General features: G+C 35.3%; 46 protein-coding genes and 1 tRNA gene (1 of these 47 cut by a window edge). 19 read left to right on the forward strand and 28 right to left on the reverse strand.

Annotation, left to right across the window (positions count from 1 at the left end; all coding sequences use genetic code 11):
* On the reverse strand, positions 1–649 hold the 5' end (the start) of the coding sequence (locus BAZ10_RS09185; RefSeq protein ID WP_078771791.1) for an amidohydrolase family protein. 686 nt of this gene lie to the left of the window's left edge; the window shows 649 of its 1335 coding nt (coding positions 1–649); its start codon is at positions 647–649; the stop codon falls past the left edge of the window.
* Positions 650–762: 113 nt separating this feature from the next.
* Positions 763–1227 carry a GNAT family N-acetyltransferase gene (locus BAZ10_RS09190; RefSeq protein ID WP_078771792.1) on the reverse strand — a complete coding sequence of 155 codons (465 nt, stop codon included), beginning with the start codon at positions 1225–1227 and terminating at the stop codon, positions 763–765.
* Positions 1228–1560: 333 nt separating this feature from the next.
* On the opposite strand from BAZ10_RS09190, the gene BAZ10_RS09195 reads away from it, so the two are divergent.
* From BAZ10_RS09195 to BAZ10_RS09205, 3 genes are all read left to right on the forward strand, one after another.
* A complete protein-coding gene (locus BAZ10_RS09195; protein ID WP_245803786.1) occupies positions 1561–2901 on the forward strand; it encodes a helix-turn-helix domain-containing protein in 1341 nt (446 codons plus the stop codon).
* Between the two features lie 245 nt (positions 2902–3146).
* Positions 3147–3626, forward strand: coding sequence for a copper resistance protein NlpE (locus BAZ10_RS09200; protein ID WP_078771794.1), 480 nt, complete (start codon positions 3147–3149; stop codon positions 3624–3626).
* A complete protein-coding gene (locus BAZ10_RS09205) occupies positions 3626–4096 on the forward strand; it encodes a hypothetical protein (RefSeq protein ID WP_078771795.1) in 471 nt (156 codons plus the stop codon). Before BAZ10_RS09200 ends, BAZ10_RS09205 begins: the two co-directional genes overlap by 1 nt.
* Before the next feature lie 89 nt (positions 4097–4185).
* Here the strand turns inward: BAZ10_RS09205 and asnB are convergent, their stop codons facing one another.
* From asnB to BAZ10_RS09220, 3 genes are all read right to left on the reverse strand, one after another.
* On the reverse strand, positions 4186–5847 hold the full coding sequence (asnB, locus tag BAZ10_RS09210; RefSeq protein WP_078771796.1) for an asparagine synthase B: 1662 nt from the start codon (positions 5845–5847) through the stop codon (positions 4186–4188).
* Positions 5848–6150: 303 nt separating this feature from the next.
* The gene (locus BAZ10_RS09215) at positions 6151–7818 is read right to left on the reverse strand and encodes a PNGase F N-terminal domain-containing protein (protein ID WP_078771797.1); all 1668 of its coding nucleotides are present in this window, start codon (positions 7816–7818) and stop codon (positions 6151–6153) included.
* An 80-nt stretch (positions 7819–7898) separates the two neighbouring features.
* On the reverse strand, positions 7899–9104 hold the full coding sequence (locus tag BAZ10_RS09220; RefSeq protein WP_078771798.1) for an RsmB/NOP family class I SAM-dependent RNA methyltransferase: 1206 nt from the start codon (positions 9102–9104) through the stop codon (positions 7899–7901).
* 136 nt (positions 9105–9240) lie between these two features.
* On the opposite strand from BAZ10_RS09220, the gene BAZ10_RS09225 reads away from it, so the two are divergent.
* Both BAZ10_RS09225 and BAZ10_RS09230 read left to right on the forward strand, forming a co-directional pair.
* Positions 9241–9579: a zinc ribbon domain-containing protein YjdM gene (locus BAZ10_RS09225; RefSeq protein WP_078771799.1), complete on the forward strand. Its 339-nt coding sequence runs from the start codon at positions 9241–9243 to the stop codon at positions 9577–9579.
* 88 nt (positions 9580–9667) lie between these two features.
* Complete coding sequence (locus BAZ10_RS09230; protein ID WP_078771800.1) at positions 9668–9967, forward strand: hypothetical protein; 300 nt, start codon at positions 9668–9670, stop codon at positions 9965–9967.
* A gap of 236 nt (positions 9968–10203) precedes the next feature.
* On the opposite strand, the gene BAZ10_RS09235 is transcribed toward BAZ10_RS09230, so the two are convergent.
* On the reverse strand, positions 10204–11142 hold the full coding sequence (locus tag BAZ10_RS09235) for a sulfate/molybdate ABC transporter ATP-binding protein (RefSeq protein WP_078771801.1): 939 nt from the start codon (positions 11140–11142) through the stop codon (positions 10204–10206).
* Positions 11143–11225: 83 nt separating this feature from the next.
* Here BAZ10_RS09235 and BAZ10_RS09240 point away from each other — a divergent pair, with 83 nt between their 5' ends.
* Both BAZ10_RS09240 and pheS read left to right on the forward strand, forming a co-directional pair.
* On the forward strand, positions 11226–11885 hold the full coding sequence (locus tag BAZ10_RS09240; RefSeq protein WP_078771802.1) for a YceI family protein: 660 nt from the start codon (positions 11226–11228) through the stop codon (positions 11883–11885).
* Between the two features lie 108 nt (positions 11886–11993).
* Positions 11994–13004: a phenylalanine--tRNA ligase subunit alpha gene (gene pheS / locus BAZ10_RS09245; protein WP_078771803.1), complete on the forward strand. Its 1011-nt coding sequence runs from the start codon at positions 11994–11996 to the stop codon at positions 13002–13004.
* An 84-nt stretch (positions 13005–13088) separates the two neighbouring features.
* Here pheS and BAZ10_RS09250 read toward each other — a convergent pair whose 3' ends face one another.
* Entirely contained in the window at positions 13089–13853 is a 765-nt protein-coding gene (locus BAZ10_RS09250; protein WP_009092029.1) for a DUF3108 domain-containing protein, read from the reverse strand.
* A gap of 184 nt (positions 13854–14037) precedes the next feature.
* Between BAZ10_RS09250 and BAZ10_RS09255 the strand changes: the two genes are divergently transcribed.
* Positions 14038–15090, forward strand: coding sequence for an NAD(P)/FAD-dependent oxidoreductase (locus BAZ10_RS09255; RefSeq protein ID WP_078771804.1), 1053 nt, complete (start codon positions 14038–14040; stop codon positions 15088–15090).
* 53 nt (positions 15091–15143) lie between these two features.
* Here BAZ10_RS09255 and BAZ10_RS09260 read toward each other — a convergent pair whose 3' ends face one another.
* The 3 genes from BAZ10_RS09260 to BAZ10_RS09270 form a co-directional block, all read right to left on the reverse strand.
* Positions 15144–15530 (reverse strand): hypothetical protein, encoded by a 387-nt coding sequence (locus BAZ10_RS09260; RefSeq protein WP_009092025.1) that lies wholly within the window; start codon positions 15528–15530, stop codon positions 15144–15146.
* A gap of 216 nt (positions 15531–15746) precedes the next feature.
* Complete coding sequence (locus BAZ10_RS09265; protein WP_078771805.1) at positions 15747–18419, reverse strand: TonB-dependent receptor domain-containing protein; 2673 nt, start codon at positions 18417–18419, stop codon at positions 15747–15749.
* A gap of 63 nt (positions 18420–18482) precedes the next feature.
* On the reverse strand, positions 18483–18857 hold the full coding sequence (locus tag BAZ10_RS09270) for a hypothetical protein (protein WP_078771806.1): 375 nt from the start codon (positions 18855–18857) through the stop codon (positions 18483–18485).
* A 136-nt stretch (positions 18858–18993) separates the two neighbouring features.
* On the opposite strand from BAZ10_RS09270, the gene BAZ10_RS09275 reads away from it, so the two are divergent.
* A complete protein-coding gene (locus tag BAZ10_RS09275; protein WP_059324397.1) occupies positions 18994–19326 on the forward strand; it encodes a 2Fe-2S iron-sulfur cluster-binding family protein in 333 nt (110 codons plus the stop codon).
* A 61-nt stretch (positions 19327–19387) separates the two neighbouring features.
* Here BAZ10_RS09275 and BAZ10_RS09280 read toward each other — a convergent pair whose 3' ends face one another.
* The 3 genes from BAZ10_RS09280 to BAZ10_RS09290 form a co-directional block, all read right to left on the reverse strand.
* Positions 19388–20827: an aminoacyl-histidine dipeptidase gene (locus BAZ10_RS09280; RefSeq protein ID WP_078771807.1), complete on the reverse strand. Its 1440-nt coding sequence runs from the start codon at positions 20825–20827 to the stop codon at positions 19388–19390.
* A 1-nt stretch (position 20828) separates the two neighbouring features.
* Positions 20829–21881: an NAD(P)H-dependent flavin oxidoreductase gene (locus BAZ10_RS09285; RefSeq protein WP_078771808.1), complete on the reverse strand. Its 1053-nt coding sequence runs from the start codon at positions 21879–21881 to the stop codon at positions 20829–20831.
* A gap of 72 nt (positions 21882–21953) precedes the next feature.
* Complete coding sequence (locus BAZ10_RS09290; protein ID WP_078771809.1) at positions 21954–22553, reverse strand: LURP-one-related/scramblase family protein; 600 nt, start codon at positions 22551–22553, stop codon at positions 21954–21956.
* Between the two features lie 98 nt (positions 22554–22651).
* On the opposite strand from BAZ10_RS09290, the gene recR reads away from it, so the two are divergent.
* Positions 22652–23257, forward strand: coding sequence for a recombination mediator RecR (gene recR, locus BAZ10_RS09295; protein WP_078771810.1), 606 nt, complete (start codon positions 22652–22654; stop codon positions 23255–23257).
* Between the two features lie 354 nt (positions 23258–23611).
* On the opposite strand, the gene secG is transcribed toward recR, so the two are convergent.
* The 5 genes from secG to BAZ10_RS09320 all read right to left on the reverse strand — a co-directional run bounded on the left by secG (position 23612) and on the right by BAZ10_RS09320 (position 29895).
* On the reverse strand, positions 23612–23983 hold the full coding sequence (gene secG / locus BAZ10_RS09300) for a preprotein translocase subunit SecG (protein ID WP_078771811.1): 372 nt from the start codon (positions 23981–23983) through the stop codon (positions 23612–23614).
* 151 nt (positions 23984–24134) lie between these two features.
* The gene (gene glsA, locus BAZ10_RS09305; protein WP_078771812.1) at positions 24135–25163 is read right to left on the reverse strand and encodes a glutaminase A; all 1029 of its coding nucleotides are present in this window, start codon (positions 25161–25163) and stop codon (positions 24135–24137) included.
* Positions 25164–25241: 78 nt separating this feature from the next.
* Complete coding sequence (locus tag BAZ10_RS09310; protein WP_165689638.1) at positions 25242–26699, reverse strand: LptF/LptG family permease; 1458 nt, start codon at positions 26697–26699, stop codon at positions 25242–25244.
* Positions 26700–26762: 63 nt separating this feature from the next.
* Positions 26763–27404: a LolA family protein gene (locus tag BAZ10_RS09315; RefSeq protein ID WP_078771814.1), complete on the reverse strand. Its 642-nt coding sequence runs from the start codon at positions 27402–27404 to the stop codon at positions 26763–26765.
* 16 nt (positions 27405–27420) lie between these two features.
* Entirely contained in the window at positions 27421–29895 is a 2475-nt protein-coding gene (locus BAZ10_RS09320; protein WP_078771815.1) for an FtsK/SpoIIIE family DNA translocase, read from the reverse strand.
* A 197-nt stretch (positions 29896–30092) separates the two neighbouring features.
* Between BAZ10_RS09320 and ccsB the strand changes: the two genes are divergently transcribed.
* Positions 30093–33368, forward strand: a complete 3276-nt coding sequence (gene ccsB / locus BAZ10_RS09325) for a c-type cytochrome biogenesis protein CcsB (protein ID WP_078771816.1) — start codon at positions 30093–30095, stop codon at positions 33366–33368.
* 60 nt (positions 33369–33428) lie between these two features.
* Here the strand turns inward: ccsB and BAZ10_RS09330 are convergent, their stop codons facing one another.
* On the reverse strand, positions 33429–34043 hold the full coding sequence (locus BAZ10_RS09330) for a hypothetical protein (RefSeq protein ID WP_078771817.1): 615 nt from the start codon (positions 34041–34043) through the stop codon (positions 33429–33431).
* Positions 34044–34232: 189 nt separating this feature from the next.
* On the opposite strand from BAZ10_RS09330, the gene BAZ10_RS09335 reads away from it, so the two are divergent.
* Complete coding sequence (locus BAZ10_RS09335) at positions 34233–35099, forward strand: SPFH domain-containing protein (protein ID WP_078771818.1); 867 nt, start codon at positions 34233–34235, stop codon at positions 35097–35099.
* 41 nt (positions 35100–35140) lie between these two features.
* Positions 35141–35323, forward strand: coding sequence for an Arc family DNA-binding protein (locus BAZ10_RS09340; RefSeq protein WP_078771819.1), 183 nt, complete (start codon positions 35141–35143; stop codon positions 35321–35323).
* Between the two features lie 67 nt (positions 35324–35390).
* Here the strand turns inward: BAZ10_RS09340 and BAZ10_RS09345 are convergent, their stop codons facing one another.
* Positions 35391–35681: a helix-turn-helix transcriptional regulator gene (locus BAZ10_RS09345; protein ID WP_078771820.1), complete on the reverse strand. Its 291-nt coding sequence runs from the start codon at positions 35679–35681 to the stop codon at positions 35391–35393.
* 186 nt (positions 35682–35867) lie between these two features.
* Here BAZ10_RS09345 and ccoN point away from each other — a divergent pair, with 186 nt between their 5' ends.
* Positions 35868–38141, forward strand: coding sequence for a cytochrome-c oxidase, cbb3-type subunit I (ccoN, locus tag BAZ10_RS09350; protein ID WP_078771821.1), 2274 nt, complete (start codon positions 35868–35870; stop codon positions 38139–38141).
* Between the two features lie 17 nt (positions 38142–38158).
* Complete coding sequence (locus tag BAZ10_RS09355) at positions 38159–39037, forward strand: cytochrome c (RefSeq protein WP_078679326.1); 879 nt, start codon at positions 38159–38161, stop codon at positions 39035–39037.
* A gap of 749 nt (positions 39038–39786) precedes the next feature.
* Here BAZ10_RS09355 and BAZ10_RS09360 read toward each other — a convergent pair.
* Genes BAZ10_RS09360 through BAZ10_RS09370 form a run of 3 tightly spaced genes read right to left on the reverse strand, consistent with a single transcriptional unit; the run spans position 39787 to position 41473 of the window.
* The gene (locus BAZ10_RS09360) at positions 39787–40386 is read right to left on the reverse strand and encodes an HAD family hydrolase (RefSeq protein WP_078771822.1); all 600 of its coding nucleotides are present in this window, start codon (positions 40384–40386) and stop codon (positions 39787–39789) included.
* On the reverse strand, positions 40376–40984 hold the full coding sequence (locus BAZ10_RS09365; RefSeq protein ID WP_078771823.1) for a hypothetical protein: 609 nt from the start codon (positions 40982–40984) through the stop codon (positions 40376–40378). Before BAZ10_RS09365 ends, BAZ10_RS09360 begins: the two co-directional genes overlap by 11 nt.
* A 54-nt stretch (positions 40985–41038) precedes the next feature.
* Positions 41039–41473 carry a type I restriction enzyme HsdR N-terminal domain-containing protein gene (locus tag BAZ10_RS09370; protein ID WP_078771824.1) on the reverse strand — a complete coding sequence of 145 codons (435 nt, stop codon included), beginning with the start codon at positions 41471–41473 and terminating at the stop codon, positions 41039–41041.
* A 5-nt stretch (positions 41474–41478) separates the two neighbouring features.
* Here BAZ10_RS09370 and holA point away from each other — a divergent pair, with 5 nt between their 5' ends.
* The 4 genes from holA to BAZ10_RS09390 all read left to right on the forward strand — a co-directional run bounded on the left by holA (position 41479) and on the right by BAZ10_RS09390 (position 45455).
* The gene (holA, locus tag BAZ10_RS09375; RefSeq protein ID WP_078720681.1) at positions 41479–42516 is read left to right on the forward strand and encodes a DNA polymerase III subunit delta; all 1038 of its coding nucleotides are present in this window, start codon (positions 41479–41481) and stop codon (positions 42514–42516) included.
* Between the two features lie 181 nt (positions 42517–42697).
* Positions 42698–43648, forward strand: coding sequence for a thioredoxin-disulfide reductase (gene trxB, locus BAZ10_RS09380; protein WP_078720679.1), 951 nt, complete (start codon positions 42698–42700; stop codon positions 43646–43648).
* A gap of 258 nt (positions 43649–43906) precedes the next feature.
* Positions 43907–43991 (forward strand) — tRNA-Ser (locus BAZ10_RS09385).
* Positions 43992–44231: 240 nt separating this feature from the next.
* Entirely contained in the window at positions 44232–45455 is a 1224-nt protein-coding gene (locus tag BAZ10_RS09390; protein WP_078771825.1) for a site-specific integrase, read from the forward strand.
* A 268-nt stretch (positions 45456–45723) separates the two neighbouring features.
* Here BAZ10_RS09390 and BAZ10_RS09395 read toward each other — a convergent pair whose 3' ends face one another.
* Genes BAZ10_RS09395 through BAZ10_RS09415 form a run of 5 tightly spaced genes read right to left on the reverse strand, consistent with a single transcriptional unit; the run spans position 45724 to position 50687 of the window.
* Positions 45724–46347: a hypothetical protein gene (locus BAZ10_RS09395; RefSeq protein ID WP_078771826.1), complete on the reverse strand. Its 624-nt coding sequence runs from the start codon at positions 46345–46347 to the stop codon at positions 45724–45726.
* On the reverse strand, positions 46344–47312 hold the full coding sequence (locus tag BAZ10_RS09400; RefSeq protein WP_078771827.1) for a hypothetical protein: 969 nt from the start codon (positions 47310–47312) through the stop codon (positions 46344–46346). Before BAZ10_RS09400 ends, BAZ10_RS09395 begins: the two co-directional genes overlap by 4 nt.
* Positions 47305–48378: a hypothetical protein gene (locus tag BAZ10_RS09405; protein ID WP_078771828.1), complete on the reverse strand. Its 1074-nt coding sequence runs from the start codon at positions 48376–48378 to the stop codon at positions 47305–47307. The genes BAZ10_RS09400 and BAZ10_RS09405 overlap by 8 nt, the downstream gene beginning before the upstream one ends.
* 2 nt (positions 48379–48380) lie before the next feature.
* Complete coding sequence (locus BAZ10_RS09410) at positions 48381–50330, reverse strand: type VI secretion system Vgr family protein (RefSeq protein ID WP_078771829.1); 1950 nt, start codon at positions 50328–50330, stop codon at positions 48381–48383.
* Between the two features lie 51 nt (positions 50331–50381).
* Positions 50382–50687, reverse strand: coding sequence for a hypothetical protein (locus BAZ10_RS09415; protein ID WP_078771830.1), 306 nt, complete (start codon positions 50685–50687; stop codon positions 50382–50384).
* Positions 50688–50927 lie beyond the last annotated feature (240 nt).

Raw genomic sequence — 50927 nt, forward strand, 5'->3', positions numbered from 1 at the left:
CAGAATCGGTATAATAAACACCGTGTTGTGGGAAAGCAACGAGCTCCGCTCCAAAAGTTGTTTTTTTATTATCCAAAGCCTTTTGCAAATTCTTTAGTGAATCCAGTTTGGAAGTAGTTTCTATATTTACGTGGCTTCTTGTATAAGATGTACCACATGATTGTAGTAATTCAATTAACTTTTCAGCATGATGTGTAGATGTTTTCAGCATATCAGGTAAGATTTGCTGCTCCAGGGCTATCATGCCTTTTACACCCCCTTGTCTTCTTCTTACTGCCTGCCACGGGCCACCATAAAATGTTTTATCAAGATGGATATGCATATCTTTAAATGCCGGAAGCATAAGAAGACCTTTAGCATCGATTGCTTTTGCAGAAGGATTGTTAGGTGTTACAGCTTTGATTTTCCCGTTTGATATTTCAACACAAAATAATCCGGTTTTTGTTGCAACAACTTCATTTCCGTCGTATTCAAATCCAGTTTCCAGCCTTACATTTTTCAGTAATATATTTTTCGCTCCTTTCAGCGTCTTATCGCTAGTATGGTTAAAAGGACTTGCTGCTAACAAGCCCGGGCTTATTGCTAATCCTGCTACAGCTAAAGCTGAACTTTTAATAAAATCTTTGCGGGTAATACCGGAAGCATTCATGATACTAAAATTTTAATAGCAAAAATACCAATTGATCCGCCGGTACAGATGTAGGTATTATATTATTGTCTGTAGAAATTATAACTTCGGTACGATTCCGTCAGAATAAGTTTTTATAATTCCATTGTTAGCAAAATCATATCTGTACATTCAATACCATTTTCCCATATAGGTTCAGGGTAATTGTTTTTGAAGAAATTTTTTCGGATCTCTGAAATTCTGAATCCGGATTTCTGGTACAGATAAAGCTGCCCCGTACTGGAATTTCCGGTTCCTATAACTAGTTTTTTATAAAAACCATTTTTAGCTCTTAGTATCGCGTCTTTCAGCAACAGGCTTCCAATTCCCTGATTTTGAAACTTTTCGTGTATGGCTATGTTTTTAATTTCTGTAGTATTAGAATCCCATGGATAAAGTACATAACATCCTACAATCTCAGTGTTGTATTTTGCCAGATAAAGTTGCCCGGTAGTGATGTATTGGTCAATTAATTCTTTTGACGGATCAGCCAGTAATAAAAGATCATAAGGAACAGGTGTTTCATGAGTGTGGGGATGTATTGTTATACTGTCTTTCAATGCTGTTGGTTAAAAATAAGAAAACTAATATAAGAAATATAAATTCAGAATTAAAACAACATATCAGGAGTTTTTCAATTGTATATTAATTATTTATAATATCATTTTCATGGTGTTTATATCGAAATATATCTATAAATATATGTATATTGAAGGGTAAATAAATTCTTTTTGGGAATAATGTTTGCAATAATGTAAATATTAAAATTAAACATGAGATCTGCTAAGAAGAAGTTTTTTAAATATGGGTACTTAAGCTTTTTTTTGTTGTGTTTTGTATTGGGATGTAATAAACAGTCAAAACAATTTTCAGGAGAAAGTTTTAATAAAACTTTGCTTAAAAAAAACGAACAGCTTCGTCTTTCAGGAGATTATAAAAGTTTGGTAAAACTTAATCAGCATTATCTTGCCAAAGCTCAAAGAGAAAAATATAAAGAAGGGGAAGCCCTGTGCTATATCAATATTGCCAATATGTATTCTACAATTGGTAACTATAAAAGAGGTCTTGAGTATATTAAAACGGCTGAAGACCTTCTGAAAGATAAGTCTTATCCGCCACTTTCAGCTAAACTTTATCAGGAATACGGGCAGCTAAATAAAGTACTTGGACTGCATGATAATGCTTTGAATTATAATACCAAAGCGCTATACTTTATGCGTAAGGTATCTGCTGAAGACCGAAAAAGCTATTTTCTGGGAAGGGTATATGCCAACAGAGCAGATTTTATGTATGCTAAGAACCGCCCGGATTCTTCTCTGATCTATTTTCATAAGGCGCTGAATATAGAAAGAAACCCTTTGTATATGGCTCTTCTAGCTAAACATCATTTGTTATATACAGGTCGTAAAGATTCTGCTAATATTTATTTAAAAGAAGCCGTGGGCAAACTGGGAAAAACGCCTGTAGTAACTTCAGAGGCAGGAATGGTGTATCAAATTTCGGGACAATATTATAATGTTGTAAATAAACCCGAAGAAGCACTGGATTATTATGGAAAAGCTTTGAAAGTTTATACCACTACCAACAGAATTTATCAGGTTCCGTTTGTGTATCAGGATATTGCAGGTATTTATAAAAGTTTGGGAAATACTGAGCAGGAGCACAATTTTATGATAAAATATGCGGAGGCTAAAGATAATCTCAATTCAAGGCAGAATGAAACGCTTAATCTTTCAATAGAAAAATTATTAGCAGCTAAAGATGAAGAATTTAAAACAGATAAAAATAAAATTTTCCTTTATATCTTTTTAGGTGTTACTTTAAGTTTTATTATTTCCTTTTATCTGTATAAAAGAAACCGGAAATTACTGCTTAAGAAATATGCTGTAAAGCATGATGTGAAAGAAGCGAAGGGGGAAGCTGATAAGTCAGCTTACAGAAATATCTTTGATGAGCTTGTTGTTTTAGCAAAGCAGAATGATTCCACCTTTCTCACAAGATTTCAGGAATTATATCCCGGATTTATAGATCGGCTGCTCGAAATAAATCCTAATCTTGTAAGTTCTGAACTGGCTTTTTGTGCTATGATCAAGCTGAATTTTACTTCGAAAGAAATTGCGAACTATACATTTATCCAACATAAATCGGTACAGCAAAAGAAACACAGGCTCCGTAAAAAGCTCAATGTTCCGACAAATCAGGACTTATATGTTTTTTTTCAAAATCTATACTGATGCATTTATGTTTCTGTAAATCAATTTATTACACTTGGTGAAGTATGTGTGTAGTATTGTTTTTTTTGTTAGTTTTTACCAATTATGATAATATTTGCAGTCTTGAAAACACATTTGACGAAAGGATAGCTGTCGTATAAAACCCCAAAGAAGCATTCATAAGTTTGTAATTTTAGTCAATGGGAATTTTAGTCAAAGGCGGCTATTTTTATGAATTGAAAGAACACAAATAATTTTTAATATAAATGAAAAACACAAATTTGTTATTAATAGCAACGGTAGCTACATTATTGGCTATAAACTCATGTGGCGAAAAAAAGAAAGATTCGGAAAAAGTAGTTTCTGCTAAAACAGATTCCCTGAATTCAACAGTTGAACCGGTAACATCTAAAATGGGAGATACTACCGAAAATTCTGTAGATTGGAATGGAACCTATAAAGGTGAATTACCATGTGCAGATTGTGAAGGAATTGCTACAACTATTGAGCTTAAAAGTGATAATACCTTTGTTCAGAAAAATGAATATAAGGGAAAAGGAAAGGATAATGCTTTTGAGGAAAAAGGAAGTTTCGAATGGGATAAATATGGTAGTATTATAACTCTGAAACTAAAAGATGGCGTACAGAAGTACAAAGTTGCAGAGGGATATATTACTCATCTTGATCAGAATGGTAAGGAAATAACAGGAGACTTGGCCAAAAAATATATTTTAAACAAACAATAATGAAAAAAACAGCATCTATTCTACTGGTAGCAGCTCTTACGGTAATGTCTTGTCAGAGTACTAAAAAAGTTTCTGATAAGGAAATGACAAAAGAAACAGGAATGAATATGAAAGTTCCGTTCACCTTAGCTAAAAATTATTTTATCAAAAATACTGTAGAAGATAAACCAACTTTTGTAGAAAAAATTACGTCAGAAGAGGTTTTCGAAAAACTTTTTGGAGCGGCGGCAACCATGAATAATATGCCTACAAAAATTGATTTCTCCAAGCAATACGTTATTGCAGTAATCAATCCTTCTACAGAAATGCTAACAAATCTGAATATGCCGACACTTTCTAAAAGTGGAGATATTATAACACTGGCTTATGAAGAAAAAGTAGAAGGTAAACAAAGTTATTCAATGAGACCAAATCTTATCCTTGTAGTAGATAACCAATATCAGGGAGAGATTAAGACGGTTAAGAAATAAGCTCTTAAACAGAAAACAACATCATAGATCAAAGTAAAGCGCAACCCCGAAAGGTTGCGCTTTGATGTTGATTGAAATATCTGTGATTGTTAGTAGCTTACTTCATGAACTTTTACGGCACGTCCGCTAGGGTCGTTCATTTTTTTGAAAGCCTCATCCCATTCCAAAGCTACAGGTGTAGAGCAAGCAACAGATGGTACAGAAGGTACCGTTTGTGCAGCACTATCACTAGGGAATAATTCGGTGAATATGCTTCTGTAGCGATATTCTTCCTTACTCATAGGTGTGTTAATAGGGAAGCGGTATTTAGCATTTGCCATCATTTCATCGCTTACTTCATCCTCTGCAATTTGTTTCAGTGTATCAATCCAACTGTAACCTACACCATCGCTAAATTGCTCTTTCTGTCTCCATGCGATGCTTTCTGGTAAGATATCTTCGAAAGCCTTTCTCAGAACCCACTTTTCCATTCTTTCAGGTGTTATCATTTTGTCCTGAGGGTTGATTGTCATTGCAACATCCATGAATTCTTTATCCAGGAATGGTACACGGCCTTCTATACCCCATGCCATCAAAGATTTGTTAGCACGAAGACAGTCATAAAGGTGAAGTTTGCCAAGTTTTCTTACGTTTTCCTCATGGAATGCCTGAGCACTTGGTGCCTTGTGGAAATAAAGATAGCCTCCGAATAGTTCATCGGAACCTTCTCCAGATAGTACCATTTTAATTCCCATAGATTTTATAACTCTTGCCAGAAGGTACATAGGAGTGGAAGCTCTGATAGTAGTTACATCATAAGTTTCCAGATGATAAATAACATCACGGATTGCATCCAAACCTTCCTGAATAGTATATTTTACTTCGTGGTGAACAGAGCCTATATGATCTGCAGCCTTTCTGGCAGCAGCAAGATCCGGGGATCCTTCCAGCCCAACTGCAAAACTATGTAAACGCGGATACCAGGCTTCCTGTGTATCACCGCTTTCAATTCTTTTAGATGCAAACTTTGCTGTAACGGCAGCAATAATAGTAGAATCCAGTCCGCCGGATAAAAGTACGCCGTATGGCACATCGCTCATAAGCTGGCGGTGTACAGCATCTTCTAATCCCTTTCTAAGGGCTGCTATATCAGTAGAATTGTCTTTTACAGTATCGAAGCTTTCCCAGTCTCTTGAGTACCATTGCTGATATTCTTCACCATCTTCGCTGTATAATAGATGTCCGGGTTTGAACTCTTCAATTTTGTTGCAAACACCTTCCAGAGCTTTAAGTTCCGAAGCTACATAGAGGTTTCCGTGCGCGTCCCATCCCCGGTACAAAGGAATAATTCCCATGTGGTCGCGGCTGATAAGATAAGTGCCTTTTTCTATATCATATAATGCAAAAGCAAATATACCATTTAGCTTTTCTAGGAAATCTTTTCCGTGTTTCTGATAAAGTGCTAAAATTACTTCACAATCAGACTGTGTCTGGAATTCGTATTCAGGAAACTCTTTTCTTAGTTCCAAGTGGTTGTAGATTTCGCCATTTACTGCTAAAACAAGATTTCCGTCTTTAGAGAAAAGAGGCTGCTTCCCTGAAGTAGGATCTACAATTGCCAATCTCTCATGAGAGAAAATTACTTTTTCGTCCTGAAAAATACCCGACCAGTCCGGTCCACGGTGTCTGATTTTTTTAGACATTTCCAGTACCTGAGGTCTTAATGTTTCCGTTTTTTGTTTTGCATCAAATAAGCATACTATCCCGCACATTTTCTTATGTTTTTAATTTTTAATTTATTTTATTAATGCAAATATGGGGTTTGATTATTTTTCAAACAAGTAAAAATATTTGATTTAGGAAAAAATACATGAATTAATTTTATAACAGGATTTTTTTAAGAATCCCAAAAAAGAATCCCACCCTAACTGAAAAAAATTAAGATGGGAAATTTGTATTGTCAATAAGTGGATGGTCAATTAAGTCAATATGTGAATGAGTCAATGAGTGAATATATAATCTTTTGTAAATTTCACCTATTCACCTATTCACCTATTCACCTATTCACCTATTCGCTATTCCTGTCCTAAGAGAACACCTGAAACATTCCAAAAGCTTTGGCTGCTGCCTTCCGGAGCTCCCTGAGGAATTTTTACCTGCATAGTATGTTTACCTGCTTTAAGGTTCCCCAGATTAATATAAACGGGATTGGTAGTAGTTCCCGGACACCAGTTGGAACGGCTAAGATCTGAAGAAGAAAGACCGTCTTCGAAGTTTCCTGATGCAGGATTGAATAATCTATAAGATCCACAATCTGTTCTCCATGGTGTAAAAGCATGGGCTAATTTGCCATCCAGATAAATAGAATTTTCTTTTGGTACAAATTCATCACCTTCTCCCCAACCACCATGTCCGGTTGTAATATAGCGCAGTTGTGCATTTTTAAGATCCTTAGCCAATGTGAACTCAACTTCAACTCCTTTATCAGAGCTAAACATAGTAGGGTAGTCCTGACCTGCCATTTCCATTACGTTGGTCGTATTGAAAACAGGTAATACAAAATTGTTGTTTACAATTTTCTGTTGATCCGGGTGAATGGTTAATTCTAAACTTATCTGATGTCCACCTTTATCATAGTTCCCGATAAATGCTCCAACCAGTACCTCTTTCCCACTTAGTTGCGGACGAAGTTCAGTGATATCCTGGCGATATGGTGTATTGTTGTGCCAGTTTTTACCTTTCAACTGAATCTTTTCATTAAAATGACCAATTCCGAAAGGTGTGAAAAATCTCATCAATTCAATAAACGGAAGATAATCCGGAGTTAAAGCAATACCTTGATAAGATTTACCATTTCCGTTCTGGTATACCGGAAGTGATTTTACACCTTGCGTAAGACCTGTATAATAAGATTTAGCCCTTTCCTGCGGAATGATAAACACATCTCCTGTTCTGTCGTATGCATCACCATTAGATTTTTGCTTTAGCTCCACAAAGATTGTATTGCCTTGTTTAATTTCAGGAATTTTTACTTTCTTCAGGATAATAGTTCCGTTACCGAAACGTTGAATATAGTGATCAGATTTAGAAGCATCACTAAAGTTGATGGTTTCGTTTTCGAAAACAGGAATAGTGATAAATCTGCTCTTCCAGATCATATCTTTGTAAGTAAGCGCATCTTTTTCAGTAATATTCTTTCCATTAAATAAAGATTGATCATCCAGTGACTTTATTTTTTTTACTGAAGTTGCTTCAACAACAGAACTTCCGTTTCTCACCGTCTTTAATACCAGACCTAAATCTTGTCCCAATATACTTGGACCGCCTTTTACTTTAAGATCGTTCGTATACCATACTTCTATAGTATTGGAATTTACACTTGTTACTGCTTTCTTTACATTATAACCCAGTATTTTTCCGGTTTCGGATGTCGGTTTGAACTCCTGTTTAGCCAGGATGGTATTATCGCTTGTCTTTACAATTTCGTTGTTATTAAGAAAGGCGAACTGGCTAACTTCATTGTTTTTTCTGTTAATTTCATTAACCTCAAAAGGGAAATCAGCTTTCTTGTTTTTTATTTTCTCATTGAATAATAGTGTTTTATCACTATTGGTAATGCTGATGATGTGGTTTTGACCAGGGTTTACTTTTCCTTCGAACGAATTCTGATAAGTAACTTCATAAGTCTGGGCGAAAATCATCTGGGCACCTGTAATAAGGCTGCACAGTAAAATTTTTTGCATAAGATTAGTTTTTCGGCAAAGGTAAAAAAAAGAGCATTAACCTTTCTGGAAAATGCTCTTCACTATGATTTTGGCTGATATTAGCCTTTTCTTTGAATTAATGCCATATAGAATCCATCATAGCCATGACTAGGCATAATTTTTTCTTCACCGATTAGTTCATATTCCGGATTCTTTTCAATAAAGTTCTTAGTCTGTAATGTGTTTTCAGAAGGAAGGATAGAACATGTAGCGTATACCATTTGTCCACCTTTCTTTATAATTTTAGAATAATCCTGAAGGATATTTTCCTGTTCCTTTTTTATTCTGTCTATAAAGTCCTGATCGATTTTCCACTTACTATCCGGATTTCTTTTTAGTACTCCTAGTCCAGAACATGGAGCATCTATCAATAATCTGTCCGCAGAGTTATGAAGTCTTTTGATAACTTTATTGTCATCGATAACTCTGGTTTCAATATTATGAGCGCCAGCTCTTTTAGCTCTACGCTTAAGTTCAGCCAGTTTCCATTCGAATATATCAAGAGCGATAATCTGCCCTTTGTTCTTCATTAAAGCAGCAATGTGTAATGTTTTACCTCCTGCACCTGCGCAGGCATCAACTACACGCATACCCTCTTTTACATCAAGGAATCTTCCGATTAACTGTGAAGAAGCATCCTGTACTTCAAACATTCCTTTTTTAAAGGCCTCAGTAAGGAAAACATTTTTCTTTTCCTCCAGTTCCACAGCATCTTCATAACCACGAACAGCGTGAGATTCTATTTCACTTTTCTGTAGTTCTTCGATTAATTTTTCTTTTGTTGTCTTCAGAGTATTTACACGAAGTACTGTTGGAGCAGGATCGTTTAATGCATCCATTTCTTTTTCCCAGTTAGCACCTAATTCTTTCTCAAGAGTTTCGGCAAGCCATTCCGGAATTGAATATTGTACAGCTTTTGTAGGTACAGTTCCTTTCTTTAGTTTGTTAAGGATGTCGGCAATTTTAATACCTTCAAATTCTTCAAACTTTTTGTAATGAGTTTTTGTCCACAAAAGATATGCAAGGATCATTCTGTATATGTTACCCGGTTTTGCACCTTCGCCCATATAATATTCAAGGCGTTTTTTCCAACGGATAATATTATAGAAAATCTCAGAAACAACAGCTCTGTCCTGGCTTCCCCATTTTCTGTGTGCTTTGAGAAGTCTCTCGATAACCTTGTCGGCATATTTATTTTTTTCGAAAAAGGTTTCCTGTAGTGCATCGTGGATGCCAATAAGTAGGTTTCTGTGAATAAGTTCCATAATTAGATCTGCAGTTTTGCACTGCAAAAATACGTTTAAATTAGAGGAAACGCAAAAATGCCTAAATTAAGCTCTGAGAAAGGAAAGATTTGACTTAGGTCTCAGAAACCTTATCTTTGCAAAAAATATAATTATTATGAGCGATACGATACTTTGTCCGAAGTGTAATTCGGAATTTACATATCCGCAGGATAATCTTATGGTATGTTCCCAGTGTTTTTACGAGTGGGATCCGTCAGATGTTTCAGCAGACAGTGATGATAAAGTTTTTGATTCCAATGGAAATGAATTGCAGGATGGGGATTCTGTTGTCGTAGTAAAAGATTTGCCTGTAAAAGGTGCTCCAAAACCAGTAAAAGCCGGAACAAAAGTTAAAAATATAAGATTAAGACCAGGAAGTGATCATAACATCGATTGTAAAATTGATGGATTCGGATCAATGGCCTTGAAATCCGAATTTGTGAAAAAAGGTTAATCAATAACTTTCATTTAAGTTTACTTATACAGACTTTATCCTGATGGATAAAGTTTTTTTTTATATTTAGTTACAGAAAACTGAACCCATGATCCTTGTATATACTATTGTACTGATAACCATACTGCAAATTACAGCCTATATTTTGTTGGATAAATACAAATTAAAGAACTGGAAATATTTGATTCTTGTGCTTATTCTGCTAATAGATATTAGTATGCCTCCCGATTTTTTTATAGAGAAAGACCCGAATGAGATTGTAAAATGTGGAAATCAGGAACTTGGGATTAAATTATTCTTTATGATTCTGGGAGGTACGATAGCGATAATAACCCATTTTATTTATGTTATGGTAATGAAATATAGGGTTAAAAATAAGAAAGTATAGACTGGCAGAGTTACAAAGTCTTGAAGCTGAAGTTTTCACAGAATCATAAAAAAAGGAAAAATTTGGCAGGGTAACTTTCAAAAAACTTTCATTGCGAACGCTAATTTCAGTCTTACAAGGCAGAAAGAGAATAACCAAAAATTTCCTTGAATATCTTCTTGGGCAAAGATAAAAAAAATGTTTGCAAACCAAAAATATTGGATGTAAATATTTAATATTTAAGTTTTTAAAGCATATTAAAGAAAAATTATTTTCAATTTTCCTGCTTTCTTTTGGGCAGTATATACAATAAATGTATGACCTTTAACATTGACAAGATTTCTGTAAAAACCTCCCGAAAAACCGGATTCTATAATTTTCGCATCTGTTCCTTCATTTTCAGTAAATTTTAACTGATGTGGAAAATAAAACCAATTTGATAAACCAAGTTCCTGTTGCTGCTCAGGTGTTAGAAGATTTACTTCCCCCAACAATCTTGCTACGTAAGGATTGTATGGAGATTGGAACAAAGCTTCAGGCGAATCTTTCTGAATAAGACGTCCTTCCTGTAAAACGACCACTTCATCTATCCATGGCAGGATTTCTGTAATATCGTGCGTACTGATAATTAGGCTGATATTTTGTTCACGGACATAGGCAAATAGCTTATCCCGTAATTGTGTTTTTCTTGAAAAATCGAGATTACTGAAAGGTTCATCCAGAAGCAATAATTTAGGCAACTGAGACAAGGCTTGTGCAATAGCAACACGCTGTTTCTGTCCACCACTTAGATTCTTAGGATATTCATCCATATAATCTTCCAGTCCGACAATTTCCAGAAGCTGATAAACTTTATCTCTCTTTGCCTTAAGATCTATATTCGAAAGAAATTTGCCCACATTGTCATACACTGTAGAGTAGGGCATCAGATCATAATGCTGAGTCACAAGTTTCATATCCTTTTCACCCGGGATTATATTTGCTTTCGGACCATATATTTCCTTATTGTTGAAGAATATTTTTCCCTTATACCAATCGTTTAAACCATATATAATGTTTAGCAATGTTGTCTTTCCACATCCGCTTTCACCTATCAACGCCATAATCTTTCCCTGCTCTAAGCCGAGATGAAGATTGTTGAAGATAAGTTTGTCCTGACTATAACCAAAGTCTATTCCCTGTATACTGAGTAACATTTTGCAAAAATAATGTTTTGTAGGTTTATTAGTATTTTTTTATTAAATTTACGAAACTAATTGTTAAAATAAATTACAAAATAATGAAAAAAAGATTTTTATGGGTGTCTGCGTTGGCTCTTATGGGAACTGTTCTGGTTATTTCCTGCGGGAAAGATAAACCAGTAACAAGTGAGTCCGGTGCAGTGACTACAACTAAAGACGGAGCCGTTTTCGCAGTTGATACACTAAATAGTAAAATCGAATGGACAGGTTATAAGATTTTTAAATCAGATAATACTTCTCATTTCGGGACTATTAAGTTTGAAAGTGGCGAAGTTACGGTGAAAGACGGTAAACTGGAATCCGGTAATTTTGTAGCATCCATGAATACCTTAACTTCTGAAGATTTAAAAGATGATAAAGAAAATCAGGCAAAGCTTGATGGCCACCTTAAGAGTGGAGATTTTTTTGAAGTAGAGAAATTCCCTACAGCGTCTTTCGAGATTACTAAAGTTACTCCGAATGAAACCGGAGATTATAATACACTCATCGATGGAAACCTTACATTAAAAGGAGTAACGAAGCCAATAAGCTTTAATACCAATGTAGTGGTAAAAGATGGTGTAGCAACGATTAAATCTGAGAAAAAAGACATCAACAGACGTGACTTTGGTGTTAACTTTACTTCTCCTGCCAGCAATGGTGTTATTAAGGATGAAGTAAGCTTGCAGATTAACGTGAAAGCATTAGAAAAGAGATAGTTTTAAGTAATATGTGATGGAGAAAATCTGCTTTTGGAAACAAGAGTGGATTTTCTTTTTTATAAAAGTCCGATAAAAACCTTAAATTTGTGCTGCAATTTTTATAAGATGCTAGAGAAAATAGAAGAATTACTGGGTCAGGTACAACAATTTCATACCAAAAATAAAGAAGAAATCGAGAAGTTCCGTATTGCCTTTCTTGGTAAGAAAGGAAGTGTAACAGAGCTTTTTGAGAAGTTTAAAGATGTTCCGAATGAACAGAAAAAAGAATTCGGGCAGAAAATTAATACCCTGAAGCAGGCTGTAAATGCTAAGATTGAAGATCTGAAAGCAGGTATTTCTGAAGAAACGACTACCGAGAAAATAGACCTTACAAAACCTGGTTTTCCTGAAGAGTTAGGAAGCAGGCATCCTATTAATCTGGTTAAGAACAGAATTATTGAAATCTTTAAATCTATTGGTTTTGCTGTAGCAGACGGACCAGAGATTGAGGACGACTGGCATAATTTTACCGCATTGAACTTACCGGAATATCATCCGGCAAGAGATATGCAAGATACTTTCTTTATCGAGAAAGATCCGGATATTCTTTTAAGAACGCATACTTCTTCTGTACAGATCAGATATATGGAAAACAACGAACCCCCAATGAGAATTTTGTCGCCGGGAAGAGTTTTCCGTAACGAAGCTATTTCATCACGTTCACACTGTATATTCCATCAGATAGAAGGTTTGTATATAGACAAGAATGTATCATTTGCAGATCTTAAACAAACAATTCAGTACTTTACTACAGAATTATTTGGTAAATCTCAGATCAGAATGCGTCCTTCTTATTTTCCATTTACTGAGCCAAGTGCTGAGGTAGATGTATATTGGGGACTTAATTCTGAAACCGATTACAGAATTACAAAAGGTACAGGTTGGTTAGAGATTATGGGTTGTGGAATGGTAGATCCTGCTGTTCTGAAAAATGTAAACATTAATCCTGACGAGTACAGTGGTTTCGCTTTTGGTATGGGAATCGAGCGTATTGTAATGTTGCTTTACCAAATGTCTGATATCCGTATGTTCTTTGAAAATGATGTACGTATGTTGGAGCAATTCAAACATTTGTAAGATTCAGATTATTCTGATAAAAATAATAAATGGCCGGAGATTTCCGGCCATTTTATTTTGTTAGTAATTAATAAAGTCAATTATTTATTTAGCAAAACGTAGTGGATACTTTACATTAGAATATTCTATAAGGTCAGCCTTTAGAGATCCTACAGCCAGCTCGGCTTTCATTTGGATAGGAATATGATTAGCATCATTTGTTACCCACATGGTAACCCCTTCTTTAGCCTTGAAAACTCGTCCACTCATTACCGAAGGGATAATTTTCAGACAGTTGATTCTACCAAACTTTGTACTCATCATTTCAGTACCTACAACTTTTAGCATAAAAGGATAGATTTCATCATCGATCCATACGTTCAGCTTAACAGAACTTCCCACTTTTAACTGGTCAGTACTTAACGTACGCAGATAGTAGAATGATGATAACATATCCTGTATATCACTATTAACATTAAAGTTACGCGTCTCATTTTTTATTCTGTCATGTAAACTTACAGTATGATTACTATGGTTGAATGTAGATGCCAGATTTTTACGGTAGCTTCCTTCACTTACATTTCTTACGTAGAAACTTGGCTGATCAGTTCTTAGATTAATATAACTTTCATAGATATCATCCACTTTAAAAAAAGCCCGTACAGCTCCGGAGCTTTTTCCTTCACCTCTTACGTAAAGATGTGGCGCACCGTTATATGTAGTTTTTTTGGTGGAGAGTGTTGCAAATCCGGCATTCAAAAATCCGTAATGAATCCGGTATTTTAATATTTCTCCTGAATTGACGCTGTCGAACTGAGCATTTATAAATACGACACTAAATACAAATATTGCTGTAAAAAAATTCCTCATACACAATTTTATAACTATATGTTTTCAAAAACTTTGCCAAAGCCTAAAGTACAAATTTCATCGGTATTTACGATGAAAAAATTATTAATGTTTTATGAATTCAATGACGAACATCATGAAAACCAATCAGGCTATTTGCAATGGTATTCCTATCTTTGTTTTTTCTAAATAATAACTGAGCGATATGATTGAAACTGATATCATTATTATAGGAGCAGGTCCTACAGGACTATTTGCCGTTTTCGAGGCAGGATTACTTAAGCTAAGATGCCATATTATAGATGCTTTGCCACAACCTGGAGGTCAGCTGGCTGAATTATATCCTAAGAAACCAATTTTCGACATCCCGGGATTCCCTTCGGTAGATGCAGGTGTATTGGTTAATAATCTTATGGAACAGATTAAGCAGTTTGAACCAGGCTTCTCATTAAGTGAAACTGCTGTATCTTACGAAAAAACTGAAGACGGACTTTTTATCGTTGAAACCAGCAGAGGGACTAAAATAAAAGGAAAAGCTATTGCTATCGCCGGAGGTTTAGGAAGCTTTGAACCAAGAAAACCACAACTTGATAATATTGAAGCTTTTGAAGAAAAAGGAGTGGAGTACTTCGTAAGAAATCCTGAAATGTACAGAGATAAGAAAATTGTTATCGCTGGTGGAGGGGATTCTGCCTTAGACTGGTCTATTTTCCTGGCAGAAGTGGCTTCAGATGTAACATTAATTCACAGAAGAAATGAATTCCGTGGTGCATTGGACTCTGTTGAAAAAGTACAAAAACTAAAACAGGAGGGTAAGATTAATCTGATTACTCCTGCTGAAGTAGTAGGTCTGCAAGGGAACGGAACACTTTCAGGAATCGAGATTGAAAAAGACGGAGAGCGTCTTTCTATTGAAACTGATTATCTGATTCCTTTATTCGGATTAACTCCTAAATTAGGACCTATTGCAAACTGGGGGCTAGAAATAGAGAAAAACTCAATTAAAGTAAACAATGCACTGGATTACCAAACGAATATTGAGGGTATCTATGCGATTGGGGATATCAACACTTATCCTGGTAAAATGAAGTTAATCCTTTGTGGTTTCCACGAAGCGACTTTAATGTGTCAGGGAATCTATAACCGTTTAAATCCCGGTAAAAAATTCGTACTGAAGTATACAACCGTGAGTGGGGTAGATGGATTTGACGGTACCAGAAAAGAAGCTGAGAAAGCAGTAGTGAAGTCAATTGACTAATTGATTTTTACATATATAATTGAAGAAGCGCTCGGGAAACTGAGCGCTTTTTGTTATTGCTTCGTTAGTATGTATTTGTCCCCATTTTCCCTCAATAAAGTTAATGTATTAGCTTTTAGATTGTAATTCCAGGTTCCGTCTAAAATTAATGACCAATCGAATTGTGCAGTCCAAAAACATGAATTTTTAAATATAATTGTATTCCCATTTTTGTTATAAGAATAGTTCCCATTACAAATAGCAGGTGGCTTTTGGGCATTACTGTTACCTTTAAATAATCCGTTTTCAAGGCTTAATTGTACTTCAGCACTTTGTCCGTTTCTTTCAAAGAATCCCAAATACTGCCCCTCAATATTTTGATTCTTCATAATGTTTTCATCATTATTGCAGCCAAAAGAGACTAACACTATTATAATAAGAAGTAAAAATCTTGTTTTCATAATTATTTTTTTTGATGTTATATTATATAGATGTATTTTTTTTATAATGGTTGCGTAACATCGTTTTTACTTGATTATTACGAAAAATATTCTGAAAGAGTATGTCTACTTCAAAATGCACAACAGGTTAATCTTATTTAAAAATAAAAAGAGAGTTGTCTAAATGACAAACTCTCTTGGGTATTTGTATAAATGTGCCTTGACGTTTAAAGCATATTAAAACTTGAGGTCTAAACCTATATAAAAATTGGCTCCCATAATTGGTGCATAAACCATTCCGCCATCGAAGTAGTTACCAAAAGGATTTTTGGCATCCAGAATAGCATTTTTCTGCTTGTAATTCGTCAGGTTTTCACCACCGGCATATATTCTTACCTTTTCATTCAGATTTTTCGAAATCTGGGCATTTAAAGTCGTATATGCATTGGAATAATCCGGAAGTCTGAGTTCTTGTGGGTTACTCTGTGTGAAAGGGATTCTTTGTTTTCCAATCCAATTTAATGTAGTGTCGAAACTCCAGAAACCACCTTTGTCATTTTTATTAGTTGCATATGCAGCATTAAAGAAACCTCTGTGTTTTGCCATAAAAGGAGCCTTTCTTCTGCCTGAAAGATAATCGGTTTCTACATTGTAATACTTGTAAGCCAATCTCAGATCCAGATTTTTTGCAGGAGTAAGATCCCATTGTACTTGTACACTATTCGCAAAAGATTTTCCTTCCAGATTATAAAACAAAATCTTGTTGGTATACTGATCCAAATCTGTAATGACCTGATTCTGGAAATCTGTTCTGAAAACATCAGCTATTATTGTGGATTTTTTATTGAAAATTTTAAATTCCTGCTGTAGGCTCAATCCATAGTTCCATGCAATTTCAGGTTTTAGTCCGTAGATATTTCCGTTGTTGGATAAAATCTCGATACTTCTGTTGGATGCAAAATACTGCTGACTTTCTGCAAAAATATTGGCAGTTCTGAATCCTCTCCCAGCAGATAGTCTTAGAATAGTTTTGGGAGCGATATCATATTTGAAATTAAGCCTCGGTGTAAACTGAGTACCTGCAAGATTATGAAAATCCACACGCGCCCCAGCTACTAAAACATATTTGGTACCAGTTAAGGTATATTCTGCAAAAAAGCCCGGAACAGTCTCCTGCCTTTTGTAATTTGTTGTCAGGTAATCTTCATTGTAATCATCTAATAAAAAGCTTGCTCCAACTTTGTACTTATGGTTGGTATTTCCAATAATACTTTCAAAAATTAAATTGGAATAAAAGGTAGACTGTTTTCCAAAGTAATTACGTAGTCCAAAGAAACTGTCCTGCTGATGATAAGTAAACTGATTCATCCAGCCTAAGCTTTGGTATGGTTTTCCTTTGAAAACATAACCGGTCTTATTCCATGCCTGAAAGCGGGAAATGTCGATTCCTACACCATATAAATTTTGCTGGCTCTGGTTAAGTCTTTTGTTGTAACCAATTTGGCCGGCAGTTCTTTCATCCTTTACAAAGTTAATTCCGAAATGAGAGCCGAATCCGCTATTATTAAGATCATTATAATTAAGAAGATAAGCTGCATTTAGCTGTGTTCCCTTTGGGCGATCCAGAAAGCCGTCATTGTTCATATCGGTGTCGCCTAAAGTTCCGTTACCGTGTAATAATATACTTTGATTCCATTTTTCGGCAACCTGAGAGGTATGGGTAATATTGGCTTCAGTACGTCCGTTAAAATCAGAGAACAGATTAAGCTCTGTTGTCGGTTTTTCATTTTCAGATTTCAGAAGTTCCGTGTTAATCTGTCCTGTAATACTTTCATATCCATTAACTACAGTGCTTCCGCCTTTTGTTAGCTGAATCCCGCCAATCCAGCGTCCTGGTATAAAGTTCAGACCGTATGCAGATGCTAATCCTCGTATTTCCGGAAGTTGTTCCTTGGTAAGGCTGGTATATTTCTGATCCAATCCCAGCATTTTAAGCTGTTTTGTTCCGGTTACAGCATTGCTGAACGAAACATCTACCGTTGCATTGGTTTCAAAACTTTCAGAAAGATTACAACATGCTGCTTTTAATAATTCTTTTGGATTAATGTTGAAAGTCAACCCAACCTCCTTCTTGTTTAGGGCAGTTGCCTCAGCAGCTTTAGTTATCGTAACTCCACCAATTTGTTTTTCTTTTCCTTTATCACTTTGCTGGTGGTCCTCTTTTTCATTTTTTATTTCGGTATTTGCTTTATCTGAATGCACCTTTGTATTTGCTTCTCCAAATGCAGTAGTACGGTCGAAATGGCAGCATGCAGGCAGACCTGAGTATGTTTTATCGTCTGCTTTAAACTTTTCATTATCATGCCCGGCATCTGCAACTTTCTGCAGAACTTTTTCAGCAGTGGTTTTAGCCGGATCTAATTCAAGATAAAGTTTTTGCTCATCCGCCTTCCATTCAGCACTTAATGCACCAGCATCTTTAGAAGCTTTTTCTATGCGGGCTTTGCACATGTCGCAGTTTCCTTTCACATAGTATGAAGCTTTGCTTACAGTATGTTCTGAATTCGGTTTGGCATCTCTGTTATAATGACAGCATGCAGGTAATTTGTTATAAATGGCATCTTTAGCTGTGTATTTTTCATTATCATGACCTGCATCGGCTACATGCTGAAGGATTACATCGGTATTCGTATTGTCCGGATTATACTCCACAGTTAATATCTGTGTTTCCGGGCTCCATTGTGCAGTTTTTACACCTTTAGTTTTTGCTGCTTTTTCTATTCTGGCTTTACACATTTCGCAGGCTCCTTTTACATGATAAGTTTCTTTTTTTAGAGAGCTCTGGGCGTTAATGTTCATAAACAGAAATAGATTCAGGAGCAACAGTCCTGATCTTAAAATTGATTTCATTCTGTAAATTAATTTAGTTCTAATCGATTATGTGCAGCTTTTTTACTGCTTTTAATAATAAAACTAAACGAGTTTAGGCGGTTGCCAGATGTTGAATGTTCTGTTCGGAATAACAGGAAATGAATAGGAGAAAACAGAGGTATCTTTGATAACAGAATTATGCAAAGGAGCCTCTATTGGTTCTAAAATAATATTATTGACATATCCTGAGCATGTCTGACAGCTTTTACAGCTATCTTTACAGGACTTATTTGCATGTCCGGAATTCTGATCACAACAGTTTTCGTTATGCTCATTTTCATGTTGGCAACAACTTTCTGAAGACTTTTCAGTAGTATGGCAATCCATTTTCTGAGATGCTGTCACAGAGAACTGTTCCGGATACATAAATGCCCCCAGAAACATCAGAAATAATAGTAAATAGCTTTTTATTGCCATAGTCAGGGACAAAGATAAAACAAAATCTAATAAGAAATACTTTGCGGAAGCTTCTTTGTAGCTGATTTAAATTACCTTTTTGATAAACAAGTATGCTTTTTTCTTTCGTAAATTTGTGGATAAGATTTAAATTATTATGTCAGACGTTAAAGTAACCATTATAGATAGAGAAGGTGTTGAACATGAAATTATGGCACCTACAGACATGTCGATGAATCTTATGGAAACCATAAGAGCCTATGAACTTGTAGAAGAAGGAACTTTCGGAATATGTGGCGGAATGCTAATGTGTGCTTCTTGTCAGTGTTATAAACTAAGCGACACAGAGGTTCCTGACATGGGGGATGAAGAAGAGTCGTTGTTATATAGTGATGGCGTAAATGTAAAAGAAAATAGCCGCCTAAGCTGCCAGATCCCAATTACTATGGATATAGAGGGACTGAAAGTAGAAATAGCGCCGGAGCCATAATTAATACACAGATTATGTTCTAAAAATATAAAACCCGCTTTTGGCGGGTTTTTATTTTATATTATTTCGTTGGAATTTCTTTCAGAATATCCTGAAGGTAACCCCAGAACTTCTGTACAGATGTTATATTTACCTTTTCCTCCGGAGAGTGTGCACCAGTAATGTGAGGACCGAAAGATACCATTTCCATTTCAGGATAATTAGCACCAATAATACCACATTCTAATCCTGCGTGACATGCAACAACACGTGGCTGTTCCCCAAATTTCTGAGTATAAATTCTTTCAAGAACCGATACGATTTCAGAATTAGGATCAGGCTGCCATCCTGGATAAGATCCTGTGAATACTACATCCAGACCTGCCAATTCAAATGATGCACGCAGCTGATCTGCCACAGCCATTTTAGTTGAATCTACAGAAGAACGGGAAAGGTTAAGTACTCTTAGTTTTCCTTCCTTCAGTTCTACTTTTGCTATATTGTTAGAAGATTCCACAAGACCTTCTACCTCAGGGCTCATTCTGTAAACTCCATTATGAGCAGCTTTTAGTCCTTTGATGAAAGATTCTGAATCTGCTGTACTGATTCCTGATCCGTTTGTCTGTGCTTTGCTGATTGTAATCGTAAGATCTTTTTCTACTGATTTGAATTCATTAAGAATATCAGCTTTCAAAGCTTCCGCAACTTTTAAATATGCATCTGCATTTGCTACACTAAAGTTAGCTCTGGCTTCACGTGGAATAGCATTCCTTAATCCACCTGCATTGATATCAGATAATTGGATGCTTTGACCGATACCTGCAAATAAGAATCTTCCTAACAGAACATTTGCATTTCCTCTGCCTTTATCGATATCCATTCCGGAATGTCCTCCTGTAAGACCTTTAATCTCAATAGCGATTCCTTCTCCCTGTATAGCTACAGTATTGTATTCTTTTGATGCAGTTACATCAATACCTCCAGCACAACCTATATCGATTTCATCATCTTCCTCTGTATCCAGATTAAGAAGAATATCTCCATGTAAAACTCCTGGCTTCAGACCAAAAGCTCCGGTCATTCCTGTTTCTTCATCGATAGTAAACAAAGCTTCTATTGCAGGGTGTGCAATATCTGAAGATTCCAGAATACTCATAATAGTAGCAACTCCAATACCGTTGTCCGCTCCTAATGTTGTTCCATCAGCTTTTACCCAGTCACCATCAACCAGCATGTTGATTCCCTGAGTATCAAAGTCGAAATCTGTATCATTGTTCTTCTGACACACCATATCCAGGTGAGACTGTAATATCGTCGTTTTTCTGTTCTCCATTCCCGGAGTAGCAGGTTTACGGATGATAACATTTCCTGTTTCGTCTTCCGAAGTTTCCAGACCTAAAGATTCTCCAAAATTTTTGATGAAAGCAATAACTTTCTCTTCCTTTTTAGATGGTCTTGGAATAGCATTAAGTGCTGCGAAGTTTTTCCAAATGGCTTTTGGTTCCAGATGTAATAAATCCATTTTATTGTTTGATTATTTTATAAATTGAAATTAACTCGTTCATGATTTCAGCGGTTGGTATATGCCTGGCATATTTTGCGTTTTGTCCCGCCCAGTAATTTGTGAATTGAGTGTCGTTATGTTTTTTAGCTAGATTTCTCATAGCTTGTGTAAGAACATTCTGAATAGGATATTCCGGTATTGTAAGCTGATTGAGTTCTGTTAGCTTCATAAAATCGTTGCAGATTCCACGTGCCCATCTTCCGGTATAGCTTCTGGTTAAGACGGTAGATGTATCTGTAGATTCTTTAATTAAGTCCCGGTAAACATCGGTAGCAGCGCTTTCTTCTGCTGAAATAAAGTGACTGCCGATTTGAACTGCATCTGCACCCATATCGAACGCTGCAGCTATAGTTCTTTTATCATACAGACCGCCAGAAGCAATCACAGGAATGTTCACGGCATCTTTTATCTGTGCAACAAGTGCAATAAGGCCTATATATGGAAGACATTTTTCGTTAAGAAAACTACCACGATGGCCTCCGGCCTCAATTCCCTGTGCAACGATAGCATCAACACCCGATTTTTCAAGTTCCACAGCTTCTTCTACACAAGTGGCAGTACCAATAGTATAGATATGATGAGTCTTCAACTTTTTTATGCTTTCTTCATCCAGCATTCCAAAGGTAAAACTTACATATTTTATCTTTTCATCAATAATCAGATCGATTAAATCCTGGTATGGGTAAAACTGATAATTGAATTCAAAATCCTGGGCCCAATTTTTTTCTTTTAAGATGCTCTGGATAAAATGAGCCATCTTTTCCGTTGCAATTTTATTACTATTGATATCCGGAGCTGTATTAGCAAAAAGATTTACTGCAAATTCATTTTTAGTGAGCTGCTTTGTTTCCTGAATCAGTCTGCGGGATACTTCCGGGGAAATTCCGCCTAACGGAAGAGAACCCAGTCCACCCATATCCGAAACATCAGCTACCATCTTAGGTGTTACTACACCCAGCATAGGAGCCAAGATTATGGGATATGGAAGGTTAGAAAGAAAAGTAGGGTTCATTATACAGACAAATTTACAAAATAAAAAACCGTCAATTCTATATTGACGGTGTGTATTTTTATCAAATTAAATTTAGCCTCTTGCTCTCTCCAGCAGAACCATCATCATGAATGAAAGAATAAGTCTGGATTCATCATTTTCAGGTACATCAGCAAACTTTTGCAGCATAAATTTTCTTCCGAAAAATGAAGGCATCTTTTTTAGCTGAAAGATTTTGTTGCCCTGTTTGTCTGTTAAGGTATAGGATGGGTTTAGTATGTATCCTGTAAACATACCTATAATAGGCAGTTCACCAATCATATTATCCCATACTTTTACCCAGCCATTATCTTCACGGATGGTATAATCTTCGCTCCCATCTTTATCCATTCCGATGTAGGTAGACTTCCATATAGATTTCATTCCTCTTCGTCCAATTTTACCAAGAGATTCTCCCGTTCTGCTTTCAGAAATTGAATAATTTGCATTGAAGTCCAGCCAACGGTCTGCCTTAATGCGAAAAAGTTCCTCAGTTTTGCTTTCATTGTTGAAGACAACTACATCTTCTTTTAATTTGAACATTTTCTGACGAACATACGCGATTGTATTGTCATTTTTGTCTTTTGCAACGAAATCGTTAGCCAAAGTAGTAATTTTGAATTGTAAGAATAGCGGGTATTCAGGATTTTTCATCAATAATATATTATAGTTAGGGCTTGCAAAAATAGCGTAAACATAAATGGTCAACAAACTTTTTTATAGAAAGAAGGTAAAATGATAACTTTGCAGATATGAATTTTCCAAGTAAAGTTTTAGAAAAGGCCGTTGAAGAGATTTCAGGGCTTCCGGGGATAGGCCGGAAATCGGCAACAAGATTGGCTTTGTACCTGTTAAAGCAACCTCAGTCTCAGGGAATGGCGTTGGGAAATGCTATTCAGGCGTTGGTAAATGATATTAAATATTGCAAGATCTGTCATAATTTTTCTGATCACGATATTTGTGAAATTTGTGCAAATAGTAATCGTAATGAGAGCCTGCTATGTGTAGTAGAAGATGTACGGGATGTAATGGCTATAGAGAATACAGGACAATATAATGGTAAATACCTTGTTCTGGGTGGAAAGCTTTCCCCAATGGAGGGAATAGGTCCTAATCAGTTAAAAATTGAAAGCCTGATCAGTAAAGTGGAAGCTGGGGGTGTAAGCGAAGTTATATTTGCACTAAGTGCAACTATGGAAGGGGATACAACAGCGTACTATCTATACAAGAAACTAAAACATTATCCGTTGAATTTCTCTGTTATTGCAAGAGGAATTGCAGTAGGGGATGAACTGGAATATGCAGATGAGGTTTCTTTGGGTAGATCTATTAAATATAGATTGCCATACCAGGAATAAAAAATCAGGAGTACAGAGTAAAGAACTGTCTGATTTCTCATACAGTGATACAGAAAATATAGTGTATGATGATTAATAAGGAGCTCCATTAGGAGCTTTATCTTTATAGATTATATTTAAAAAAATTCAGAGCGTTCCGGAGGAACGTTATCTTAGATAAGTGAAAAATCAAAAACTTCAAAATTACTATTACAATGGAAAGGGATTTTCCATATTAGCCGAACCTTTTGCTTAATCCCCAGCTTGTGTTACCTTATTGTATCAGAATATAGTTCTTATAAAAGAAAAACTGCTTAAAAAAACTCGTAAGAGCCCTAGTAAGCAGTTTCTTCTAAACTAAACTATTAAATCTATCTATTTTGCAGTCTGCGCTGGCGCAGAGGATTGCTGTGTTGTTTGTGGGGCTTGTGCCGTAGGTTTCTGAACCGGGGCTTGTGGGTTATTTGGAAGCTCCTTTTTTGTTGGTTGTGATTGAGGAATTACTGTTGATGGTTTTCCGGTAAGAATAACACTCAACATAATCAGAACAATGATAAAAATTCCTAATGACCATGTAGCCTTATCCATAAATTCATTGGTTCTTTGTACTCCGAAAGAAGCTGAAGATGTACCTCCAAATGTACCAGAAAGGCCACCTCCTTTTGGATTCTGGGCCATGATAACAATGATCAGAAGCACACATGCAATGATAATAAGAACCATGAAAAGGCTAAATATCGTACTCATTTATTTTAATTTTCAGTTGGCAAATATACAAAAATATTGATTCATTTGAATATAATTTTTGTATGAAAAATTTAAAAACACTATTAAATTTATATATTCTGGATCAGAGAAAGTCTGGCCATGGATAAAATAGCTGATCAGAAAAATTTTATTATCTGAACAGACTCAGGTTATATTTTTTTACAAGATCAAGGATCATATGGTAGCCTGCTAAGGAATTCCCATGCTGATCCAGGGCAGGGTTGTAAACTCCGATTCCCATTTTTCCGGGAATACTTACCGTAATACCACCACCAACTCCGGATTTGCTTGGTAAACCTACTGTACGTGCATATTCTCCACTGAATTCATACATTCCGGCAATTAGCATCTGGGATTCTATCAGCTGGGCAATATCTGCATTTTTATAAGTAGTATCACCATCGTAACGTGTGCATTGATGGGCAAAGAAATAGCCTATCTTAGCCAGATCTTCAGCGGTAACCTCTATCGAACATTGCTTGAAATAGTTATTCAGCTTATCTTCATCACCATTTATCAATCCGCTGTTTTTCATTATATAAAACATGCCACGGTTGCGGTGCCCGGTTTCCCGTTCGGAATTATAAACCTCTTTGCTGTAGTTTATATTGCTGTTTTTGGTAATGTAACGAACCATTTCCAGTATTTTTTTGAAAGGCACTTCACCTTCTCCGTCTATTAGAGAAGTTGTTAGAATAGCACCTGCATTCATCATAGGATTTAATGGCTTTCCGGTTGTTTCCAAATTTGAAAAATGATTGAATGGTTTGTCCGTGCCAAAATAGCCAATTTTATCAAAGATATTTTGCTCTCCTTTTTCCCGGACAGCAATCATTAACGATATAATTTTTGAGATACTCTGAATGGTGAATTTTTTATCAGTATCACCTACATTTATAACCTTTCCATTTTCATCAATTACAGATAAGGCAATAGATTTTGCATCTGCTTTACCGAGTTCCGGGATGTAATCCGCAACTTTTCCCTGTTGGTAATATGAACGGTTCTTTTCCAGAATATCTTTTAAGACTTGTTCTGTAATAGCAGAACCATCTGTTTTTTGTGATACTATAGCTTGAGCCTTAAAAGCTGTACTAAAAGATAATGTACTTGTAGTAAGGAGTATTCCAAAAACGAACGTCGAAATATTTTTTTTCATACTGAATTATAAATATTGGGCTGCTTCTGAAATGATAAATCAGAAATAGCTTTTTAAAGTATTGTTTCCAATTGTATTTTACTGATAGCGCTGATGTTCTTTTGGTTTGGAAAAACGGTTAATAATAGGCTTGAAAAATGCCTTGTACTTTTCGGCATCGAACAGCTGAGAATCTGTCAGAGCTTTATAAGTCATCCATACTCCGAACGGAAGTAAGATCATGTTGGGCAGCCATGTAGCCAGATATGGATTCATTTCTCCTTTCCAAGCAATGTTTTCTGTCATCAGGTTGATAACATAGAATAAGATAAATATCACAATGGCTATAATTACGGGAAGACCCATTCCTCCTTTTCTGATTATAGATCCAAGAGATGCTCCAATCAGGAAGAAAATGACACAGGTGAAGGAATATGAAATAATACGTTGCTGGTACATTACGACCTTGGTGTAGTATTTAATAATATCTATAATCTGGTCGTTCTTCATCAGATAAGCACTTTTTGCAGCCTGCAATTTATTATGAGCATAATACAACGCTTCCATTTTCTTATCTCCCTTCAGGGAGTCAAGCTTAAAAGGCTGTTTAACCAGCTTTTTGTCCGTTTTAATCTTATCGATATAGGATACATAACCGTTTTGCTGACTTACAATATCTTGAGAAATCGTATTGAAAGCATCTTTGTCATCCTTTCTTTTCTTTTTCAGTGTTTTGGCAATCTGATTATAAGTCTGGAACTGATAATCATCTGTAATGTTTTGCTCCTCCAGAGCTTTGTTTAAAAGTAAAGAAACGTCGAAGTGCTGTACAAGTGAATCAAACTTTATAGCCTGATTAGACTGCTTTTCTCTTTCTTTAAAATCTTTATTAGCAATCTGATCCTGGAAAATATATCCGTTATACAGAATCAGTTTAAGGTAATGCTTGTCTACAGCCTGAACAAACTTTCCGTTCTTGGCAACTACCGTTTGGTTGTCCTCGTATGAGTTGGCTACTTTATGGATAAAAACGCCGGTTACATTTTCTCCGTTTTCTCCCTTTATTTCATCAAATTTTATTGTCATTCCCGGTACCGTGTCGATAAACTGTCCGGGTGTAAAGTTTAGTGCAGGACGGGAGGAGGCGATATTATAAAGCATATTCTTTGCTTTACGCTGAAAGTCCGGAATAATATTGTTGGAGAAAAAGTAGAGGAGTACGGAAAGTAAAATAACCATAATGAGCAGTGGCCTCATTACACGGAGTAATGATATCCCTGCGGACTTCATGGCGGCCAGCTCATACCGTTCCCCAAAGTCTCCAAAAGTCATGATAGCTGCAAGCAGAATAGTCAGTGGAAGTACCATTTTTACAACGGTAACCCCCATGTAAAAAAGCAGTTTTGAAATTTCCCAGGCACTTAATCCTTTACCGGCCAGCTGCCCCATCTGCGTCCAGATAATGTTTACAATGAAAATGAAACAAAGGACACTGAAGATAAACAGGAAAGGACCGAAAAAGGTCTTTATAATGTATTGGTCAAGCTTTTTTATCATATATTCTATATAAAAAGCCACATCTTTGTGTGACTTTTTTATGCTTTGCTTATTTTATTATAACTACAATTCTGTAATCAGATAATTTTTATAATTGGCTTTGTTAAAAGTGAAAATTGAAGGAGAAAGGTTCTGATTTTCTATATATTTTGAAATCTCAATTACCGCAACTTCATTATTCTCCGAAAACTGTTCTAATTTTACCAATTGTTTCTTAGCTGAATTGACGAACAAATTTACATATTTTATCCCATTATTTGAGACCGGAGTCATTTTTATATAATCAGTATTGATTCCGCCAACGTTTTTCTTACCCATATACTGTACTGTATATCCGCTTTTATAAGAATCAATATAATTAAGAGGGGAGAACATTGCTTCGCTACCTGTAGGTTTTGCAATAGTAACTTCCTTATCATCACCGCTGATACTGTATACTTTATTACCATCGAAGATTTGTTCTGTACCCATAATATTCAGCTTGTACTTACTGCCCGCTGAATAGAAAATACCGGTAACTGCTTTTCCAGCTGTACCGCTTCCGTTACGGTAAACGAATTTGAAATAGTTATTTTTTTTCGATTTGTAGTTTGTAGAAACACCGTCTAAAATAGTTTTTGCATTTGCATCTATTTTTTGTCCAAAACCTATAGTAAAGGCCACAGCAAAAATTCCGACAGATAATTTCTTTATAATGTTTTTCATCTTTTTTGTTTTTAGATTATTTGCGCAATTCTTCCAAAAACTGTTCCAAAGAATGCATATCTGTAATCAATACTTCCCGTGCCTTGGCTCCGTTAAAGCTTCCGACAATACCAGATGCTTCTAACTGATCCATTATTCTTCCGGCACGATTATATCCCAGTTTCAGCTGACGCTGTAACATAGATGTTGATCCTTGTTGTGTAGAAACAACAATTTTGGCAGCCTCATCGAAAAGTACATCTTTTTCATTAGGATCAAAACTTCCGACAGAAACAGTTGATTCATCTCCTGAATATTCAGGTAACTGATACGCTTCCGGATAACCTTTTTGTTCCCCAATGAATTCAGCAATTTTTTCAACTTCGGGAGTGTCTACGAACGCACACTGCAGACGGATAAGATCATTTCCATTGAAGTAAAGCATATCTCCCTTTCCTACTAACTGCTCAGCTCCTGGTGTATCCAGAATTGTTCTGGAGTCAACTCCGGAAATTACTCTGAAAGCAGCACGAGCAGGGAAGTTAGCCTTGATCATACCAGTAATAACGTTTACCGATGGTCTTTGCGTTGCTACAATAAGATGTATACCAATAGCACGGGCAAGCTGTGCCAGACGGGCAATTGGCATTTCTACTTCTTTTCCGGCAGTCATGATAAGGTCTGCAAACTCGTCCACAACGAGTACTATATAAGGAAGATAGCGATGTCCGTTTTCAGGGTTTAGTTTTCTTTCCGAAAACTTTTTGTTGTACTCTTTAATATTTTTACAGAAAGCATTCTTCAGCAATTCATAACGATTGTCCATTTCAATACAAAGAGAGTTCAGTGTATTGATAACCTTTGCATTGTCTGTAATAATAGCATCACCACCATCTGGCAATTTTGCTAAATAGTGTCTTTCTATTTTTGAGTATAAAGAAAGTTCAACTTTCTTAGGGTCAACCATTACGAACTTTAGTTCGCTAGGGTGTTTTTTGTAAATAAGTGATGTCAGGATAGCATTGATACCTACAGATTTACCCTGGCCTGTTGCTCCTGCCATTAGTAAGTGCGGCATTTTTGCAAGGTCAGCCATAAAGATTTCGTTGGAAATTGTTTTACCAAATACAACAGGGAGATCCATATCGGTATTTTGGAATTTTGGTGAAGCTATTACCGAACGCATACTTACCATGGATGGAGTTTGGTTTGGTACTTCGATACCAATAGTACCTTTCCCCGGCATTGGCGCAATAATTCTGATACCCAAAGCAGAAAGATTAAGTGCTATATCGTCCTGAAGTTTTTTAATTTGTGCTACACGGATACCAGCTTCAGGTACAATTTCATAAAGTGTAACAGTAGGACCTATCGTTGCTTTTATTTCTGTAATACCTACGTTAAAATTTTTAAGAAGTCCGACAATACGGTTTTTATTTTCTTCAAGTTCGGCTTGATTAATATTAATGTTCTCGTTGCCGTAATCTTTTAATAAAGAAACAGAGGGCATCTGGAATTTGGCAAGGTCTAGTTTATGATCATAAAGTCCGTGCTGATCTACCAGACTCTGAGATTTTTTATCTGCCTCATCCAATATTATAACTTCTTCCTCCTTTTGTTCTACTGTAAAAGCAATATCTGGAGTGCTTGTTACTTTATGAGCAGGAATATCATTATTTGTAACATTTGATATTGGAGCGGTAGTATGATTAGGCGTCTCTATAATAGGAGGTGGTGTAGGTATATGAACAGATGCTGCTTTAGGAAGTTCTTCAGTAATCACAATTTTATTTTCTGCCTCTTCAGTTTTTTTATCAAATGGAGAAGGTCTTTTAGATTGTGTAAGGTTTACTTCTTTTGGTGTTTCATCTACAACTGGAAGTTCTTCTTCTTCATTGTCGTCGGAATCATTATCCATTGTGGAAACTTTATTTTTGAATTTCCCTAAAGTGTTTTCATTTAGTTCGTCCATCTTGGCTTTGATGTTGGATGGGCGCAGATTAAACTCTAAAACGAAATATAATCCGATACTTAGAAGAAGTATCATCCATAATCCGAAAGTTCCAATAATAGCATTTAGATAATCCATAATCTGGAAGCCATATACACCGGATAATACCCCCTGACCTTTTGTAATAACACCCATAAAAATCGGTAGCCAACAGATAAAAAACAGACTATGAGAAATGGTTTTCCAAGGCTTGAAATAATTTTTTTTCAGAATCAGTGTTCCGAAAACAAATAATAAAAAAGCAACAATGAAACCTGCTATTCCGATAGATTCAAAAATGAAAAAATTACCCAGCCAGTCACCAATCTTTCCAAATATATTGGAAGATTTAATAGACTTGTCTAGCATTGTTCCTGCCTGGCTTTGGTCGGCCTTCCATTTCATAAGATAAGAAATGAAAGAAAGGGTAAGCACTATGGAAAGGAAAACGAATGTTACGCCGGAGATAATTCTTAATTTCGAAATGGTCTTAGTCTTAGCAACTTCTGGCTTTTGATTCATTCTTTTTCTGTGTTATATAAGGTCTTTGCAAATTTAGAATAAAATAGCAAAAAAACTAATGTTGTTTTGATTGTAAAAAGAGAGCATTTGGGTAATAGAAAATATAGTGAATAACAATAGACATGATTTTTCTCCATGTTGGCTTATAATAGTTTTTTTGGTGTAATTTTGCCGGATGTGTTTTTAGAGTACCCATAATGAAGAAATTACAGGATATACTTATTTCTACCAGAACAATGGCTGTATTGTTACTGGTTTATGCCATTTCGATGGCAGTAGCTACGTTTATAGAAAATGATCATGGAACGCCTACGGCTAAGGCTTTGATTTATAATGCTAAATGGTTTGAATTAGTGATGTTACTTCTCATCATTAATTTTATCGGAAATATTCAACGATACAGACTGCTTAGGAGAGAGAAGTGGCCGTTATTAGTATTCCACCTTGCTTTTATTCTGATCTTTATTGGAGGGGCTATTACACGTTACATTAGTTTTGAAGGAATGATGCTGATTCGTGAAGGTGAAACTTCTAATCAGATTGTTAGTGAAAAACAATATTTTAAAATACAGATAGAAGATAAAGGTGATATCCTGAATTATGAGGATGTACCTTATATTATGTCTCCATTACATCATGATTTTAATGCTACTTATGATTTCAGAGGTGAAAAGTTTACTGTGAAAACGTTGGACTATATCCAAAGAAAGAAAGATTCCTTGGTAGTTTCTGAGAACGGCAAAAATTATCTTCATCTGGTTTCCACAAACGATCAGGGTAGAGAAAATATATTCATCGCACCGGGAGAGGCAAAGAGCGTAAACGGTATGTTGGTTGCTTATAACCGCAAAATTGAAGGTGCTGTAGAAATTCACGATGAAAATGGATTTCTTCAGATCAAATCTCCATCCGATGCTCAGTATATGACGATGGCAACGCAAAAAACAGGTGTTGCTAAAAAAGATGCTCTGGATTCCTTAAAACTAAGAAGTTTATATACAATTGGTGATTTGAAGTTAGTTGTACCTGAAGGTGTGAAGAAAGGGAAGCTTATAGAATATGAAGGAGATGTGAAAAAAGATGCCGCTACGCCGGATCTTTTAAGATTAATGGTTGAAGGTCCTAAGACAAAGCAGCCTGTTGATATATTAGTTGATAAAAATAATCCTAATATGGCAAAGCAGATCATGGTAGATGGTAAAAACATTATGTTAGGATTTGGTCCAAAAGTTTTGCAGACACCATTCTCGATAAAACTTGATAAATTTGTAATGGAAACTTATCCTGGAAGTAACTCTCCATCTGCATACGAATCTCATGTGCAGATTATAGAAAATGGGAAGCAAACACCGTATAAAATCTATATGAACCATGTTCTTAATCACGGCGGATATCGTTTCTTCCAGGCAGGGTTTGATCCGGACAGAAAAGGGACTCACCTTTCTGTAAACCACGATTTCTGGGGAACTAATATTACTTATGTAGGATATACATTCTTATTCCTTGGACTTTTCGTTTCATTGTTCTGGAAAGGAACACGCTTCTGGCAATTAAACAAAATGTTAAAGGATATTAGCAAGAAGAAAGCTGTTGTTGTAGCATTTTTATTATTTTCTTTTAGTGCTTTAAATGCACAAAACTACGATGGTGGTAAAGGAGAAATCGATATGCACGGACAAGAGTCTCATGGAGCTCCTAATGTTAAAAAAATAGAAGGAGGAATGACTGCCGGCCCTATGAAGCCTAAAGTGTTGGATCCTGAAACTGTAGTTAAAGAATCACATATTAATAAAGAGCATGCTGATAAATTTGGTTATGCATTGGTACAAAATATAGAAGGGCGTATTGTTCCGGTTAATACTCTTGCATTAGATGTTCTTAGAAAATTGTATAAAAGAGATTCTTTCCATGGAATGGATGCAAATCAGTGGTTCCTTTCTATTACAACTAATCCCTTTATGTGGACACAGGTTCCAATTATTAAAGTAACGACAAAAGGGGGTAGCGAGCTATTAAGAAAGACAAAAGCAAATGAAGACGGCTATACGACATTATTGAATCTTTTCCCAATGGATCCTGCTACAGGACAGCCTCGTTTTGTACTGGAACAAGATTATAATATTGCTTTCCGCAAGAAACCCGTAGAGCAAAGCATGTATGATAAAGGAGTTATTGAAATGAATGACCTGGTTCAGGTTTTTAATGGTATACTTTCAGGTCAGTATATGCGTATAGTTCCCGTGCCGAATGATAATAACCATACATGGCATTCTTGGCTGGATAATAAATTCGAACCGGATGAAGCTTCTCAGAAGGTAATGGGACCATATTTTGCAAGTGTTATAGATGCTACAAAAAATGGGGATTGGGCTACTGCAGATAAAGAATTGGTAAAACTACAAGACTACCAACACAAGTGGGGATCGAAGATTATGCCTTCCGAAACAAAAGTAAATGTCGAGGTATTTATGAACGGATTGAATCTGTTCTTTAAGTTGCTTATTGGCTATACAATGATCGGAGGATTATTATTGATATTAGGTTTTATTTATTTGTTTAAACCAAATAAGATTCTGAAAATTGTAATAAATGTAATCATTTGGATCGGAGTTATAGGATATATAGCGCATTTCTTTGGTCTTATCGGTCGTTGGTATGTTTCTGGACATGCGCCTTGGAGTAGTGGTTATGAAGCTATTATGTTTATCTCATGGGTTGGAATTACAGCTGGTCTTATCCTCTATAGAAATTCCAATGTACTTATACCAGCGGCAGGTTTCCTTGTAGCAGTTATTATGATGGGATTTGCACATGGGGGAGCGCAGCTTGATCCTCAGATTACTCCTCTGGTACCAGTGCTTAAGTCTTACTGGTTAATTGTACACGTAGCTATTATTGCATCCAGTTACGGATTCTTTGCACTTTCAGCTATTATTGCAATGATTACATTGCTATTCTATATTGTGGCTAATTCTGATATCTATAAAAAGCATAATGATAAAACAATCAAAGAGTTAACTATTGTAAGTGAAATGTCATTGACAATAGGATTGTTCGCACTCACTGTAGGAAACTTCCTTGGAGGTATTTGGGCAAATGAAAGCTGGGGTCGTTACTGGTCTTGGGATCCTAAAGAAACATGGGCTTTTATTTCTATTATTATTTATGCTTTTGTACTACATATGCGTTTAGTACCAGGACTTAGAGGTAGATATACTTTCCACGTAGTGACTATGTTCTCATTCTGTTCCATGATTATGACTTATTTTGGTGTTAATTATTATCTTTCAGGATTACATTCCTATGCGGCTGGAGATCCAATTCCGGTTCCGGCATGGGTTTATATGAGTTTATCTTTCATGCTTGCTTTGAGTATTGCAGCATGGTTTAAGTATAAAAAATTCCATAATGCTAAATCTTCGTCTAATAATAAATCGAAGAAAGCTGAGGAGAGAACGGAGATTGAACCTTAATCAGGATACAATAAAATTAAAAGCCAGGATATTTCCTGGCTTTTTTGTTTGTAAATATTTTTATTTGATCTCTTTGTAGGAATAGCTAAGATTGGCCCATATTAAAAAATCCTGAGCTGAAACCATTTCTGAGGGAGTTTTGAAAGGAGCTGTTTTTGATGCTTCCTGCTGGGAGGTTCTTCCAAAATTAAGACCGCTTCTGTTGTATAAAGAGGAATTATCATTTTCTCTCGGAGCCCTGTGGTAGACTATAACTTTCTTGTAAATAGTAAGCCCGGTTTTATCAGAAGTATGTAATCCAAAGAATTCTGGTTTAGTCCCCTCAAGGAATATAGAATCTTGTTTTGCTTTAATTTTGTAGGCTAGTTTCAATTTGCCATTTATAACAAACAAAGAATCTTTTTTGTAATCAACAACAAGTTTATCATCTGAAGTATCCACTGAAAACCAATATTGGTTTAACATATTTACATCAACTGATGTTTCTGTCCCTTTTGGTCCTTTTAAAGCCACTCCGTTTTCAATTTTATAGCTATTATTAAACTGGTAAGTGTATGTTTTTTTTGCTAGTGTTATTGGCGGTTTAGTGTTGTCACCACCATCTCGGTTGTCATTGTTGCTGCAAGAGCTTAAATAGCCGGTAAGGATAATTAGAAAAAGTCTATCTATGCGCATATACAGTAGTTTTAGTAGGTTGTGCTTTCGCGTCTAAAATTAGGAATATTCCTAGTAGTAGCATATTAAAATAGCTTAACCTGATTTTATTCATATTTCTAATTGTAGTGACTTTTTTGATAGAAAATAAATTTATTACTTTTTTATATTATTAATTTCATATCTTTATGATATTAAATTAATATCAATATGGAAAAAAATCTGAAACCAATGTCTGGTTATGTGGCACTACTTATAAGTATCTTGTTACTATTTGGTGCTGTTACTCTTTTCTTTACAGGAATGCAGTATAATCCTTTCTTGTCCGTTATGGGGGTGTTGTGCTTTATTCTTGCAATATTTTTTATGAAAGGTCTTATGATTATCCAGCCTAATCACTCCAGAGTGCTTAACTTCTTTGGAAAGTATGTAGGAACTGTTAAAGAGAACGGATTGTTCTTTATCAATCCTCTTTACTCTTCACAAAGAATGAGTCTTCGTTCAGAGAACCTTCAGGGACAAACATTGAAAGTAAATGATAAAATGGGAAATCCTATTGAGATAGGAGTTGTTATTGTTTGGAAAGTAGGGGATACCTACAAGGCAGCTTTTGAGGTGGAGCGTTATACCGATTTTGTGAAAATGCAGAGTGAAGCGGCAGTTCGACATTTAGCGATGAGTTTTCCTTATGATAATCTTGAAGATGATCATGCACCGATAACCTTAAGAGAAGGTGGCGATAAAATTAATCAGATCCTGGAGCAGGAACTTACAGACAGGCTTTCAAAAGCAGGAATTGTAATTCAGGAAGCCAGAATCAGCCACCTGGCTTATGCCTCCGAAATTGCAGGAGCTATGCTTCAGCGTCAGCAGGCTACCGCGATTGTAGCAGCAAGAGCTAAGATTGTAGAAGGTGCTGTCGGGATGGTAGATATGGCCTTGAAGAAACTATCGGAAGAAAACATAGTAGAATTGGATGATGAAAGAAAAGCGGCTATGGTAAGCAATCTTATGGTTGTACTTTGTGGTGAAAAGGCTGCACAGCCTATACTAAATGCTGGTACTTTGTATAATTAAAATGTAGACTAAGCGAAAGCTTAACAGAAAAAATAAAAATTTTGAGCGCAAAAAAAAGCTTTGTCCTCCGGATTGATGAAGAAACTTATAAGCTTATTGAAAAATGGGCTTCAGATGAATTTCGGAGTGTAAACGGACAGATTGAATTTTTAGTTCATCAGGCTTTGATAAAAGCCGGACGAAAGAAAGAAAAGGACAGTGAAAAGCCGTTAGATACTAAATAAACATAACGTATAAAAAAGCAGCGGGGAGTTTCTCCCCGCTGCTTTTTTATATACTTTTCTATTGTAATTACAAATATTCATCCGGAACCTGGATGTTATTTTGCTTCAGATAGTCTATAAGACTTTCATGTTTCTGCTGCATATTGTTGGTGCAATTTCCTGAAAGGCTGCAAATTTCGGAAGGGCTAATCTCCAGTATATCTGCAACTTTTAATAGGGTTGTCATATTCATTTTGACTTTGCAATTTTCCAAATCAGAATATGCTTTTTGAGAGATTCCCAGCTCCAGAGCCATGTACTCCTGGGTTAAATCTTTATTTCTCCGGATTTGTCTGATACTGTTGCCACATTCTTTCATCACTTATGCTTTTAGTAGATTTCGGTATACTTTAGTAGTTGGTCTACTGGTACACCACAAAGATAACGAATACCTTTGAAACACAAATAAAACAGGTAAGAAATACTGTTTTTAGCGTAATTCTTTAGCTATTTTTTGCTAATCAGTTAGTGGAATATAACCTTATAAAATAAATACAGTAGAAAAATGGAGGCGCAAAAGTTTCATTATGACAACAATATTGTCCGGGCATTTTTATATGCAACAATAGCGTTTGGTCTCGTAGGCTTTCTTCTTGGGCTTACGGCAGCTTTAATGTTGTTCTACCCTGAGTTGCCAGAATTCCTTTTCGGTACGGATGATACAACGATTCAGAGTTTGAAAAGCGGAAATATTCAGGGACTAATTAATACACAGGGAGCACTTGGTTTTGGTAGAATAAGAATGCTGCATACCAGTGCGGTGATTTTTGCTTTTGTGTGTAACTCGTTTTTCTGCGGTGCTTATTACAGTATGCAGAGGCTACTGAAAACCAGAATGTATAGCGATACACTTTCATGGATACATTTCTGGTCTTGGCAGTTAATGATTGTAAGTGTGGTTATTACATTCCTTATGGGGATTAATACATCTAAAGAATATGCGGAGCATGAATGGCCTATCGATATCTTAATTACTTTCTCATGGGTTATCTTCGGTATCAATATGTTTGGTACAATTGCTAAGAGAAGAGTAAGACACTTATATGTAGCCATTTGGTTCTTTATTGCAACCTGGATTGGGGTAGCTTTACTTCACATTGTAAACAACTTAGAAGTTCCGTTAAACTTCTGGAAATCATATTCAGTATATGCGGGGGTAAAAGATGCATTAGTACAATGGTGGTACGGTCACAATGCAGTAGCATTTGTACTAACAACACCAGTATTGGGGCTTATGTACTACTTCATGCCGAAGGCAGCAGACAGACCAGTATTCTCCTATAAATTATCTATTATTCACTTCTGGTCTCTAATCTTCGTATACCTTTGGGCTGGTCCTCACCATCTTCAGTATACTTCTTTGCCTGGCTGGGCTCAGGCATTAGGAACAGGTTTCTCTATTATGCTTATTGCACCATCTTGGGGAGGTATGCTAAATGGACTGCTAACGCTAAGAGGAGCTTGGGATAAAGTAAGAGAAAATCCGGTACTAAAATTCTTTGTAGTAGCTGTTACATGTTATGGTATGGCAACTTTTGAAGGACCGCTTCTAGCAACTAAATCTCTAAATAAAATTGGTCACTATACCGACTGGGTAATTGGTCATGTACACTTAGGTGCATTAGGATGGAATGGTTTTATGGCCTTCGGTATTATATATTTCCTTGTACCATTAATGTGGAAAACCAAATTATGGTCTGTGAAATTAGCTAACTGGCATTTCTGGCTGGGGACTCTGGGGATTATTTTCTATGCAGTACCAATGTATATCTCTGGTTTCACACAAGGTTTGATGTGGAAACAATTTAACCCGGATGGTACTTTAATGTACAAAAACTGGTTAGATACTGTAACAGCAATTATTCCATACTTTAAGCTGAGATTCCTTGGTGGTGTATTATACCTGACAGGAGCGATATTAATGGTAGTGAATGTATTCAAAACAGTAAGAAAAGGAGTATTCGAGAAAAATGTTCCAGCAGAAGCACCAGCGTTAGCAGTTATTGGTAATGACAGGAAAGATGGCGAGCCTGTTCACTTATGGATTGAAAGAATGCCAACGGTTTTATCCATCGGAGCATTTGTTACACTGGCAATAGGTGGTGCGGTTGAAATAATTCCTACGCTAAGCGTGAAGAGTAATGTACCAAATATAGCAGCTGTTAAACCATACTCACCGTTAGAATTAGAAGGTCGTGACTTATATATTCGCGAAGGATGTAACTCTTGTCACTCTCAGATGATCAGACCTTTCCGTGATGAAATTGTAAGATTTGATGGTAAAAACGGACAATACTCCAAAGCAGGAGAGTTTATATACGACAGACCTTTCTTATGGGGATCTAAGAGAACTGGTCCGGATTTACAAAGAGAAGGTAATAAGAATCCGGACTCATGGCACTTTAAACACATGTATAATCCAAGAGTAACATCTGCAGGTTCTATTATGCCACGTTTCCCATGGTTGATTACGAATGAACTGGACCGCTCGGAAATGGTAAACAAAATGAAGCTAATGAAAAATGCATTTGATGTACCATATACCAAAGCACAGATAGATTCTGCAAACGTATGGGCCGATAATCAGGCTAGTGTAATCGTACAGAAAATTTACTCCGAAGCTGCAGATATTAAAGAGCAGGTAGCACAGGAAAAAATTGCCAAAGGCGACAAATTTATTCCGATTGAGAAGAGAGAAATTGTAGCGCTTATCGCTTACCTGCAGAGACTTGGGGTAGATATTAAGACTACAGATGTACAAACAGCCTCTATTAAATAACTTTAAATAATTTAGTTATGAAAGTAAGAACACCGATTTCAGTTTATATAGTGCTTACATTCTGCCTGATAGCTTTAGCTTTCGAGATGTTTGCTCCCGAAGTTCATTACCTTACATCTCCCTATTTTTGGGTTGTAGTGATCATGTCAGCCTTACTGTTGTTAATAGTGAGTTCTCTTCAGGATCTTGTAGAAAATGAAAACTTTAAGAAGTTAACTGATGAGGAGAAGAAGCTTTATCTGGAGCAAAAAAAGATTCCTTTTTTGCGAAGATTGTGGAATTCTGCTGTTAAAAAGCAATCTCAGAAAGAAGAAACAGATCTTATTATAGACCACGGTTTCGACGGGATTACAGAGCTGGACAATGCTTTGCCTAAGTGGTGGATTGGTTTATTCTACTTCGGAAATATTTTCTGTGTTATTTATATGTTGGCTTATGTATTCACAGATTATGCCCATCAGGATGCGGAATATGAAAAAGAACACAAAACAATGCTGGCTTCTATTGAAGAATATGAGAAGACAGCTCCAAAAATAACACTTGAAACTGCTAAATATGATCCTTCTAATATTGCTGAGGGGGAGCAGTTATTCAAAACCAATTGTGCAACCTGTCACTCGGAAGGAGGTAAAGGTGGAATAGGACCAAACCTGACAGACAATCATTGGATTAATGTAAAAGAAAAAGATGTATTTCATAATGTATTCTGGATGCTGGAAAATGGATCTCCAAACAATCCAACGATGAGACCATTTATTAAGGATGGCACAATCTCCGGCAGGGATGCAGAAAAGATTGCAGCTTATGTATACCATATTAATCAGGAAACTCCTCCTGTGAAGGTTGACCAAGGAGGAGCTTCCCCTCAGGGAGAAGAGGTTAAATGGGAAAAATAAATTGAAGAGTTGTCGGTTAGTGGTGAACAGTACCTGCCAAATAGTATATCCATAAATTTCTACTGTATACTGCTAACTGTCAACCAGTAAAATATGTCTCCTGAATTCTATCTCATTTGCGTAAAGCATTTTTACTGATCAGCAACTTGAGATAGAATTTTTAAAATCTTGATGATAGAATAACTTCGTCATCATTTTTTCAATCGTTTTTTTTATAAAACGGGTCATCAAAAAGCTTTTTGATGACCCGTTTGTTTTTTACTATTCTTTATATATAAGCAATAATTATATTTTATTAAATGCCATCTGGTGGATTTTTTCAAAAGAAATGACAAATACTAATCAAAACTTCTGCTATATAATTATTTTAACGTTTACGTATTAAATCAGAAGGTGTAGCGTAAGAAAATGGAATGTGTTTTTCTTTTTTAGATATATAGTAAAATCTACCTTGCACAGATATAAACAATAATATTTTGTCTATATAACCCCTTCTGCTCCGGTTCCAATTACCTAATGAAGATCTCTCATTAAATAAAATTATCAGCAATTATCATAACTACCGGAGCAGATTTATAAGATAAATTAAAATACTGCAAACAACTTCCTGCCAAGTGCCAGGTATTTATTTTTTCATAATGTTGTTTATTGTTTGTAGTACTACAGGCAGATAGTTGGTTAGTGTATAGCGTCTGCCTGTTTTATAAAAAATAAATAAAGGATCATTTTTTTTAATGATTCTTGTGATTTTATATATTGAATTTTTTTAATTCTTCCTGAAGTTTTGTACCTGGCGTCAGGTGTATCGTATTGAAATCCATAGCTTCTGCCGCACGGATATTTTCATAATTGTCGTCTATAAACAAACATTCTGAAGCATTAAGGTTATATCGGTTCAGTAATAGCTGATAAATACGTTCGTCAGGTTTAATAAGCTTTTCTTCTCCGGATACTACAATTCCATTAAAAAGACTAAAGAAGTCATAATTCTGGTAAGCGTAAGGGAAAGATTCTGCAGACCAGTTGGTGAGACCGTATAGTTGATAGCGGCCATGCAAATTTCGAAGTATATTTACATTCTCTTCAATGGCTCCTTTTAGCATCACAGACCATTGACTGTAATACAACGCTATTTCTTTTGAAAATTCGGGGTATTGATTTTGTAATATTTCTGTAGCTTCCTGGAAACTGCGGCCACGGTCTTGTTCAGCATTCCATTTGAGTGTAGCGATATGATCCAAAAAGTAATTCATTTCTTCGTCTGTACTGAAGACATTCTGATAGAGATATTTGGGATTCCAGTCCATAAGGACACCGCCGAAATCGAATATAATGTTCTTAATAATCATTGATAATGGTGATATTGGTGTTGTTGTTATTTCCTTTTATTGATTTTATTTTTCCAGTTTTGTATGAGTCAAATTCATTGAAATAAGAAAATACGATACCACCGATGGACCTTATTTTTCCTTTTTCATAGCTATTGAAAGAGCTATAATAACTGAAATTTATATTTCCTATAGATTTTATATTACCGGTTAAACCGTCACTAAGCTCACTGTAATATTGAAATATTTCTCCATTAACGGCTCTTATTTTACCACGATCATTTGATGTAAAACTGTTGTAGTACTCAATATTATTGTTATTTGAATTTTTGATTATAGGATTACTATTGTCTTTTGTATAATCGAAGTCAGAATCTTCAGTAGTACTTACAGACTGTCCGTTTGGGGTAATTATATTATCGAAATATCCGGGATTTCTACTTTTCTGAAAAAGTGATAACACTTTCCCTTGTGAATCCATTGCAATAAAGGTATTATCAATATTGAAGAAGATAATAAAGTTTTTGCTCTTTTGAAACAGCCTGATTTCATGGATATCCTGAGCCTTAGTAAAAGAAAATAATATAAGAAGTATAAGGATGTAGTATTTTCTGATCATGGTGAATAGTTGTTTCTTAAAAGTGGCATCAATATTTATGCCCCAATCCGGAATCTAAGTACCAAAATTACTAAACTGGTAACCATTTTGTGTTAAGCTAGCATAAATATGTTGTAAACCGTTGCTTAAGATAATTTCTCCAGCCCCCAATACAGAATTATACCGAGCGGTTTGTTCAAAAGTTTTTTCGGTAATTTTTATCTGCGGAGCTTTGCATTCTATAAGAATTTTCGGTTCAGCTTTTTCAGTAACCAACAAGTCAATCCTTTTGGTGAGTCCATTTAATTCTATTTTTTTTTCAGCTATAAGAGCTGAAGGAGCATAGATGTTCAGGCTCAGGAAATGCTGGATCCAGTGCTGGCGTACCCATTCTTCCGGAGTTAGTAAAAGGTACTTTTTGCGCAGTACATCATAAATAAAAAACTTATCTTTGTCCTGCCTGAATTGAAAATCAAATTGTTTACTGAAATTAAGTTTAGGCAGTTGCATAGATTATGAAAGATTTAGAAAACATCCTCAAAAATATTAAAAATAAGGCATTTCAGCCTATCTATTTTTTTCATGGTGAAGAACCTTATTTTACAGATGTCGCAATAAAATCACTGGAAAATGATGTGCTTACAGAAGATGAAAAAGCTTTTAATCAGACCGTAGTATACGGGAAAGATACTTCTTATGGTGAGGTTCTTTCACTTGCGAGACAGTATCCTATGATGGGGGATAAGCAGTTGATTATTGTAAAAGAAGCCCAGGATCTGAAATTAAATGAAGAGGAGGGTGATATTCTGTTAAAATATATCGAGCAACCTGTTGAGTCTACGATTCTGGTATTTGCTCATAAATATAAAAAAGTTGATTCTCGCAAGAAATTTGTAAAGCAACTTGATAAGAACAATTGGCTGTATTACAGTGAACCCGTTAAAGATTATCAGTTGGCAACCTGGATTCAACAACAGATTCAGGCCTTCGGCATTAAAACAGCTCCGAATATTTCTCATCTTCTTGCTGAATATCTGGGGAATGATTTGTCCAGGATTTCTAATGAACTCAATAAGCTAAAACTAATTCTAAAACCCGGAGAAGAATTGGATGGAAAGCTGGTAGAGCTTCATATAGGTATTAGTAAAGATTATAATGTTTTTGAACTTCAAAAGGCATTGGGTGTAAAAGATGCTGAAAGATCAATGAGGATTGCCTATTATATGGGAAAAAATGTAAAGACCAATCCTTTGCTGCTGATTATTGGTAATTTATTCAATTACTTCAACAATATATTAATGTATCATGCAATGCGTGGACAACCTGCTGCGGCTATTGCTTCAGCAATGGGGGTGAATCCATACTTTTTGAAAGACTATGAACAGTCTGCTAAATTTTATCCGATGAAGCATGCGACGCGTATTATTTCTGTCTTGCGGGAAATGGATATGAAGAGTAAAGGATTAGGAGCTCATAATACAGATGATGCAGAGTTGCTTACCGAGATGGTTTATAAGATACTAAATGTAGATAAGACGAAGGTAAAAGTATAATTTAACGATTAATAGGGAAATATAAAGACGTAATTACGATGGTGCAAAACGTACATCTAATAATTTATATATCCAACAAACTTTATTAATAATTTGCTATAAAAGTTATTGATAAAACTCAATATTAAAATTTGACAAAGTAATATAAGATTACCGAAATTTGTATCCGAACTGAGATTATATGGAAAATATTTTAGATTGTGTGATCGTAGGCTCTGGGCCTGCAGGATTTACAGCAGCAATTTACGCTGCAAGAGCAGACATGAAGCCAGAACTGTTTACCGGACTTGAACCGGGCGGGCAATTAACTACAACAACCGAAGTAGAAAACTTTCCGGGATATCCATCAGGAATTACAGGACCTGAAATGATGATGGATTTGCAAAAACAAGCGGAGCGTTTTGAAACCAAAGTTCACTACGAGATGATTAGCACTGTAGAATTTGCTAAAGAAGCAGGTGGTGTACACAAGCTAAGCACAGGTAGCCGTGAAATACTGGCTAAAACTGTAATTATTTCTACAGGAGCAACAGCTAAATATCTTGGATTAGATGATGAGAAAAAATACAGTGGTGGAGGTGTATCTGCTTGTGCTACTTGCGATGGTTTCTTCTACAAAGGAAAAGATGTTGTTGTTGTTGGAGCAGGAGATACTGCTGCTGAAGAAGCTACTTATCTGTCCAAGATCTGTAATAAAGTAATTATGTTGGTTCGTAAAGATCATTTCCGTGCTTCTAAGGCTATGGTTCACCGTGTAATGAATACTTCTAATATTGAAGTAAAATTCAATCATGAGCTAATAGCTATTGAAGGTGAAAATAATCTTGTAGAAAGAGCTGTAGCAATTAATAATGTTACCAATGAGAAATCTACAATAGATGTTCACGGTATTTTTATCGCTATCGGTCATAAGCCTAATACAGAAGTCTTTGGTGGTCAGCTTGATTTAGATGAAAATGGTTATATCCTTACCGAAAAAGGATCTACCAGAACAAACCTTCCAGGTGTATTCGCAGCAGGAGATGTTCAGGATCATATCTATAGACAAGCGATTACAGCTGCAGGAAGTGGCTGTATGGCTGCGATGGATGCTGAGAAGTATCTTAGCGGCCTTGAGCATGCTGAGAATTAAGATTCGATTTGAATAAATATAATTATAAAAATGCGACAAGTTTTAATTAAAATTTGTCGCATTTTATTTTTGTCAATGTTAACGAAAATTGTAAAACAGCCTGAATATAATGGTTTGTAGGAATTGTGTATTGAAATTTTTGTGATTGATCCCCAGTATTTTAAAGGTGTAATAGTAAATTATTAAATAAAATATTTGGAGTGTAACGATAAAACCCCCTATATTTGCACCACTAAAAATTCAGAACAGAATTTGAAAGGAGAGTTGGCAGAGTGGTCGATTGCGGCAGTCTTGAAAACTGTTGACTGTAACAGGTCCGGGGGTTCGAATCCCTCACTCTCCGCAATTTGGAGAAACAAATAAAATCAAAAGTCTTTAAATCGTAGTGTTTAACGGCTTTTTTGTTGATTTGAACTATCAAAGCATAACAAAAGAATGCAAAGCGGAAGAGAGTAATTCGGTGAGTCACCGAAAGCATCATTTCCTACTCACCCGAAAGTTATTGAACAGCCTGTTCATCGCTTGAACATCTTGTAGGTTTTAAGATTCACAAATACATTCATCAATCTTAAAATCTAAAGTTATGGAAACTTACAGTGTACTTTTTTATGCAAAAAAAGTTAAGAACAATCCCGGAATTTCTACTATTTATTTGAGAATTACAGTTTCAGGTAAAAGAACTGAAATTTCAACAGGTCAAGTGATAAAGAGCTCACAATGGGGCATAAAGTCAGGAAAGGTGACAAGCAATACTCCTAATGCCAAACAGTTGAATTCATTGTTGGAAGGAATCCGATCAAAATTATTTGAATGCTATAGTGCTCTATTCAATAGTGGTAAGGAAATAACCTGCGAAAGCTTACGGAATAAATACTTAGGAGTTGAGAAAAAGAAATTCACTATCATTGAGATCTTCAAGGACCATAACTTGAAGATGAAGGAGTTGATAGGTAAAGAATTTTCAAAAGGAACTTGGGAGAGATATGAAACGTCACTACGTCATACTGAGGCATTCATGAAATGGAAATTTAATATTATGGATATTGATATCCGTGAGATCAATCCGGGATTCATTGCAGACTATGAATTTTATTTGAGAACTGTAAGGAACTGTTCCAATAATTCAGCTGTGAAGTACATCAAGAATTTTCAGAAGATAATCAATATTTGTCTTAGTAATGAATGGCTTAGTAAAAATCCCTTTGTGAGCCATAAATCAAAGATAGAGACTGTAGATGTGAGATTCCTGACAGAATTGGAATTGAAAAGAATTCAGTCAAGGAAATTCGTTTCTGAGAGGTTAAGAATTGTAAGAGATATTTTTGTATTCTGTTGTTTTACGGGATTAGCCTATATTGACGTCAAGAGCCTTACAAAACAGAAAATGATCAGGGGAATTGATGGTGGGTTATGGTTGAAGATCAAAAGAACAAAAACCAAGGTTGAGGCAAGCATTCCTATATTGTTTGAAGCACAAGAAATCATAAGCAGGTATGAAGACCATCCCAAATGTATAAATGAAGATACGGTACTACCAGTGTTAAGTAATCAGAAAATGAATGAATATTTAAAGGAGATAGGAGCTTTATGTGATATAGATTTTGACATTACATTCCATACGGCAAGACATACATTTGCCACCACTGTTACTCTTAATAACGGAGTTCCACTAGAAACTGTCAGCAAAATGCTTGGACATACTAATATCCGAATGACGCAGCATTATGCTAAGATTCAAGATAAAAAGATAGGACAAGATATGTTGATATTGAAAGATGTACTAAATAAAAGTAAAAAAGTAATTTAGAAGTATGTCTATATCTATTGAATATGCCATAAAAGGCAGTATTCAAAAAACTGGGCAAATATGAAATTGTGCTAAGAATAGATTCTCTACAAATTAAGAGAGGTTTTTTTAGCCATATAAGATACCGGATATAAAAAAAGAGGAGACCTTTTGGGTCTCCCTTTCTGTATATCTAAAAATTTATTACTGGTAAGTTGCTTCTTCTTACAAATAGCCTTCCTTTTGATTATCGATATTTTTCCAATAAAAATAAATTAAAATATCCTATTTAAAAAAAAGTAAATAATACCGTTGAATAATTAAAAATTGTATCTTTTTCATTATAATACAAATAACTTTTACAAAATGTAGAATCAACAACTATTTCATAAAAAGAGTTATTTATTTTTGCTTTTACAACATCTGCTTTTTCAGACTTACCAATACTTAAAATTTTATATTTGGCATTTTTACTTTTAAGATACTTAATCAGATCTTCCTTATTTCTTGGCTTATTAATGTCTGATTTATGATATTCTTTTCCGATATAACTCCTATAAAAATCTCGAAAAACTATTTTATTATTCATTTCTATAAAAGACAAGTTTTCACCTTTTAGTTTTTTATAAAAATACTCACTAGTTTCTTTATCTCTATTAATACTTATTAATGTATAAATTTTTCTTGGATATTTTCTATTTTCATCTGATGGTTCTATAATTGTGTAAATATAAGACCGTGAAGAATCTAATTTTTGAGGATTATTTCTTAAGTATCCATTATCATATTTGTAAAAATTATTTTTAGAAAAAGGGATATTTTCTATGATGTCTATATCCTGTTTTACTTTTTTTGTTTGACAAGAAATAATCAAACCAAAGATTACTATATAATATATAATTGACTTCATCATATTTCGGTAATTGGTTGTTTTATATTTTTAATTTGACTCTCAACAATTGTTTTTACACTTAAAAAGCGTTCTAAAGCTGATTGATTATTGCTGATGTAGCTACTATCCTTCTTAGGTTTTGGGGTAATATTTCCTTTCGGATTAAAATATTCATTTGTAAATAGAACATCATATACATCTGAAATAATAATAGGACCTCTAAATTCAAATAGCTTGTCAGTAAGTTTCATTACATCATCAGCTGTACAAAGATAATTTATTAAGGATATACTTTCTTGTAAAGCTTTAACCCATGCGTAAGCTTCAATTGTTATAGGTAAAGAAACAATTCCTACAATCTTTTTAAAATTATCTAATTGAATTTTCTTTTCTTGTGCAATAGAATATACGAATGACATCTCCATACTACGATTATAAATAGAAACTTTCTGTAAGAGTTTGAAAAAATCAGACTCTGTATTGATTTTGAATTCTGGAAAACCTTGTATTTTGAACAGTTTATCTATAAATATTTCTTTATGTAATAAATTTTCTTTTGTACCATTAATAAATTTTCTACTAAAGTTATGTTTTAATTCTATTATTTTATCAACTGTATCATCTAGGGCTGCTGTTGGTCTTCTTAAAACTCTTTGTGCCAAATATCTGAATTCTTGATAATGTCCAGAAACGAGGTATCCCCCTCTATCCATATAGAATGTACATGTCTTTATTATCCTTTCATGTTTGGGCTTATCAATTCCAATTCCAGCTATATGGAGTTCACAAAAATTATCTTCTACCCAGCTTACAGCAGTAAGGCAGGCATCCAAACTATCTGTATACCTGTTTCCTGTATACATTTGAATAGATTGGTTCAATGTAAAAGCAACACAAAATGAAGTGCTAACCCTTCTATGGTAAGGATATAAATCTTTTTCCTCTTGTCCTAAAACCAATTTTTCAGGTAAGTATATTTTACTCATCTTTTTTCAATCTTTTTTTTGTGTTTTGTAATGTTTCACCAAGTTCCTCAAATTCGCTAGTAACAAAATAGATTTTATCCTCAGAAAATTTTATAAATTCTTCCTTTTCATCCATTCTTGCACATTGTACACTGGTAAGCTGTATTGGGCCTCGGATTTTTCGTACTCTATCTGCTAATACCTGACCATCATCAATAGTACCTGTTAAATAGCTAAGTACTCCGAATACCTCTTTAAAAACAGATGTCCCTTTATATTTATCAAAAGAACTGGCTAAAAACGGGCTGTCTGTCTCTAGTGCAATTTTATCAGCTGTTTCATTTACTTTACTTAGGAAACTTTCTGCATTTTCCGTTCCTGCAAATACATAGGAAATATCAGCCCGGCGATTGAGACGACTCGCTTCTTTTACAAAATCTCCAAAAATATCATAAAACATGTGAGACTCTGTTGTTTTAGTTCCAAAGTTGATATTTCTTTCCATTCCGTTGGAAAAAATGAGCTTATGATCCAACAATACTTCATCATGGAGGTCTTTTCCCTTTGACCTTAGGTCATACTGGGTTCTTTGAAAAACTATTTTATCACTACCTTTCTGCTTTTCTATATTCCTTTCCTGAGAACCAATCTTCCTTTCTGTTTTATAGGTAATTAAATCCATTCCTCCCTCTACAAGCTCACCACGATTGTTCATATAAATATTTAATAAATACACCCAATTATGAAACTTATACTCATCAGTGGAATTTAAATTATATGCCTCAAAACGGATTATAGAAGTTATTCCAGTTAGGCACATCTCTACATTAAAATTACTAACTCCTAAATCAGCAATTGGTATTTTTTTATTGGTAGTATGTGCAAATACACAATGATACCAATCATGCCTGGGATAAGATTTCCAAGGCTCATAGGGTTTGGAGTCACCAAAGACGATACCTCCCTCATTGCCTTGTTCCTCATACTTTCCTCCGGCAGAGGAAATAATATTCCCATCAGAAAACATATAATGATCACCTCCGGTTATCTTAGTATATTTTCCCTTTACAATTCTTATTCTACTCATGTTTAATGGGAGTTAGATTTTTCACCACTGTTGTTATATAATGTCTTTTGGGAATACTTTTTTATATTTCCTTCCGATTGTACCTCCATATCCTGACTACTGTATTCCTTCCTCTCTTTTTTAGATTCAGATACAGTGTCTCCATCAATTATTTCCATAAGCTTCCCTGTAATAAAATGGCTTGAATTTCCTGCAATGGTACTCATATAATTTACTCCTACTGCTTGTGTGTAATTCAACGTTGCTGATGCCATGATATTGGTTCCTGCTATGACATTTATGTTTTGTCCGGCATTGATGCTTACATTCTGCCCGGCATTAAATGTCATATTCTGAGGAGCGGTGACTGTAATATTCCCTTTGCCATCCATAAAGTAAATATTTCCACTTGGATCTTCAATATGTATACTGCCTTCCTTATCATTAAAGATAACCTTGTTACCACTTCTGGTCTGTATTGATTTAATATGATTATCTATATTTCCACCAATTCCTGTTCCACCATGAAACATCCCACCCATTACAAAAGGTCTGTCTGGGTGACCATGCTGGAAGTTAACCATTACCTGATCACCAACCTCAGGAATGGCAACATAACCTCGGTTTTGAGTAATCTGGTCAGTTCCACCTGCATCAGGGCTCATAACACGAATAAAGTTTGTAGTATCATGCAATTGCCAATCAAACTTCACCTGAACTCTTCCCTGTCCTTCAGCATCTGTATTGGAGATTACGGTTGCTATTTGTGGTAAAGCAGTCGGAATAGTGAATTCAGCTTTTGGTAAGAATCCTGTGTCTGCTGCAATAGCTACAAAGTTACCAGTATAATGCCCAAGTGTATCTATCTCATGGTTTACTTCAGTTATCATTACTTTGGTAAAGTAAGAAGTTTCATTACTATCAGCTTTTCTCATTTTAACATCTGCCACACATCCCGGATACAGGAAAGGAACAGTAGTTTTCCCTGAAACTGTAAATACTTCTACAGCTTGGCTTCCTGCTTTACTGGTCTGGGAATTGGTGATGTCCATATCAGTTCTGGCTTTTATAGGAGCAACCTGAAGTGACTGTGTTTTAAAAATAGTATTGTTATTTTTATAGGCAGTCTGTGCCAAATCTCCCTTGTGACTAATCGGAGTTTGTCCCGATGTTAGTTTTGTGTTACCACTGCTGTTATAGCCGTAAAAACTAGGATTGATATGTACGGCTTTTAATTCTACATTGATATCAGAAACATTACTCCCATAAATAAGTTCCAGAACTTTATTCTGAGGTGGAAGGTTACCAAAATGTAGTACTTCACCATCATAATAAAACTGTTCGCCATAAGCCTCCGCCATTCTACTTAAATAATTATAATGGCTTTCCTCATATTGGGTACTATAAACAATTTGTGAAGAAGCTTTAGCATCAACACGATAGTCATATTTACCTTTATCTATACCTTGTTTAAGAATTTCAGTGGCAATAATGCCCATATTAACAGGCTGTCCACCTCCAAAGCTTTGAGTATGTGGAGCAGCATCTAAAAGTATGGTCGGACTAAAGCCTTTCAGTACAATGTTTCCGAGGCTATGATTATCCTGACTGAATCCTACTTTTGTTATGACTCCAACAAATACTCTTTCGGGGCTCTTGTCCACATCTTTATACATGATTCTGACGGTTAGTCTGCCACCAAGAAATTTATTGACATCTTCTAATGTATGATCCTGTCTGTTTTCAAGACTATCATGTGCCAGAATAAGCTCAAATTCATGATGGTTTCTGGTACTCTGTTTTAGCTTAAAATCTTTAAAGTGTGGAATGACTTCACCATTCACAATGCATTGTAGTTTTACAACACGATTAATACCTGCAATACTATTCTCTTTAATAGCATTGGCATTATCCGGAGCTTTGTAGCCGTCAGATTTGAAGAAAATATCTTCAGGAGTATTTTTCTTTTTCATATTTTGTTTTTGTTTTAGTGTTTTTTGATAAGTATCTTTAAGGAATAATAATCAGATAAAATTATTGTTGATAGATATTGGCTGATCTCTATAAGAAAACAGCTTTTCAGGATGCTCAATAATTAGCCAGTTTCTTAGGCGTTCTGCCATGTACAATGTCCATACTCTTTCAAAATCATGGCTGAAATCCTCATCAGATTCACAACTGATAAGACTAATATTTTGAGGTTGAACTCGATTATATAGGGTCATTTGTCGTGGAATATCTGCCACTACGATCCAGCGGTAGTTCCTTATTTTGTCTTGGACAGATCCAATGATGAAATCATTGGTAATCTGATGGATTTTATAAATCATTTGTGTGATCTTGGTGTTTATATCCAAAAATAGTGATTTTTTTGAAAATAAATATAAAATGTTTGAAAATTAGCAGATTATCAAAATCCTAAATAGTTTATATCTTTATAAATCCCAGTATTAATTAACATTGTAACTATTACAATAGCTACAATGTTAATTATCTATTTTTCAAAACTGGTAAATTATTTTTATAGAAATGGATAAAAAATATAATATTAAATAAAGTTAAAAAAACGC

Origin of the sequence: Elizabethkingia occulta (genome assembly GCF_002023715.1) — a bacterium.
GTDB lineage: Bacteria > Bacteroidota > Bacteroidia > Flavobacteriales > Weeksellaceae > Elizabethkingia > Elizabethkingia occulta.

Coding starts and splice junctions, on each gene's coding strand:
- BAZ10_RS09405 (WP_078771828.1), bottom strand. CDS start 48,378: ATGAGTAGAATAAGAATTGTAAAGGGAAAATATACTAAGATAACCGGA.
- BAZ10_RS09260 (WP_009092025.1), bottom strand. CDS start 15,530: ATGAAAACAAGATTTTTACTTCTTATTATAATAGTGTTAGTCTCTTTT.
- BAZ10_RS09315 (WP_078771814.1), bottom strand. CDS start 27,404: ATGAAAAACATTATAAAGAAATTATCTGTCGGAATTTTTGCTGTGGCC.
- BAZ10_RS09320 (WP_078771815.1), bottom strand. CDS start 29,895: ATGAATCAAAAGCCAGAAGTTGCTAAGACTAAGACCATTTCGAAATTA.
- BAZ10_RS09280 (WP_078771807.1), bottom strand. CDS start 20,827: ATGGATTTATTACATCTGGAACCAAAAGCCATTTGGAAAAACTTCGCA.
- ccoN (WP_078771821.1), top strand. CDS start 35,868: ATGGAGGCGCAAAAGTTTCATTATGACAACAATATTGTCCGGGCATTT.
- BAZ10_RS09410 (WP_078771829.1), bottom strand. CDS start 50,330: ATGAAAAAGAAAAATACTCCTGAAGATATTTTCTTCAAATCTGACGGC.
- BAZ10_RS09225 (WP_078771799.1), top strand. CDS start 9,241: ATGAGCGATACGATACTTTGTCCGAAGTGTAATTCGGAATTTACATAT.
- BAZ10_RS09265 (WP_078771805.1), bottom strand. CDS start 18,419: ATGAAATCAATTTTAAGATCAGGACTGTTGCTCCTGAATCTATTTCTG.
- glsA (WP_078771812.1), bottom strand. CDS start 25,163: ATGAAAAAAAATATTTCGACGTTCGTTTTTGGAATACTCCTTACTACA.
- asnB (WP_078771796.1), bottom strand. CDS start 5,847: ATGTGCGGGATAGTATGCTTATTTGATGCAAAACAAAAAACGGAAACA.
- BAZ10_RS09285 (WP_078771808.1), bottom strand. CDS start 21,881: ATGAACCCTACTTTTCTTTCTAACCTTCCATATCCCATAATCTTGGCT.
- BAZ10_RS09215 (WP_078771797.1), bottom strand. CDS start 7,818: ATGCAAAAAATTTTACTGTGCAGCCTTATTACAGGTGCCCAGATGATT.
- BAZ10_RS09395 (WP_078771826.1), bottom strand. CDS start 46,347: ATGATGAAGTCAATTATATATTATATAGTAATCTTTGGTTTGATTATT.
- BAZ10_RS09250 (WP_009092029.1), bottom strand. CDS start 13,853: ATGAGGAATTTTTTTACAGCAATATTTGTATTTAGTGTCGTATTTATA.
- BAZ10_RS09335 (WP_078771818.1), top strand. CDS start 34,233: ATGGAAAAAAATCTGAAACCAATGTCTGGTTATGTGGCACTACTTATA.
- secG (WP_078771811.1), bottom strand. CDS start 23,983: ATGAGTACGATATTTAGCCTTTTCATGGTTCTTATTATCATTGCATGT.
- BAZ10_RS09330 (WP_078771817.1), bottom strand. CDS start 34,043: ATGCGCATAGATAGACTTTTTCTAATTATCCTTACCGGCTATTTAAGC.
- BAZ10_RS09275 (WP_059324397.1), top strand. CDS start 18,994: ATGTCAGACGTTAAAGTAACCATTATAGATAGAGAAGGTGTTGAACAT.
- BAZ10_RS09230 (WP_078771800.1), top strand. CDS start 9,668: ATGATCCTTGTATATACTATTGTACTGATAACCATACTGCAAATTACA.
- BAZ10_RS09355 (WP_078679326.1), top strand. CDS start 38,159: ATGAAAGTAAGAACACCGATTTCAGTTTATATAGTGCTTACATTCTGC.
- BAZ10_RS09370 (WP_078771824.1), bottom strand. CDS start 41,473: ATGCAACTGCCTAAACTTAATTTCAGTAAACAATTTGATTTTCAATTC.
- BAZ10_RS09360 (WP_078771822.1), bottom strand. CDS start 40,386: ATGATTATTAAGAACATTATATTCGATTTCGGCGGTGTCCTTATGGAC.
- BAZ10_RS09415 (WP_078771830.1), bottom strand. CDS start 50,687: ATGATTTATAAAATCCATCAGATTACCAATGATTTCATCATTGGATCT.
- ccsB (WP_078771816.1), top strand. CDS start 30,093: ATGAAGAAATTACAGGATATACTTATTTCTACCAGAACAATGGCTGTA.
- BAZ10_RS09365 (WP_078771823.1), bottom strand. CDS start 40,984: ATGATCAGAAAATACTACATCCTTATACTTCTTATATTATTTTCTTTT.
- BAZ10_RS09205 (WP_078771795.1), top strand. CDS start 3,626: ATGAAAAAAACAGCATCTATTCTACTGGTAGCAGCTCTTACGGTAATG.
- BAZ10_RS09400 (WP_078771827.1), bottom strand. CDS start 47,312: ATGAGTAAAATATACTTACCTGAAAAATTGGTTTTAGGACAAGAGGAA.
- BAZ10_RS09345 (WP_078771820.1), bottom strand. CDS start 35,681: ATGAAAGAATGTGGCAACAGTATCAGACAAATCCGGAGAAATAAAGAT.
- trxB (WP_078720679.1), top strand. CDS start 42,698: ATGGAAAATATTTTAGATTGTGTGATCGTAGGCTCTGGGCCTGCAGGA.
- BAZ10_RS09240 (WP_078771802.1), top strand. CDS start 11,226: ATGAAAAAAAGATTTTTATGGGTGTCTGCGTTGGCTCTTATGGGAACT.
- BAZ10_RS09200 (WP_078771794.1), top strand. CDS start 3,147: ATGAAAAACACAAATTTGTTATTAATAGCAACGGTAGCTACATTATTG.
- pheS (WP_078771803.1), top strand. CDS start 11,994: ATGCTAGAGAAAATAGAAGAATTACTGGGTCAGGTACAACAATTTCAT.
- BAZ10_RS09290 (WP_078771809.1), bottom strand. CDS start 22,553: ATGAAAAATCCTGAATACCCGCTATTCTTACAATTCAAAATTACTACT.
- BAZ10_RS09235 (WP_078771801.1), bottom strand. CDS start 11,142: ATGTTACTCAGTATACAGGGAATAGACTTTGGTTATAGTCAGGACAAA.
- BAZ10_RS09255 (WP_078771804.1), top strand. CDS start 14,038: ATGATTGAAACTGATATCATTATTATAGGAGCAGGTCCTACAGGACTA.
- BAZ10_RS09270 (WP_078771806.1), bottom strand. CDS start 18,857: ATGGCAATAAAAAGCTATTTACTATTATTTCTGATGTTTCTGGGGGCA.
- holA (WP_078720681.1), top strand. CDS start 41,479: ATGAAAGATTTAGAAAACATCCTCAAAAATATTAAAAATAAGGCATTT.
- recR (WP_078771810.1), top strand. CDS start 22,652: ATGAATTTTCCAAGTAAAGTTTTAGAAAAGGCCGTTGAAGAGATTTCA.
- BAZ10_RS09220 (WP_078771798.1), bottom strand. CDS start 9,104: ATGGAACTTATTCACAGAAACCTACTTATTGGCATCCACGATGCACTA.
- BAZ10_RS09390 (WP_078771825.1), top strand. CDS start 44,232: ATGGAAACTTACAGTGTACTTTTTTATGCAAAAAAAGTTAAGAACAAT.
- BAZ10_RS09310 (WP_165689638.1), bottom strand. CDS start 26,699: ATGATAAAAAAGCTTGACCAATACATTATAAAGACCTTTTTCGGTCCT.